The sequence below is a fragment of the Streptomyces sp. NPDC055025 genome (assembly GCF_053608565.1).
Genome location: NZ_JBSGVS010000003.1, coordinates 1 through 57671, shown reverse-complemented (window position 1 = coordinate 57671; position 57671 = coordinate 1). Strand labels below are relative to the sequence as shown.

45 protein-coding genes (1 of these 45 running past the window's edge) are annotated in these 57671 nt (G+C 70.9%); 27 read left to right on the top strand and 18 right to left on the bottom strand.

The annotated features are described in order from the left end of the window. Positions 1-437, top strand: partial view of a glycoside hydrolase family 26 protein gene (locus ACWGDX_RS02705; RefSeq protein WP_453621826.1) — the final stretch only. 586 nt of this gene lie to the left of the window's left edge; the window shows 437 of its 1023 coding nt (coding positions 587-1023); its start codon lies off the left edge, out of view; its stop codon occupies positions 435-437. A gap of 38 nt (positions 438-475) precedes the next feature. On the opposite strand, the gene ACWGDX_RS02700 is transcribed toward ACWGDX_RS02705, so the two are convergent. The 3 genes from ACWGDX_RS02700 to ACWGDX_RS02690 form a co-directional block, all read right to left on the bottom strand. Next, complete coding sequence (locus ACWGDX_RS02700) at positions 476-2722, bottom strand: lipopolysaccharide biosynthesis protein (RefSeq protein WP_453621509.1); 2247 nt, start codon at positions 2720-2722, stop codon at positions 476-478. Next, a complete protein-coding gene (locus tag ACWGDX_RS02695) occupies positions 2715-4061 on the bottom strand; it encodes a DegT/DnrJ/EryC1/StrS family aminotransferase (protein ID WP_453621824.1) in 1347 nt (448 codons plus the stop codon). The genes ACWGDX_RS02700 and ACWGDX_RS02695 overlap by 8 nt, the downstream gene beginning before the upstream one ends. Before the next feature lie 231 nt (positions 4062-4292). Further along, positions 4293-5231: an RNA polymerase sigma factor SigF gene (locus ACWGDX_RS02690; RefSeq protein WP_453621507.1), complete on the bottom strand. Its 939-nt coding sequence runs from the start codon at positions 5229-5231 to the stop codon at positions 4293-4295. 256 nt (positions 5232-5487) lie between these two features. On the opposite strand from ACWGDX_RS02690, the gene ACWGDX_RS02685 reads away from it, so the two are divergent. Further along, positions 5488-5853 carry an STAS domain-containing protein gene (locus ACWGDX_RS02685; protein WP_453621505.1) on the top strand — a complete coding sequence of 122 codons (366 nt, stop codon included), beginning with the start codon at positions 5488-5490 and terminating at the stop codon, positions 5851-5853. A gap of 231 nt (positions 5854-6084) precedes the next feature. Continuing rightward, entirely contained in the window at positions 6085-6573 is a 489-nt protein-coding gene (locus ACWGDX_RS02680) for an ATP-binding protein (RefSeq protein WP_453621503.1), read from the top strand. Between the two features lie 55 nt (positions 6574-6628). On the opposite strand, the gene ACWGDX_RS02675 is transcribed toward ACWGDX_RS02680, so the two are convergent. After that, positions 6629-8152: a peptide MFS transporter gene (locus ACWGDX_RS02675; RefSeq protein WP_453621501.1), complete on the bottom strand. Its 1524-nt coding sequence runs from the start codon at positions 8150-8152 to the stop codon at positions 6629-6631. A 286-nt stretch (positions 8153-8438) separates the two neighbouring features. Here ACWGDX_RS02675 and ACWGDX_RS02670 point away from each other — a divergent pair, with 286 nt between their 5' ends. Beyond that, entirely contained in the window at positions 8439-9116 is a 678-nt protein-coding gene (locus ACWGDX_RS02670; protein WP_093592038.1) for a response regulator transcription factor, read from the top strand. A gap of 79 nt (positions 9117-9195) precedes the next feature. After that, positions 9196-10470 (top strand): ATP-binding protein, encoded by a 1275-nt coding sequence (locus ACWGDX_RS02665; RefSeq protein ID WP_363079481.1) that lies wholly within the window; start codon positions 9196-9198, stop codon positions 10468-10470. On the opposite strand, the gene ACWGDX_RS02660 is transcribed toward ACWGDX_RS02665, so the two are convergent. Continuing rightward, on the bottom strand, positions 10449-11033 hold the full coding sequence (locus ACWGDX_RS02660; RefSeq protein ID WP_453621822.1) for a GtrA family protein: 585 nt from the start codon (positions 11031-11033) through the stop codon (positions 10449-10451). The two genes, ACWGDX_RS02665 and ACWGDX_RS02660, sit on opposite strands and share 22 nt — an antisense overlap. A 233-nt stretch (positions 11034-11266) precedes the next feature. Between ACWGDX_RS02660 and ACWGDX_RS02655 the strand changes: the two genes are divergently transcribed. The 3 genes from ACWGDX_RS02655 to ACWGDX_RS02645 all read left to right on the top strand — a co-directional run bounded on the left by ACWGDX_RS02655 (position 11267) and on the right by ACWGDX_RS02645 (position 14192). Beyond that, on the top strand, positions 11267-12418 hold the full coding sequence (locus ACWGDX_RS02655) for a 5-(carboxyamino)imidazole ribonucleotide synthase (RefSeq protein ID WP_453621498.1): 1152 nt from the start codon (positions 11267-11269) through the stop codon (positions 12416-12418). Beyond that, the gene (gene purE / locus ACWGDX_RS02650; protein ID WP_453621496.1) at positions 12415-12951 is read left to right on the top strand and encodes a 5-(carboxyamino)imidazole ribonucleotide mutase; all 537 of its coding nucleotides are present in this window, start codon (positions 12415-12417) and stop codon (positions 12949-12951) included. The genes ACWGDX_RS02655 and purE overlap by 4 nt, the downstream gene beginning before the upstream one ends. A gap of 65 nt (positions 12952-13016) precedes the next feature. After that, positions 13017-14192: a dipeptidase gene (locus ACWGDX_RS02645; RefSeq protein ID WP_453621820.1), complete on the top strand. Its 1176-nt coding sequence runs from the start codon at positions 13017-13019 to the stop codon at positions 14190-14192. 415 nt (positions 14193-14607) lie between these two features. Here ACWGDX_RS02645 and ACWGDX_RS02640 read toward each other — a convergent pair whose 3' ends face one another. Further along, the gene (locus tag ACWGDX_RS02640) at positions 14608-15954 is read right to left on the bottom strand and encodes a UDP-glucose dehydrogenase family protein (RefSeq protein ID WP_453621494.1); all 1347 of its coding nucleotides are present in this window, start codon (positions 15952-15954) and stop codon (positions 14608-14610) included. Positions 15955-16147: 193 nt separating this feature from the next. Here ACWGDX_RS02640 and ACWGDX_RS02635 point away from each other — a divergent pair, with 193 nt between their 5' ends. Next, positions 16148-17320, top strand: a complete 1173-nt coding sequence (locus tag ACWGDX_RS02635; RefSeq protein ID WP_453621492.1) for an acyl-CoA dehydrogenase family protein — start codon at positions 16148-16150, stop codon at positions 17318-17320. 31 nt (positions 17321-17351) lie between these two features. On the opposite strand, the gene ACWGDX_RS02630 is transcribed toward ACWGDX_RS02635, so the two are convergent. Together ACWGDX_RS02630 and ACWGDX_RS02625 are read right to left on the bottom strand one after the other, a co-directional pair. Then, positions 17352-17786, bottom strand: a complete 435-nt coding sequence (locus ACWGDX_RS02630) for a cytidine deaminase (protein ID WP_453621490.1) — start codon at positions 17784-17786, stop codon at positions 17352-17354. Further along, positions 17786-19045 (bottom strand): LCP family protein, encoded by a 1260-nt coding sequence (locus tag ACWGDX_RS02625; protein ID WP_453621488.1) that lies wholly within the window; start codon positions 19043-19045, stop codon positions 17786-17788. The genes ACWGDX_RS02630 and ACWGDX_RS02625 overlap by 1 nt, the downstream gene beginning before the upstream one ends. Positions 19046-19174: 129 nt before the next feature. Here ACWGDX_RS02625 and ACWGDX_RS02620 point away from each other — a divergent pair, with 129 nt between their 5' ends. Then, positions 19175-19723, top strand: a complete 549-nt coding sequence (locus ACWGDX_RS02620; protein WP_453621486.1) for an acyl-CoA thioesterase — start codon at positions 19175-19177, stop codon at positions 19721-19723. 45 nt (positions 19724-19768) lie between these two features. On the opposite strand, the gene ACWGDX_RS02615 is transcribed toward ACWGDX_RS02620, so the two are convergent. Continuing rightward, entirely contained in the window at positions 19769-21259 is a 1491-nt protein-coding gene (locus ACWGDX_RS02615; RefSeq protein WP_453621818.1) for an LCP family protein, read from the bottom strand. Between the two features lie 394 nt (positions 21260-21653). Between ACWGDX_RS02615 and ACWGDX_RS02610 the strand changes: the two genes are divergently transcribed. Continuing rightward, entirely contained in the window at positions 21654-22691 is a 1038-nt protein-coding gene (locus tag ACWGDX_RS02610) for a glycosyltransferase family 2 protein (protein ID WP_453621484.1), read from the top strand. Between the two features lie 131 nt (positions 22692-22822). Here the strand turns inward: ACWGDX_RS02610 and ACWGDX_RS02605 are convergent, their stop codons facing one another. From ACWGDX_RS02605 to ACWGDX_RS02590, 4 genes are all read right to left on the bottom strand, one after another. Next, on the bottom strand, positions 22823-24745 hold the full coding sequence (locus ACWGDX_RS02605; RefSeq protein WP_453621482.1) for an LCP family protein: 1923 nt from the start codon (positions 24743-24745) through the stop codon (positions 22823-22825). A gap of 46 nt (positions 24746-24791) precedes the next feature. Next, a complete protein-coding gene (locus ACWGDX_RS02600) occupies positions 24792-26663 on the bottom strand; it encodes an LCP family protein (protein WP_453621480.1) in 1872 nt (623 codons plus the stop codon). Positions 26664-26883: 220 nt separating this feature from the next. Further along, on the bottom strand, positions 26884-28176 hold the full coding sequence (locus ACWGDX_RS02595) for an LCP family glycopolymer transferase (protein ID WP_453621478.1): 1293 nt from the start codon (positions 28174-28176) through the stop codon (positions 26884-26886). A gap of 241 nt (positions 28177-28417) precedes the next feature. Further along, positions 28418-29176 (bottom strand): TIGR03089 family protein, encoded by a 759-nt coding sequence (locus ACWGDX_RS02590; RefSeq protein ID WP_453621476.1) that lies wholly within the window; start codon positions 29174-29176, stop codon positions 28418-28420. A 126-nt stretch (positions 29177-29302) separates the two neighbouring features. Here ACWGDX_RS02590 and ACWGDX_RS02585 point away from each other — a divergent pair, with 126 nt between their 5' ends. The 3 genes from ACWGDX_RS02585 to ACWGDX_RS02575 all read left to right on the top strand — a co-directional run bounded on the left by ACWGDX_RS02585 (position 29303) and on the right by ACWGDX_RS02575 (position 33337). Then, positions 29303-30850, top strand: a complete 1548-nt coding sequence (locus tag ACWGDX_RS02585; RefSeq protein WP_453621474.1) for a peptidoglycan recognition protein family protein — start codon at positions 29303-29305, stop codon at positions 30848-30850. Positions 30851-31059: 209 nt separating this feature from the next. Further along, entirely contained in the window at positions 31060-32142 is a 1083-nt protein-coding gene (locus ACWGDX_RS02580) for a sugar phosphate nucleotidyltransferase (RefSeq protein WP_453621472.1), read from the top strand. A 187-nt stretch (positions 32143-32329) separates the two neighbouring features. Next, complete coding sequence (locus ACWGDX_RS02575) at positions 32330-33337, top strand: DNA-3-methyladenine glycosylase family protein (RefSeq protein ID WP_453621470.1); 1008 nt, start codon at positions 32330-32332, stop codon at positions 33335-33337. Between the two features lie 90 nt (positions 33338-33427). Here the strand turns inward: ACWGDX_RS02575 and ACWGDX_RS02570 are convergent, their stop codons facing one another. The 3 genes from ACWGDX_RS02570 to ACWGDX_RS02560 all read right to left on the bottom strand — a co-directional run bounded on the left by ACWGDX_RS02570 (position 33428) and on the right by ACWGDX_RS02560 (position 36463). Beyond that, positions 33428-34888, bottom strand: a complete 1461-nt coding sequence (locus ACWGDX_RS02570) for a coenzyme F420-0:L-glutamate ligase (protein WP_453621468.1) — start codon at positions 34886-34888, stop codon at positions 33428-33430. Continuing rightward, a complete protein-coding gene (gene cofD / locus ACWGDX_RS02565) occupies positions 34885-35841 on the bottom strand; it encodes a 2-phospho-L-lactate transferase (protein WP_363080245.1) in 957 nt (318 codons plus the stop codon). Before cofD ends, ACWGDX_RS02570 begins: the two co-directional genes overlap by 4 nt. A gap of 121 nt (positions 35842-35962) precedes the next feature. Next, positions 35963-36463: a cysteine dioxygenase gene (locus tag ACWGDX_RS02560; RefSeq protein WP_453621466.1), complete on the bottom strand. Its 501-nt coding sequence runs from the start codon at positions 36461-36463 to the stop codon at positions 35963-35965. Positions 36464-37249: 786 nt separating this feature from the next. Here ACWGDX_RS02560 and ACWGDX_RS02555 point away from each other — a divergent pair. From ACWGDX_RS02555 to ACWGDX_RS02545, 3 genes are all read left to right on the top strand, one after another. Next, entirely contained in the window at positions 37250-37513 is a 264-nt protein-coding gene (locus ACWGDX_RS02555) for a WhiB family transcriptional regulator (RefSeq protein ID WP_014046372.1), read from the top strand. 267 nt (positions 37514-37780) lie between these two features. After that, the gene (locus ACWGDX_RS02550) at positions 37781-41662 is read left to right on the top strand and encodes a glycosyltransferase (RefSeq protein ID WP_453621464.1); all 3882 of its coding nucleotides are present in this window, start codon (positions 37781-37783) and stop codon (positions 41660-41662) included. Further along, positions 41659-43248 (top strand): DUF5719 family protein, encoded by a 1590-nt coding sequence (locus ACWGDX_RS02545; protein ID WP_453621462.1) that lies wholly within the window; start codon positions 41659-41661, stop codon positions 43246-43248. The genes ACWGDX_RS02550 and ACWGDX_RS02545 overlap by 4 nt, the downstream gene beginning before the upstream one ends. 80 nt (positions 43249-43328) lie before the next feature. On the opposite strand, the gene ACWGDX_RS02540 is transcribed toward ACWGDX_RS02545, so the two are convergent. Beyond that, on the bottom strand, positions 43329-43757 hold the full coding sequence (locus tag ACWGDX_RS02540) for a metallopeptidase family protein (RefSeq protein ID WP_453621816.1): 429 nt from the start codon (positions 43755-43757) through the stop codon (positions 43329-43331). Positions 43758-44031: 274 nt separating this feature from the next. Between ACWGDX_RS02540 and ACWGDX_RS02535 the strand changes: the two genes are divergently transcribed. The 9 genes from ACWGDX_RS02535 to ACWGDX_RS02495 all read left to right on the top strand — a co-directional run bounded on the left by ACWGDX_RS02535 (position 44032) and on the right by ACWGDX_RS02495 (position 54913). Next, complete coding sequence (locus tag ACWGDX_RS02535) at positions 44032-44457, top strand: DUF3499 domain-containing protein (protein WP_365901554.1); 426 nt, start codon at positions 44032-44034, stop codon at positions 44455-44457. 353 nt (positions 44458-44810) lie between these two features. Beyond that, positions 44811-46427 (top strand): L-lactate permease, encoded by a 1617-nt coding sequence (locus tag ACWGDX_RS02530; protein ID WP_453621460.1) that lies wholly within the window; start codon positions 44811-44813, stop codon positions 46425-46427. 173 nt (positions 46428-46600) lie between these two features. After that, positions 46601-47959, top strand: a complete 1359-nt coding sequence (locus ACWGDX_RS02525; RefSeq protein WP_453621458.1) for a phosphomannomutase/phosphoglucomutase — start codon at positions 46601-46603, stop codon at positions 47957-47959. Positions 47960-48251: 292 nt separating this feature from the next. Beyond that, the gene (locus ACWGDX_RS02520) at positions 48252-48434 is read left to right on the top strand and encodes a Trm112 family protein (protein ID WP_453621457.1); all 183 of its coding nucleotides are present in this window, start codon (positions 48252-48254) and stop codon (positions 48432-48434) included. Between the two features lie 82 nt (positions 48435-48516). Beyond that, the gene (locus tag ACWGDX_RS02515) at positions 48517-49656 is read left to right on the top strand and encodes an SIS domain-containing protein (protein ID WP_453621455.1); all 1140 of its coding nucleotides are present in this window, start codon (positions 48517-48519) and stop codon (positions 49654-49656) included. Positions 49657-49936: 280 nt separating this feature from the next. Continuing rightward, entirely contained in the window at positions 49937-51130 is a 1194-nt protein-coding gene (gene manA, locus ACWGDX_RS02510) for a mannose-6-phosphate isomerase, class I (protein WP_453621453.1), read from the top strand. Between the two features lie 87 nt (positions 51131-51217). Further along, on the top strand, positions 51218-52195 hold the full coding sequence (locus ACWGDX_RS02505; RefSeq protein WP_453621451.1) for a cation diffusion facilitator family transporter: 978 nt from the start codon (positions 51218-51220) through the stop codon (positions 52193-52195). A gap of 359 nt (positions 52196-52554) precedes the next feature. Beyond that, positions 52555-54012 carry an adenosylhomocysteinase gene (gene ahcY, locus ACWGDX_RS02500; protein WP_453621449.1) on the top strand — a complete coding sequence of 486 codons (1458 nt, stop codon included), beginning with the start codon at positions 52555-52557 and terminating at the stop codon, positions 54010-54012. Between the two features lie 286 nt (positions 54013-54298). Next, on the top strand, positions 54299-54913 hold the full coding sequence (locus ACWGDX_RS02495) for a hypothetical protein (protein ID WP_453621447.1): 615 nt from the start codon (positions 54299-54301) through the stop codon (positions 54911-54913). Between the two features lie 18 nt (positions 54914-54931). Here the strand turns inward: ACWGDX_RS02495 and ACWGDX_RS02490 are convergent, their stop codons facing one another. Continuing rightward, positions 54932-55867, bottom strand: coding sequence for an RDD family protein (locus ACWGDX_RS02490; protein WP_453621445.1), 936 nt, complete (start codon positions 55865-55867; stop codon positions 54932-54934). Positions 55868-56018: 151 nt separating this feature from the next. On the opposite strand from ACWGDX_RS02490, the gene ACWGDX_RS02485 reads away from it, so the two are divergent. Continuing rightward, on the top strand, positions 56019-57026 hold the full coding sequence (locus ACWGDX_RS02485; protein ID WP_453621814.1) for a stage II sporulation protein M: 1008 nt from the start codon (positions 56019-56021) through the stop codon (positions 57024-57026). The last annotated feature ends 645 nt before the right edge of the window (positions 57027-57671 follow it).

Below are 57671 nucleotides of genomic sequence, written 5' to 3'. Positions count from 1 at the left end.
TGTGGACGGTCTCCGGCTATCTGGGCAACGCCGAGCTGATGAAGTCGCTCTATCCGGGCGACGAGTACGTGGACTGGATCGGTATGGACCAGTACAACTACTTCGCCTGTCACGACTCCACGAACTGGCTGGACTTCGAGCGCAGCCAGCGGCCGTCCTACGAGTGGCTGCGCGCGCAGGTGTCCGACCGGAAGCCGATCATGCTCGCCGAGTTCAGCACGGCGCCCGATCCCGCCCGTCCCGGCCGGCAGCGCGGCTGGTACGAGAAGATCCCGGAAGTCGTGCCGGACCTCCCGGGCGTACGGGCGCTGGTGCACTGGAACCGTCCCGTACCGGGCCGGCACTGCGATCTCACCGTCGACAAGGGCCCGGCGCTGGAGGGTTACCGGGAAGCGGGCAGTGACCCGTACTTCCAGCAGCCCGTCCCCTCACGGTGACGATCATGGCGCCGGTGACGATCACGTGACGGTGACGGTCATGGTGATGGTGACGGCGTACGGGTGCGGGTGCGGGTGCGGGGGCGTACGGCCAGGGCCGACGCCGTCACCGCGCACAGTCCCGCCGTCACGGGCAGCGCCACCGTCGCGAACGGGTGCTGCGCCGCCCAGCCCGCCACGGCGAGCACCCACACCGCGCCCGCCGTGATCCGTCCGTCCGTGCCGAGCGCCCACAGGGTGACGGCGGCCAGCCCCAGACAGAGCAGTTGCAGGGCGATGGGCAGGGCCCGCAGCGCCGCGTCGGGAAGGTCCGCGACGAGCGCGTGCCAGGGACCTGACGCCCGGTCGGGCGGCACGCCCAGCAGCGGGGGCGCCGAGTGCAGCGCGGCGAAGGTGATCAGCGGTGCCAGTGTGAGCAGCACCCGCCCCGGCCGGTCGAGCGAGACGGCGGCGCACTGGACGACGATCAGCAGGATGCCCGCGATCAGGGTGAACGGCGGCAGCACATCGAGAAGCCGGCCGCCGGTGAGCTGATCACGGCCGATGTCCTCGGCCCGTGCGAGCGGAGACCAGAACAGTCCGCACGCGATCCCCAGCAGCAGCCACAGCAGACTGACCGTCCGGCTCTCGTCCGCCGGCACGGGCGCAGACGCGGACACGGGCACGGGCACGGACACGGGGAGGCCGAAGGCCGGGGTCGCGGTGTCGTGCACACCGTGCGGATACGCCGCGCGCTCCGCCCAGGTGGTGCCGTACTCCGCCTGCTCCCGTGACGCCTCCTCGGCCGTGTCCCGGCGGCGCCCGGCGGCCCTGCGGGCCCACTCGGTGCCGTAATCGTCCCTGCCCGCTGCCCGCCCCGCCGTCCCCTGTCCCGGCGCCTGTCCCCGACCTGGTCCCCGCCTCCGACGCCAGCCCCGATCCCAGCCCCGCCCCCGCCCGTGCCCCGTACGGTGACCGTCCCGCAGCGCCGCCCGCAGCCCCGGCGCCGCCACCAGCGCGACCAGCGTCATGGACAGCAGCATCGCCAGCCCCGCGCCCGAGATCCCCGCGGGGCCCAGCAGGAACAGCGCGCTGCCGAGTACGAGTACGCACATGACGCCCTGGAGGGCGGCGAGCATGCCCGTACGGCCCTGGACCCGCAGCACCCCGATGTACAGCTCCACGACGACCCGCGGCAGCGCGGCGGCGGCCAGCAGCCGCAGCACGGTCGTGCCGTGGCGCGCGTAGTCGTCCCCGAAGGGCGCGAGGACCTGCGGCGCGAACAGCACCAGCACCAGCACCACGGGCACCAGCAGGAACGTCATCCGGCGCAGCGCCCCGCGTACGCCCTCGGCGAGCCGGTCCGGACTGTGCGAGGCGTGCGCGGTGAGCGAGGAGGCCATGTTGATGGCCATGAACTCCATCGTGCCGCCCACGGTGTAGGCCGTGTAGAAGAAGGCGTTGTGGGCGGCGTCGAAGCGGACCGCGACCATCACCGGCAGCAGATTGATCATCGCCAGGCTGAACAGCGCCCCGACCGAGTCACCCGCCAGGAACCGCCCGATGTCGGCGGGCCGCGGCGGCTCCCGGTCCCGGTCGGCCGCCGCCTGCCGGGGGATGAGCCTGCGGAAGACCAGCCAGCCGAGCGGCAGCACGGAGAGGGCGATGGCCGCCGCCCAGGAGACGAAGACCCCGAGAACGGGCAGCGCGCCGGCGAACACGATGAGCAGCAGCAGTTTGCCGATGGAGAAGACGGCGTTGCCGACGGGCACCCAGAAGGCCTTGCGCAGCCCGGTCAGCACACCGTCCTGGAGGGTCAGCAGCGCCCAGGCGACACAGGACGCGGTGAAGACGAGGCCCGCCGTGACACCGTCGAGCGGCGCGTAGGACGGACCCCACAGATCGAGGGTCAGCAGAAACATCACGCAGGCGACGCACACGACCAGTGAGCTGATGGTGTAGACGCGCCACACCAGGGGCCCGGTGGCCCGGCCGGCCCGGGGGACATAGCGCACCACCGCGCCGATCATGGTGGTGGCGGTGATCGAGGCCAGCAGCCGCATGGCGGCGATGGCGGCCGAGCCCTGTCCTACCGCCTCCTCCGTGTAGTGGCGGGCGGCGACCAGCCAGAATCCGAGGCCCAGGGCGGCGGAGACACCGGTGGAGAGCATCAGGGCATAGGCGTTGCGGAACATCGAGTCGCCGCCGTCGGCGGAGTCGGTCCGTGGCCGGGGAGACCCCGGGGAGCCGTGTGCGGGGTCCGCCGGATCGGCGGCCGGCTTCCCCAACCGGGTGGTGTCAGCCACCGCCGCCGAACCCCTCGCCGCCGAGCCCTCCTCGTTCCAGACGCCGTTCCGCCACCCGTTCCTCCACCCGTTCCCCGGGCCGTACGTCCGGCCGTACGTCCGGCCATGGGTCCGGGCGCTCCGCCGGGCGGGCGCCCAGCGCGGTGAGAACGGAGATCACCCGGTCCGCCCGGCGCGGGTCGACCGGCAGGGCGTGCCGCGCGAACCAGGCGGCCGGTCCCGGGGAGGGCGAGGGATCGGTGAAGGCGTCGCCCGCGTAGACGTCCAGCGGCGGATCGTAGAGATACCCGGTGGTGACACGGTGCCGGGCGAGGGCGGCGACGGCCGCGTCCCGGTCCTCGACCAGCAACGGCACCCGGAACAGCGGCTGTACGGGTAAGAGCCCGCCGCCGCCAACTCCGCCGCCCGGTCCGCCGCCCCCAACTCCGCCGCCCTGTCCGCCGGGACCGCCCGGACCGACCCCGCCGACCGGGCCGCCCCGCGGGCTCCCCCACGGGGTGGCCAGCAGCTTCTCCGTACCCCGCCGATGGGCGTCGAGCCGTGCGTCGAGGCCGCTGAGCAGCCGTTCCGTACGTCCGAGCCGTATCCGGCCGGGCCGGAGGCGGTAGTCGTGCAGATCCACCCGGATCCAGGGGTGAAGGGCCGTGAGACCGGCCCCGCCGTCGATCGCCCGCCTCAGTTCGCCGGGCCGCAGCGGCATCCGGATCTCCGCCCGCTCCTCCTGTCCGAGCAGCCTCAGCGCGGCCCGCGCCGCCCGTACCAGCCGCAGTCCGCGGACCCCGGCCTCGGCGTACGGGCGCAGCGCGTAGGTGAGTTCGGAGAGGAGACGCGACGGCTCCAGCAGCGCGTCCCGGGCCGCGGTCAGGTCCGGACGCGACGCCGGATCCGCCACCGTGAGGAACCCGCCGGTCTTGGCCCCGACATGCTTGGAGAGACTGAACACGGACGCGTCACCGAAGCTCCCGACCGGTCGTCCCGCCACCTCGCCGCCCAGCGCGTGCGCGGCGTCCTCGATCAGCGGAATGCCCGACGCGTCGCACCGGGCGCGCAGTTCGGGCGCCGGGTCGGGGTTCCCGTACAGATTGGTGGTCAGTACGGCGGACAGTCCGCGCCAGTACGCGTCGGGCACGGCCGACAGGTCGAGAGACCCGTCCCGCGCGTTCAACGGCGCCTGTACGGGACGCAGTCCGGCCGCGAGCACCACGAAGAAGATCACGTCGTCGTTGACCGGCGACATGAGGACCCGTCCACCGGGCGGGCACCAGTGGCGCAGCGCCACATACAACCCGAGACGGCATGACGGCATATACACACATTCCCTGCCCAGGCGTTGACGCATCAGTGTCTCCAGCGCCGCATACGCCGTACCGGCGTCGTCGTCCACCGGGCGCACCGGGCGCACCGAGTGCTCCGCCGGGCGGCCCTCCCCACGAGCCATTCCGTTCCCCCCTGCCCCCGGCTCAATGTGTCCCATACCGGACGAGCCGTCAATAACGCCTAAGGGCCCGCCCTGTGCGCGGGCGGGCCCTTCCGGGGACGGTGACGCGGCGGCCGTGGCGGCCGGCGGGCGCTACTCCTCCAGCGTCAGACCCTTTCTGAGCCTGGTGAGGGTGCGGGAGAGCAGCCGGGACACATGCATCTGGGAGATGCCGAGTTCCTCGCCGATCTCCGACTGCGTCATATTGGCGACGAAGCGCAGGGAGAGGATTTTACGGTCCCGTTGCGGAAGGCTCGCGATCAGCGGCTTGAGCGACTCGATGTACTCGATGCCTTCGAGCCCGTGGTCCTCGTAGCCGATCCGGTCCGCGAGCGAACCCTCGCTGTCGTTCTCCTCGGGCTGCGCGTCCAGTGAACTCGCGGTGTAGGCGTTGCTCGCCGTCATGCCCTCGATGACCTCTTCCCCGGAGATGCCGAGGCGCTGGGCGAGTTCACCGACGGTGGGGGCGCGGTCGAGCCGCTGCGCCAGTTCGTCGCCCGCTCTCGCGAGGTCGAGGCGGAGTTCCTGGAGTCTGCGCGGGACACGTACCGACCACGACGTGTCGCGGAAGAAGCGCTTGATCTCGCCGACGACGGTCGGCATCGCGAAGGTCGGGAACTCGACACCGCGGCTCAGCTCGAACCGGTCGATGGCCTTGATCAGGCCGATCGTGCCGACCTGGATGATGTCCTCCATCGGTTCGCTGCGGGTGCGGAACCGGGAGGCGGCGAACTTCACCAGGGCGAGATTCAGTTCGACCAGGGTGTTGCGGACGTACGCGTGCTCGTGCATGCCCTCTTCGAGGGACTCCAGCCGGGCGAAGAGCGTCTTCGACAGGGCCCGTGCGTCCATGGCCCCGACTTCGGCGAAGGGCGGGATCTCGGGCAGATCCTCCAGGCCGTCCAGGCCGTCCAGACCGTACAGGCCGTCCGGGCCCGCCGGGCCCGCCGGGTCCGCTGAGTCTGTCGGGTCCGCCAGGCTCTCCGGGACTTCGGGAGCCGTGGCCTGATGGGTGGGGGGCGGGAGTGACATGGTCTCCTCCATCGTTCTCGGCATATGGCTGCCGACGCCAGTGCGTGTGCGAAGCGGTGTGCGGCGCCTCCAAGCCGGCCGTGTCGGGTGTGTCCCTTCCAGCCATACCGGTTCGCCAGGGGTCGTTGCAAGTGTAAATTGCGCTGTTTGCCCGCAATGCTGGGGACTTGGAGTACCGGGTAACGTGTGAAAGGCGTAATGTTCGACCGGCGATGGCATCTGACAGACGGCATCTGACAAGGCGAAGAGGACGGACATGGACCGCCAGACGGTCGGTAGCGCGAACCGGGGCCGACTCCGGATCGGGGTTCGGACCGAGGGCCGGAGCGAGATAGTGACAGTGGCCGGTGAGCTCGATCACCACACGGCCGAACTGTTGCAGACGCCTCTCGACGACGCCCTCGAACGGGGCCAGGCACGCCTGGTGATCGATTGTTCCCAGCTTGAGTTCTGTGACTCCACCGGACTCAATGTGCTGCTCGGCGCCCGTCTCAAGGCGGAGGCGGCCGGGGGAGGGGTCCATCTGGTCAGCATGCTGCCGGCCGTGGCGCGTGTCTTCGAGATCACCGGCGCGGACGCGGTGTTCTCCGTCCATGACTCGATCGAGGACGCCCTGACCTGACCGATCCGGCCGTTCCGGCCGACCGGGCCGGTCGGACCCTGCCCGGGGCGCCTCCTCCGGCTCACGCGCTCCTCCTGTCACCCGTGTCCTGTCGTCCATGCCACGGTTTCCGTGGCGAGAAGTGGGTGTTGTCACGATTCGGAGGGGCAGAAGACCCCCGGCAGGCCCGCACAGGAACTCGCACTGTATGTATGAACTCGTGAATCGGTGAATCGGTGAGGTGAAGCGCTGATGAGCACCACCCGGCAGCCTCGGCCGGGCGACTTCGGCCCCGAGCCGGACGCGGAACAGGGTTCCGTGCCGTCCGACGTACGGGTGCGAACGCTCGCGCTCTCCGGCGCCAGCGGTGTCGTTCCGCTGTCGCGCGACTTCACCCGCCAGGCGCTCCACGACTGGGGATGGCTTCCCGCGTCGGCCGCGGACCGGCGGGCGGCGGCGGAGGACGTGCTGCTCGTCGTCTCCGAGCTGGTCACCAACGCCTGTCTGCACGCGGAGGGGCCCGAGATGCTCCGGGTCGCCTACAGCGGCAAGGTGCTGCGGCTGGAGGTCACGGACCGCGGTGCGGGACAGCCGGCGCCCCGCACTCCGCACCGCGCGGGACGGCCCGGTGGGCATGGCATGTTCATCGTCCAGCGGCTCTGTCTCGACTGGGGTGTGATCAGGACGCCGGGCGCCGTCGGCAAGACGGTCTGGGCGGAGCTGGCCGCGCCGCCGACGTAACGCGCGTATACGTGCCGCGAGCCGGGCTCACGCGTAGACGTGCCGCGAGCCGGGCTCAGTGGATGTCGCCCATCAGGGCCCTCACCTTCCTGCGGTACAGGAAGACCGCGCACCCCGCCGCGACGGCGAGCACCGCCTCCAGGCCCACCACCCCCGCGCGGCTCAGATCGACTCCGGCGATGGAGAGCATCCCGGTGACCGAGTCGCCCGCGGTGACCGCCAGGAACCAGACCCCCATCATCTGGCTCGCGTACTTCACCGGCGCCATCTTCGTCGTCACCGACAGGCCCACCGGCGAGACGCACAGTTCCCCGACCGTCTGGATCAGATAGATGCCCACCAGCCACATCGGGCTGACCGGCGTGCCGTCGCCGGACATCACCAGCGGGACCAGGAAGAAGAAGAACGAGACACCGACGAAGAACAGCCCGGCGGCGAACTTGGCCACCGTGCTGGGCTCCTGGCCCCTGCGGTTCAGCCAGAGCCAGCACCAGGCGGCGACCGGTGCCAGCGCCATGATGAACACCGGGTTGAGCGACTGGTACCAGGAGGTCGGGAACGTCAGCCCGAAGAGCCGGCCGTCCGCCTTCGTCGTACCGAACGCCTGGACCGTGGAGCCGCCCTGGTCGTAGATCATCCAGAAGACGGCGGCGGCGACGAAGAACCAGATGTATCCGGACATCCTGGTCTGTTCGGCCGGGGTCAGCTCCTTGTCCCGTTTGATCCGGATCAGCACCCCGGCCGGGATGGCGACCCCGGCGAGCGTCAGCGGGACCATCGCCCAGTTCAGGGTGAAGTGGCCGCTGAGGCCGGCGACGCCGTAGAACACCGCGGCGACCAGCAGCCAGACCGTGCCCCTGCGCAGCCAGGTCGCGCGTTCCTCGCGGGAGAGCGGGGTGGGGACGACGCCGCTGCGCGGGCTGAGATGCCGCGTACCGAGCAGGAAGACGAGCAGGCCGATGCCCATACCGACGGCGGCGAGGGCGAAGCCGAGATGCCAGTCGTACTTCTCCCCCACGGTGCCGATGACCAGCGGGGCGAAGAAGGCACCCATGTTGATGCCCATGTAGAAGACGGTGAAGCCGCCGTCCCGGCGCGGGTCGTCGGCGCCCTCGTAGAGATGGCCGACCATCGTGGAGATGTTCGCCTTCAGCAGGCCCGAGCCCAGTGCCACCAGCGCCAGTCCGGCGAAGAAGCTCTTCGGCCCCGGCAGGGCCAGTACGAGATGGCCGGTCATGATCGTGCAGGCCGCGATCGTGACCGTTCTGCGCGGACCCCAGACGCGGTCGCCCAGCCAGCCGCCCGGCAGCGCCAGCAGATACACCATGGACAGATAGATGGAGTAGACGGCCGTCGTCGTGGCCAGGTCCATCCCGAGCCCGCCGGACTGGAGCCCCTTCGACGCGTCGGGGCCGCCGGAGAGCAGATAGATGGTCAGCAGGGCCCTCATGCCGTAGAAGCTGAAGCGCTCCCACATCTCGGTCATGAAGAGGGTGGCCAGTCCGCGGGGGTGGCCGAAGAAGGTCTTCTCGGGACCCGCGGGGAGACGGGGGGAGTCCTTTGTCGCGCTGGACGCCATGGGTCGTTCCTTCCGGCAACGGCAACGGCAACGGCAACGGCGCCGATGGCGGCGCGGGAAGGAGACCTCCGGCGCCCGGCGGGCCGAAGGTCCCGAGTCGTGCTACATGGGTCCAGCCACCATACGGCAGGACAGAGTGGTATATGAAGGGACTTGGCGGATGAATCATAGGTAGTAATGGAATGACATACTTGTATTCGAAGGTAGATCAAGGGATCGAACCTTGGACCCGCAGGCCTCGCCGAGCGCGGCCCGAGGGCCGCCCGGTGCGGTCTACCATCACCACATGACCCGTGTACTGCTCGCCGAGGACGACGCTTCCATCTCGGAGCCGCTGGCGCGCGCCCTGCGCCGGGAGGGTTACGAGGTCGAGGTCCGCGAAGACGGTCCGACCGCGCTGGACGCCGGACTCCAGGGCGGTGTGGATCTGGTCGTGCTCGACCTGGGCCTGCCCGGCATGGACGGCCTCGAAGTCGCCCGGCGGCTGCGCGCCGAGGGCCACGCCGTACCCATCCTGGTGCTGACCGCCCGTGCCGACGAGGTGGACACCGTGGTCGGACTGGACGCCGGCGCCGACGACTATGTGACCAAGCCGTTCCGGCTCGCCGAACTGCTCGCCCGGGTACGGGCGCTGCTGCGGCGCGGCGCCGCCGACCCCGCCCCGGCCCCCGCCACCCATGGCGTACGGATCGATGTCGAATCGCACCGCGCCTGGATGGGCGACGAGGAACTCCAGCTCACCGCCAAGGAGTTCGACCTGCTGCGGGTCCTGGTCCGGGACGCGGGCCGGGTCGTCACCCGTGACCAGCTCATGCGCGAGGTCTGGGACACCACCTGGTGGTCCTCGACCAAGACCCTCGACATGCACATCTCCTGGCTGCGCAAGAAACTCGGCGACGACGCGGCGAACCCGCGTTATATCGCCACGGTGCGGGGCGTCGGCTTCCGCTTCGAGAAGAGCTGAGAAACAGATCCGAGAAGCGCTGCGGCAGAATTGACGTCTCGGGCCGTCGAACGCGTCACCCCGCCCGGAGGGCAGCACCATGCGCCGTCGTCTGATCAATTCCACGCTCGCCGTGGTGCTCGTCGTCATCGCCGTGTTCGGGGTCTCGCTCGTCATCGTCGAGACCCGCACGATCAGCAACAGTGCCCAGGAGAGCGTGGAGACCGAGGCGGTGCGTCTGGCGAGCATCGTCGACAGCCGGCTGCTCGGCGGCGACAACATCACGGCCAAGGTCCTCTCCGAGCAGATCGACCGGACGCGGTACGCCAGGATCGAGATCCCCGGCCGGGCGCCCGTCGAGATCGGCACCCGCCCCACCGGCAGTGTCATCCGCGGCACCGCCGACGGCGAGGAGGGCGAGGCCGTCACGGTCGAGGAGCCGCGCTCCTCGATCAACCGGGAGGTCGGCAGAACCCTGCTGATCATCGGCGCGGTGGCCCTGCTCGCCGTGATCGCCGCCGTTCTGCTGGCCGTACGGCAGGCGAACAAGCTGGCCTCGCCGCTCACCGATCTCGCGGAGACGGCGGAGCGTCTGGGGTCGGGCGATCCGCGCCCCCGGCACAAGCGGTACGGGGTGCCCGAGCTGGACCGGGTCGCCGATGTCCTCGACTCCAGCGCCGAACGCATCGCGCGGATGCTCACCGCGGAGCGGCGGCTCGCCGCGGACGCCTCGCACCAGCTCCGTACGCCCCTGACCGCGCTCTCCATGCGGCTGGAGGAGATCTCCGCCACCGACGACCTGGACACCGTGAAGGAGGAGGCGATGATCGCGCTGACCCAGGTGGAGCGGCTGACGGACGTGGTGGAGCGGCTGCTCACCAACGCCCGCGATCCGCGTACCGGCTCGGCCGTCGCCTTCGATCTCGACGAGGTCGTCAAGCAGCAGATCGAGGAGTGGCGCCCGGCCTATCGCAGCGCCGGACGCGCCATCGTCTGCTCGGGACGGCAGGGTATGCGGGCCGTCGGCACCCCGGGTGCGGTCGCCCAGGTGCTCGCCGCGCTGATCGAGAACTCACTGATGCACGGTGGCGGTACGGTCGCGCTGCGTACCCGGGTCACCGGCAACCAGGCCGTGATCGAGGTGACCGACGAGGGCCCCGGCGTACCGGCGGATCTCGGCGCGCGGATCTTCGAGCGGACCATCAGCGGCCGCAACTCCACCGGGATCGGGCTGGCCGTGGCGCGCGATCTGGCGGAGGCGGACGGCGGGCGGCTGGAGTTGCTCCAGCAGCAGCCGCCGGTCTTCGCGCTCTTCCTGAGCCGTGAGGCCGGTGCGCGCAAGACGCAGAAGGATCAGGACCGTCCGGTCCGCTGACGCGCCCGCGCCCGCGCCCGCGCACGGGCCGTGTCCGCCGCGTTCGCCGTACCCGCTGCCTTCACCGTGCTCGCCGCGTTCGCGGTGTCCGTCGCGGGCGACCCGGCCGCGGGACCGGTCCGCTCGGTGCCCGGCAGAGTCCTGAACACCCAGGTGCGGTACGACCAGAAGCGGAAGAGCGTGGCGACGCCGATGCCCAGGAACTTGAACACGTTGCTCTGGAGCGGGGTGTCCCAGTTGAATCCGTAGGTCGCGGTGTAGAGCACACCGTTCTCGATCACCAGACCGACCGTGCTGAACAGCAGGAAGAGCGAAAGCTCCTTGGTACGGCGATTCTTGTCGCGGTCGCGATAGGTGAAGTACCGGAAGCCCACATAGTTGAAGGCGATCGCCACGACGGTGGCCAGGACGCTGGCCCGGACCACGGGCAGGGGGGTGGTGTGCCGTACGAGATTGAAGACCAGGAGATTGACCAGCAGACCCGCGCCGCCCACCGCGCCGAACTTGGCCACCTCGCGTACGAGCCGGTCCAGTCGCACGCGGAGTGCGCCCCGTTCGCTCATATGCCTGTTCAGCCCCGTCCGGTCGGCGTCAGTTCCGACCATGCTAACCAGCGCCTCTCACGGCCGCCTGAGCGACCGCACGTGAAGGAAAACGCGACGTTACGTGACTGGTCGCGACGGTGTGTGATGGGTGGTGGTGGGTGGTGGTGGGCAGGGGCGGCCGGCAGGGGACGCACCGGGCGGCGGTCGGCGCGGGCGGACGGGCTCCGGTGGACGGCGGATACCCTGGGAGCGTGACGTTCCCGGTAGTCGGCATGGTCGGCGGCGGTCAGCTCGCCCGTATGACCCACGAGGCGGGTATCCCCCTCGGCCTCAGATTCAAGCTCCTCAGTGACACGCCCCAGGACTCGGCGGCCCAGGTGGTGAGCGAAGTCGTGATCGGCGACTATCGCGATCTGGACACGCTGCGTGACTTCGCACGCGGTTGCGATGTGATCACCTTCGATCACGAGCATGTCCCGATCGAACATCTCCGTGCCCTGGAGGCGGACGGCATCCCCGTCAGGCCCGGCCCCGACGCGCTGGTGCACGCCCAGGACAAGGGTGTGATGCGCGCCCGTCTCACCGAGCTGGGCGCCCCCTGCCCGCGCCACCGCATCGTGGCCGACCAGGCGGATGTCGCGGCCTTCGCGGCCGAGGTGGGCGGCTTCCCCGTGGTCCTGAAGACGGTGCGCGGCGGCTACGACGGCAAGGGCGTCTGGGTCGTGCGGTCCGAGGAGGACGCCGAGCAGCCGTTCCGGGCCGGGGTCCCGGTGCTCGCCGAGGAGAAGGTCGATTTCGTACGGGAGCTGGCCGCGAACATCGTGCGCTCGCCGCACGGCCAGGCCGTCGCGTACCCCGTGGTCGAGTCGCGGCAGGTCGACGGGGTCTGTGACACGGTCATCGCCCCGGCGCCCGGTCTGCCCGACGAACTGGCTGGCGAGGCCCAGCGGCTCGCCCTGCGGATCGCCGCCGAGCTGGGCGTCGTCGGCCATCTCGCGGTGGAGCTGTTCGAGACCCGTGACGACGACGGGACGCCCGGCATCCTCGTCAACGAACTGGCGATGCGCCCGCACAACTCCGGGCACTGGACCCAGGACGGCGCGATCACCTCGCAGTTCGCCAACCATGTGCGGGCCGTGCTGGATCTGCCGCTCGGCGATCCGCGCCCGCGCGCGCCCTGGACGGTCATGTGCAATGTCCTCGGTGGCGACTATCCCGATATGTATGCCGCCTATCTGCACTGTATGGCCCGGGACCCGCAGTTGAAGATCCATATGTATGGCAAGGACGTGAAGCCCGGCCGCAAGGTGGGGCATGTCAACACCTACGGCGACGACGTGGACGACGTGCTGGAGCGCGCCCGCCATGCCGCCGGTTACCTCCGAGGAACGATCACCGAATGACCTCCTCTCTCGCCGGACCACTGGTCGGCGTCGTCATGGGCTCGGACTCCGACTGGCCCGTCATGGAGGCCGCCGCGAAGGCCCTCCACGAGTTCGAGATCCCGTACGAAGTCGATGTCGTCTCCGCCCACCGGATGCCCCGCGAGATGATCGCGTACGGCGAGCAGGCGGCCGGGCGCGGGCTGAAGGCGATCATCGCGGGCGCGGGCGGCGCGGCCCATCTGCCGGGCATGCTCGCCTCGGTGACCACGCTGCCGGTGATCGGTGTGCCCGTACCGCTCAAGTATCTGGACGGTATGGACTCGCTGCTCTCCATCGTCCAGATGCCGGCCGGGGTCCCGGTCGCCGCGGTCTCGGTGGGCGGTGCCCGTAACGCGGGGCTGCTGGCCGCCCGTATCCTCGCGGCCCACGACCCCGAACTGGCCGCCCGGATGCGGGAGTTCCAGCAGGAGCTGAACGAACAGGCGACGGAGAAGGGCAAGCGGCTGCGGGCCAAGGCCGAGGGCGCGGAGCACTTCGGGTTCGGACGGTGAGCGCCGTGAGCGCGCCGGGCTCCCCGGACGCCGCCCCCGCCGCCGCCGAGTTCCTCGCCCAGGCGATCGGACTGCTCTCCGAATTCCCGGTGGTGGACGGGCACAACGATCTGCCGTGGGCGCTGCGCGAGCAGGTCCGCTACGACCTGGACCGGCTCGACATCGCCGGGGACCAGTCGGCCCGGCTGCACACGGACATCCCCCGGCTGCGGCGCGGCGGTGTCGGCGGACAGTTCTGGTCCGTGTTCGTACGGTCAGGCATGGCCGGTGACGACGCGGTCAGCGCGACGCTCGAACAGATCGATGTGGTCGGCCGGTTGATCGCCCGCCATCCGCGCGATCTGGTCCGCGCGCTGACGGCGGACGACATGGAGAGCGCGCGCCGCGACGGCAAAATCGCCTCGCTCATGGGTGCCGAGGGCGGCCACTCCATCAACAACTCCCTCGCGACCCTGCGCGCCCTCCATACCCTGGGTGTCCGCTATATGACGCTCACCCACAACGACAACAACGCGTGGGCGGATTCGGCGACCGACGCCCCGGGTGTGGGCGGGCTCTCCGCCTTCGGCCGTGAGGTGGTCCGCGAGATGAACCGGACCGGCATGCTGGTCGACCTCTCGCATGTGGCCGTCACGACCATGCGGGACGCGCTGGCCGTGACCGAGGCGCCGGTGATCTTCTCGCACTCGTCGGCGCGGGCGATCTGCGACCATCCGCGCAATGTCCCGGACGAGGTGCTGGAACTGCTGCCCGCGAACGGCGGGGTCGCGATGGCCACGTTCGTACCGAAGTTCATCCTTCCCGCGGCGGTGGACTGGACCCGGGCGGCGGACGAGAACATGGAGGCGCACGGTCTGCATCCGCTCGACACCACGCCCCCGGCCATGAAGATCCATGAGGCCTTCGAGGCGGAGCATCCGCGTCCGGTCCCCACGGCGGCGACGGTCGCGGACCATCTCGACCATATGCGCGGGACCGCCGGTATCGACCACATCGGGATCGGCGGCGACTTCGACGGTACGGCCTTCACCCCGCGGGGTCTGGACGATGTCTCCGGCTATCCGAATCTGATCGCGGAACTCCTCTCCCGCAAGTGGTCGACGGCGGATCTCGCCAAGCTGACCTGGCAGAACTCGGTGCGCGCACTGCGCGCGGCGGAGGACACGGCGCGCGGCGCACAGGCCGTACGGGGCCCGTCCCGGGCGACGCTGGAGGAACTGGACGGCGAACGGCCGACCTGACCCGCCCCACCGGGGTGCGGGGGGTGCCTTCCGGCGGGGGCGTGGTTCTCGGTGCGTTGTTGGCGCGGGCCGGTGGGCGTGTGCGGGTGGTCGGTCGCTTCCGTGCGGTGCGCGCCTGGCGGCGCGTCGGCGGTGCGCGCCTGCGGCGCGGGGTGCGGTGGGTGGGTGGTGCGGGTGCCGGGGCACTCCGGAGGTACATGTCCGGACGGCATGATTTACGCCGCGTGCGGGTCGGTTTGTCGGGTGCGGCCCGATGTGCGGCACAAATCACGCTTTAGTGTCCGGACACGCACCTCCTGCGACCCCGACCCCCTCCCGCCCGAACCCCGGCTTCCCGTCCGGTCCGGGCCACATCAAGCCCGTCCGGCGATTGAGGACGCGGGGGCCGAGACGTGCCGGTCCCGCGCGGCGAAAATCACGCCCGGGGGCGGCCCATCGCCCGGTAGGTCCAGCCCGCCGCGCGCCAGCGGGCCGGGTCCAGGGCGTTGCGGCCGTCCAGGATCAGGCGGCGCGTCACCGCCCCGCCCAGGACCTCCGGGTCCAGCTCGCGGAACTCGCTCCACTCCGTCAGATGCAGCACCGCGTCCGCGCCGCGTACCGCCTCCACCGCGGAGTCCGCGTACGCCAGCGTCGGGAAGACCCGCTTCGCGTTCTCCATGCCCTTGGGGTCGTACACGGTCACCTGGCCGCCCTGGAGATGGATCTGCCCGGCGACATTGAGCGCGGGGGAGTCCCGCACGTCGTCGGAGTCCGGCTTGAAGGTCGCGCCGAGCACGGCGACCCGCTTCCCGAGGAAGGACGAGTCGCCGCCCACGGCCTCCCGGGCCAGCTCCACCATGTCGCGCCGGCGCCGCATATTGATCGAGTCGACCTCGCGCAGGAAGGTCAGGGCCTGGTCCGCGCCCAGTTCGCCCGCGCGCGCCATGAACGCGCGGATGTCCTTCGGCAGACACCCTCCGCCGAAGCCGATCCCCGCGCGCAGGAACTTCTTGCCGATCCGCTCGTCGTAGCCAAGGGCCTCCGCCAGCTTCACGACATCGCCGCCGGCCGCCTCGCAGACCTCCGCCATCGCGTTGATGAACGAGATCTTCGTGGCCAGGAAGGAGTTCGCGGAGGTCTTCACCAGCTCGGCGGTCGGGAAGTCCGTCACCACGAACGGCGAACCCTGCCCGACCGGCGTCGCGTACACCTCGCGCAGTATCCGCTCCGCGTGCTCGCCGCGGACACCGGCCACGATGCGGTCCGGGTGCAGGGTGTCCTGTACGGCGAAGCCCTCGCGCAGGAACTCCGGGTTCCACGCCAGCTCCACCTCGTGGCCCGCGGGCGCCAGTTCGGTGATCCGGGCCGCCAGCCGCTCCGCGCTGCCCACGGGCACCGTGGACTTGCCGACGACCAGCGCCGGCCTGGCGAGATGCCTGGCGAGGCTGTCGACCGCGGAGTCGACGTACGACATGTCGCACGCGTACTCGCCGTGCTTCTGCGGGGTGTTCACGCAGATGAAGTGCACATCGCCGAACTCCGCGACCTCCGCCCAGTCCATGGTGAAGCGCAGCCGGCCGGTCGATCCCCCGATGCCCGCGACATGCTTGCGCAGCAGCTCTTCCAGGCCGGGCTCGTACATCGGCACCCGGCCCGCCGAGAGCATCTCGATCTTCTCGGGGACCACATCGAGACCGAGCACCTCGAAGCCCAGCTCCGCCATGGCCGCGGCGTGCGTGGCGCCGAGATAACCGGTGCCGATCACTGTGATCTTGAGGGCCATGGGGTGCTCCAGGGGACGCGGGCGGGGTGCGGGCCTGAGCATAGCCGCGTGTCACGGGAGCTCCGCGGGGGCGCTGTCCCCGCGCCGTTCCCGCGCTCCCGGGCTTGTCAGCAACGTCACCTATGCCTGTGGGGGTCCGGCCCCTAAAATTGGGTTACTTAACGGTAGTTAGCATCTTGGGGAGTGAAAGACCGTGGCCGGATCGGCTGATTTCGACCTGTACCGCCCGTCCGAAGAGCACGACATGCTCCGCGAGTCCGTGCGCGCGCTCGCCGAGGCGAAGATCGCGCCCTTCGCCGCCGCGGTCGACGAGGAGGCCCGTTTCCCGCAGGAGGCGCTGGACGCGCTGGTCGCCTCGGATCTGCACGCCGTCCATGTGCCGGAGGAGTACGGCGGGGCCGGCGCCGACGCGCTCGCCACCGTGATCGTGATCGAGGAGGTGGCGCGGGTCTGCGCCTCGTCGTCCCTGATCCCGGCCGTGAACAAGCTCGGCTCGCTGCCCGTGATACTCGCCGGCGGCGATGACCTGAAGACGAGGTATCTGGGCCCGCTGGCCAAGGGCGACGCGATGTTCTCGTACTGCCTCTCCGAGCCGGACGCGGGCTCCGACGCCGGCGGGATGAGGACCAAGGCCGTACGGGACGGCGACCACTACGTCCTCGACGGTGTGAAGCGCTGGATCACCAACGCCGGTGTCTCCGAGTACTACACGGTGATGGCCGTCACCGACCCGGAGAAGCGCACCAAGGGCATCAGCGCGTTCGTGGTGGAGAAGGGGGACGAGGGTGTCTCCTTCGGCGCCCCGGAGAAGAAGCTCGGTATCAAGGGCTCCCCGACCCGCGAGGTCTACCTCGACAACGTCCGTATCCCCGCCGACCGGCTGATCGGCGCCGAGGGCACCGGCTTCGCCACCGCCATGAAGACGCTCGACCACACCCGGATCACGATCGCGGCCCAGGCGCTCGGCATCGCACAGGGCGCGCTCGACCACGCCAAGGGGTATGTCCAGGAGCGCAAGCAGTTCGGCAAGCCGATCGGCGACTTCCAGGGCGTCCAGTTCATGCTCGCCGACATGGCGATGAAGCTGGAGGCCGCACGCCAGCTCACCTACTCCGCCGCCGCCAGGTCGGAGCGGGTGAGCGGAGGCAGCGCCAAGGAGGACCTGACCTTCTTCGGCGCGGCGGCCAAGTGCTTCGCCTCCGACGCGGCCATGGAGATCACCACGGACGCCGTCCAGCTCCTCGGCGGCTACGGCTACACCCGCGACTACCCGCTGGAGCGCATGATGCGCGACGCCAAGATCACCCAGATCTACGAGGGCACCAACCAGATCCAGCGCATCGTCATGGCCCGCAACCTGCCGTAGGAGGCGGGCGCCGTGGTGCTCCCCGGCCGCGTCATCCGGCGTCGGGGTCGTCGAGCTGGTGGGCCGCCCAGACATAGCTCTCGGGGAGCAGGTCGGCGACCGGGACCGCGCGCGGGCCGTCGGCCAGGGCCACGATGACCCTCATCTCCGGGAAGTAGTCGAGCAGGACCTGACGGCACCGGCCGCACGGGGGCACCACTCCCCGGTCGCGGTCGCCCACGGCCACGATCGTGACGAGGTCGTAGGCGCCCTGGGCGGCCGCCGCGCCGAGCACGACCAGCTCGGCGCAGGGGCCGCCGGTGAAGTGGTACGCGTTCATCGCGGTGATGACGCGGCCGTCGCGGGCGCGGGCGGCGGCGGCCATGGTGTGGTTGTCGCCCCGGGAGCGCGTCCGCGCCACCTCGGCCGCCGCCTCGATCAGCTCATGGTCGACATCGGGCCCTGCCCCGGAATCATGTGCGGACATCAGTTGCCGGAGACCGTGACTTTCTCGTCGTTGTTGAGCTGGTTCACCAGCTCCTTGACCTTGGCCTTGTCCCAGACGAGATTGCCGCCCGTGCTGCCCGAGATCGGCATGTTCATGGACTTCCCGTCGCCGCCCGTGACGCCCTTCATCGCGAAGAACATCTGGCCCAGGGACCACAGCGACATGTCCTTGTCCACGATCAGGGTGTCCAGGCCCGCGCCCATGGTCGGGTAGAGCTTGAACGGGTTGAGGATCGTGCCGGGCGTGGCCGTCTGCGAGGCGAGCGCCGCGAGGAACTTCTGCTGGTTCTTCGTACGGTCCAGGTCGCTGTTGGCGAAGGCGTACCGCGTCCGTACGAAGGCCAGGGACTGCTCGCCGTTCAGGGTCTGCTTGCCCGCCTGGAAGTCGGCGCCGGACTTCTTGTCCTTGAACGCCTTCGGGATGTCGATCTCCACCCCGCCGATCGCGTCCACGATATTGGCGAAGCCCGCGAAGCCGATCTCGACGTAGTGGTCGATGTGCAGCCCGGTGTTGAACTCGACGGTACGGACGAGCAGCTCGGGGCCGTCCTCCGCGTAGGCCGCGTTGAGCTTGGTCTGCCGGCCCGTGTTCGGGAACATCTTGCCGGACTCCGACCCCTGGAACGAGGGGATCGTCACATTGGAGTCACGCGGCAGCGAGATCAGCGTCGGCCCGTTCGACCCGTCGTGCAGGATCATCATCGAGTCGGTGCGCTTGCCGTCGGCCGAGCCCGTGTGGAGCTTCTTCTTCTCCTCGGCGGACATACCCTCACGGCTGTCCGAGCCGACGATCAGATAGTTCGTACCGTCGCCCGCCTCCGGGCGCTCGATGACCTTGGAGAGATCGACCTCGCGCTGGAGCTTGGAGTCGGCCCAGAAGTAGGTACCGATGGAGACGCCGAGGACCACGACGGCCAGCGTCAGCGCGCCGATCTTGATACGGCGGCGCCAGTCGGGGGCGTACCGGGGCGTCGGAGGGCCGCTCGGCGGGGGCGGCGGACCGCCGTTGCGGCCGCCGCCGTCCCCGGGCGGCGAGCCGTAGACCTGGCCCGTGTTGTAGCCGCTGTCGTACCCCGGCTCATAGCCCCGGTCGTACCCCTGCGACTGCTGGGGGACGCCACGAGGCTGCACATGCGGCATCACGCGCGCGCCCTCGGGCTGTGCGCCCGCGCTGCCGCGCCCGTAGCGGTCGCCGCGGTTGTCGCGGTCGCCGGTCCATCCATCGGGCCAATCATTCATGCGGACCAGTGTGCAGGGCGCCGCCGTGCCGCTGACAGGGGAGAGGGAAAATCGGGTCGGGCCTGTTGCCAAGCTGATGCATTGCGTACCGTGCCCGGACCCCGCCGGACCTGCGCATAAGGTGGGGCCATGACAGATCAGGCCGACCGTCCGGAGTCCCGGATACAGGGCAAGCCCACCTCCGCCTCCCGGACCACGCTCAGCCACATCATGACCGGCAGCGACACCAATCTGCTGGGTACCGTGCACGGCGGCGTGATCATGAAGCTGGTCGACGACGCGGCGGGCGCCGTCGCGGGGCGGCACTCCGGTGGGCCCGCCGTCACCGCCTCCATGGACGAGATGGTCTTTCTGGAGCCGGTGCGGGTCGGGGATCTGGTGCATGTGAAGGCCCAGGTGAACTGGACGGGCCGGTCCTCGATGGAGGTCGGGGTGCGCGTGCTGGCCGAGCGCTGGAACGAGTCCACCCCGGCGACCCAGGTCGGCAGCGCGTATCTGGTCTTCGCGGCCGTCGACACGGACGGCAGGCCCCGTCCCGTACCGCCGGTGATCCCGGAGACGGAGCGGGACGAGCGGCGCTACCAGGAGGCCCAGATCCGGCGTACGCACCGGCTGGCCCGGCGGCAGGCGATCAAGGAGCTGCGGGAGAAGCGCGCGGCGGAGGGCTTCGACGACTGAGACCCGTGGGCCAAGGGGCGCTGGCGACCCCCGCCCGGGACCGGCTCAACGGCATACGGCCTGGTCCCCGGTCACCGTCTCGAAGTGGTCCTTCGCGGGCTTCTCCACACGCACCGGTGTCACCGCCCGGTAGTCCGACCCCAGCGTCACCTTGAGCGTCGCGCCCTGCTGGCGCACCGGGCGCAGTTCGCTGCCGGGCAGCGCGGCGGCCAGGGATCTCGCCGAGCGGTCCCAGCGCGGGTCGTAGAGCACGACCGTCCGCCGCAGATCGTGCTTCTGGGCGTTGAGCGGCACACGGGTCGTGTCGAAGCCGGTGGCGCGCAGCGCCTTGTCGGCCCGTCTGGCGAGTCCTTCCTTGCGGGTCCCGTTGTAGACCTGCACCCTGACGCGCTTCGGCTCCACCTCGACCGGGGCCGGCTCCTGCCCGCCTTCGGGCTCCCGCTCCGGCGGCCGGCTCGCGCCCGCCGCCGGGCCGCGCTCGCCGTCCGCGCCGCTCGCGCCGCGCTCGCCGTTCGCGTCGTCCCCGTCCGGCCTCGGCGTGGGCTTCGGCTCGTTCAGCGTGGTCAGCGGCCGGTCCTCGCGCAGCGCCCGGAAGAGCCGCTTCGACTTCACCGGGTCCCATTTCACCGTCGAGCCGACCCCCTTGACCGCGACCCCCGCCCCGGCGTCGGCCAGCGGTACGGAGGTGAACTCCGACGACGCGGCCGAGAAGCCGCGCATCGCCTCGTTGAGGGCGAGCATCTGCTCCGTACCGAACCCCGCGTCCGCCCGGACCGAGGTGAGCATCGTCGAGGTGACGTCCCGGAACCTCACCGGATTCAACAGCACACCGCTGCTGGTGGCCCGGTCGATCAGCGCGGCCAGGAAGCGCTGCTGGCGCCGCATCCTGCCGAGGTCGGCCGCGCCGTCGATATGCCGGGACCTTACGTACTGCAACGCCTGCCCGCCGTCCAGCTTGTGTGTGCCGGGCGTCAGATCGAGTCCCGTGTACGAGTCCCGCAGCGCCCTGGGCGTACAGATCTCCACCCCGCCCAGGGCGTCCACCGTCCTCATGAAGCTGGTGAAGTCGACCTCCAGATAGTGGCTGATCTTCACGCCCGTCATATGTTCGAGGGTCCGGACCGTCAGATTGGGGCCGCCCTCCGTATAGGCCGCGTTGAGCTTCACCACATGGGGCAGGTGCCGCTTGCCGGTGGTGTTGTCGATGTGCTCGGGCAGCTCCGTATAGCTGTCGCGCGGCACGCTCACGACGCTCGCGCGCTCCCCGTTCGCCGAGAGATGCACCAGCATGATCGTGTCGGTGCAGTGGCACGGCGCCCCGCCGAGCCGGTACCGCTGCCGCTCGTCCTCCGTGATCTTGTCGCGGCCGTCGGTGCCGACGAGCAGGAGGTTCATCCCATGGCCCGCGTCCGGCCGGTTCTTCATGTCCTTGAACGCGTCCACCCGGTCGATTCCTGTACCGAGACTGCTCACCACCGCGTGGCCGATCCCGCCGGCGCTCAGCACCAGTACGGAGAGAGTCGTCGTCACCCGCATCCCCCAGCGGGGCCGCTCGCGCCGTGGCTCCGGGACCGGCGGGCGGGGGACGGGCCGGCGGCGGACGGGCGGGACGGGCGGGGCGGGACGGGGCGGGCGGCGCGGGGAGCGGGGTGGCGTGGTCAACGGGGGACACCTCCGCGGTGGCAGGGCAGCGGGTGCTGGAGGAGCGTGGTCGCGGTACGTCCACGGGCGGGCGGCAGATCGTTTCCGGGCGTGCGGCACGCCTGCTGCGTGCCTGCGGTATGTCCATACGATCAGCGCCGCCGGGCACCGTACGCGCACCGCACGGGCGGCGCGCGTCGCTGTCCCCCGTTCGCGGTAACGTGGGCCGCCGTATCAGCCGCCGTATCGACTGCCGTACCGACGTCTCCCGAAGGACCCAGAAGACTCCATGCCTGCCCTGCCGCCCGCGGTTTCCGTGATCATGCCGGTGCTCAACGAGGAACGTCATCTGAGGAACTCCGTCCGGCACATCCTGGAGCAGGAGTACGAGGGCGAGATGGAGGTGGTGATCGCGCTCGGGCCCTCCACGGACCGTACGGACGAGATCGCCGCGGAGCTGGTCCGGGAGACCGCCTCCCACCCGAGGGCCGCCGTCCGGACCGTCCCGAACCCGACCGGCCGCACCCCCGCCGCCCTGAACGCCGCGATCAAGGCGTCCAGGCACCCCGTCGTGGTGCGGGTCGACGGGCACGGCATGCTCTCGCCGAACTACATCGCGACCGCGGTCCGGCTGCTGGAGGAGACGGGCGCGCAGAACGTCGGCGGGATCATGCACGCCGAGGGTGAGAACGACTGGGAGAACGCGGTCGCCGCCGCCATGACCTCGAAGATAGGGGTCGGCAACGCGGCGTTCCACACCGGAGGCGAGGCCGGGCCCGCCGAAACCGTGTATCTGGGTGTCTTCCGGCGCGAGGCGCTGGAGCGGCAGGGCGGCTACAACGAGGAGTTCATCCGGGCCCAGGACTGGGAGCTGAACTTCCGTATCCGCGAGGCCGGCGGCGGGATCTGGTTCTCCCCCGAGCTGCGGGTGCAATATCGTCCGCGGCCCTCGGTCAGGGCGCTCGCCAAGCAGTACAAGGACTACGGACGCTGGCGCCATGTCGTCGCCCGCTACCACGCGGGCTCGATCAATCTGCGCTATCTGGCACCGCCGACGGCCGTCTGCGCCATCGTCGCGGGCCTCGTGGCCGGCGTGGTGCTCACCCCGTGGGGTCTGGTCGTCCCGGCCGGCTATCTCGCCGCGATCGCCGCGGGCTCGGTGCCCGCGGGCAGGGGGCTGCCGCTGAAGGCCAGGCTCCAGATCCCGGTGGCGCTGGCCACGATGCACATGTCGTGGGGATTCGGCTTTCTCACCAGCCCGCGTTCGCTGGCGAAGAAGGTCATCGCCAGCCGCCGCCCCGCCGTACGGCCGACGGTCGAGGCGTAACCACACGCACAGAGGCAGAGACAGACGCGGAGACGGACGCGGAGACAGACATGAGGCGCCGCCCGGTGATCCACCGGGCGGCGCCCCACGTTACGGCCGACGGTCAGAAGACGACGGTCAGCAGACGACGGTCAGAAGCGGTACGGCGCGTACACCGGCATGCACGCGTCCTTCTTCGAGCCGTTGATCGCGTCCGCCGACTCCGGTATGCCGCCCGCCTCGGGCTTGGACTCCTTCGGATACGACAGGCCGTCGCGCCAGTCCGCGCCCACGACCAGGGTGACCCCCGACACATCCGTCGACTTCCGCACCGAGGTCAGCGGAATCCCCAGGGACTTGGCCACCGCCTGCGCGTCGCCCTCCAGATCCGCGCTGGGGAAGGCGATCGTCGTCTTCTCCTGCGGGCTGGGCGTGGAATCCGCCTGGGCCAGTGTGTAGCCCTTGCCGTTGAGCTGCTGGGCGATGTCGGCGGCGCGGCGCGGCACCGCGCCGCGCTGCTCGCCGCCGGTGCCGTTGCGTACGATCACGCCGGTCTCGGCGGGGGCCGCCGCCGGGTCCTCGGAGACGGGCTGGGCCGGCTTCTCGCTCTTTCGCGCGTCGGCCTTGCCGCCGTTGGCGTCGAAGGCCACGTCCTCGCGGAGCATCGCCCAGAGCTTGTCGGCGTCGGGCTCCTTGGGTACGAGGTGGTTCCGGTTCTGCGGATCCTCGTCCGACGGCATGGTCGTCATGGTGATGCGGTTGGTCGGCACGCTCTTGAGCTGCATGGCCAGGTCGTAGAGCTTCTTGACCGTACCGATCTCCTCGGAGACCTCCAGCGACTCGGTCGCGGCCTCCGCCAGACCGGTCAGCCGCATGGTGTCCGTGAAGACGTTCTGCGACTTCAGCTCGCGGATCATCGAGTTCATGTACATGTGCTGGGCCCTGGCCCGGCCGAGGTCGCTCTCGAAGGCATGGCGGGTGCGCAGCCACTGGAGGGCCTGCTCGCCCTGGACATGGTGCGATCCCGCCGTCAGCTTCAGCCCGGAGCCTCCGGGGACCCCGGGCAGCGGGCGGTCCCAGACGTTGTTCTCGACGCAGACCTCGACGCCGCCTATCGCGTCGGCCATGCTCACCACACCGGAGAAGTCGATCGTCATCCAGTGGTCGATATAGACACCGGTCAGCTTCTCCCAGGTGCTCAGGGTGCAGCCGGCGCCGCCGCGCATCAGCGTCTCGTTGATGATCGCGTTGGTCGCGGGGAAGACCTTGCCGGTCTTGGCGTCCTTGCACTCGGGGATGTCGACCCGGGTGTCACGGGGGATGCTCACGACCGAGGCGTTCTTGCGGTCGGCGGAGACATGGACCAGCATCTGCACATCCGCGAGGGGCGGGTTGCCCGCGGTGTCCCTGCTGCCGCCCAGTTTGACGTTCTCCGCCTTGGCGCGGCTGTCGGAGCCGATCAGCAGGATGTTCACCGGGGTCTGGCCCGCGGCGTTCGCGTCGGGCCTGGCGAGACCGGTGGAGCCGTTGCTGCGGTCGCCGCTGCGGATATTGCCGTTGAGATGCCGGTAGTAGAGATAACCGGCGCCGGCCGTGCCGAGCAGCAGCAGCGCGAGCCCGGCGGCGACCCAGCGGAGTATTCGCCAGGGGCCGCGTCTCGCGCGGCGGCGTGAGGTGGTGCCGCGCCCGCCCTTGCCCCGGCCGGCCTTGGGCTGGGTCTCGGTGGTCCGGGTACCGGGGTCCTGGCCGCTCTCCGCCGGGCCTTCTCCGTCCGGGGCCGCTCCGCCCTCGCGGTGGGCCTCCGGGGCGCCGGCGCCGGTACCGGCACCTGTGCCGTTGCCGGGTCCGGCACCGTGGCCGTCAGGAGTGCCGTCGTCGCCCGCGCCCCGGGGACCGGGCGTACCGCTACCCGCCGTACCGCTACCCGCCGTACCGCTCTCCGCCGTACCGCTCTCCGCGCCGGTGCCGTCGGCGCCGGTGGTGCCGTCCTCGTACAGGCTGTCGTCCCAGCCCAACTCGTGGGGGTGCGGTATGTGTTCGTCCGCCCCTTCCCGTCTCACACTGCTCTGACGCACCCAGACCCCCCTCGTCAGATCGTCCGTATGAGCCGGAATTCCGGCGTCACTTGGCGCAGACCTGCTTGTCGGCTTCCACCTTCTGCACACCCTCCGGCGCCTTTGCCGGTCCGGTGATGGGCACCCCCGCGCCCTTGAAGTCCGCCCCGAGCGTCAGTGTCATCGCTTCCAGCCCCTCGGCGTCCCGCGTGCCCGGCTTCAGGGCCGCGGCGGGCAGCCCCATCATGTCCGCGAGGGCACGCGCCTGGTCGGCCTGGTTCGGCGCGTACTCCAGGGTCGTCTTGGACAGATCCGCTCCCGGGGCATTGCCCTTGTTGGTGGACTTCGGTACACCCTCCTGGTTCTGGAGCCAGGCCAGGGTCTCCTGCGCGGAGCCCTGCGGACCGCCGCCGTTGTACACGTCGACGCGTACATCCTCCGGCGCCGCCTTGGGGCCCTTGAGCAGCGCCTCCTGCTTGCTCTTGGCCGCCTTCTCCTTCTGCTTCACCTCGGTGAGCGACGTGTCGCTCCGCATCATCGCGAACAGCGGCTTCGCCCTGGCCTCGTTGACGACGACCGTGGCCTTGACGACCTCCGCCGGGTTGTCGTCCACCGGCAGCGTGGTGAAGGTGATGTTCTTGGGGTCGACCTTGGCCAGTTCCTTGGCGAGGTCGCTGAGCTTGTCGATGCTGCCGATGCCGGTGTCGACGGTGAGCGCCTTGGTCGCGGCCTCCGCCAGACTGAACAGTTTCTGCGGGTTCGTAAGGGTGTCGCCGGACTTCATCTGCCGGATCATCGAGCTGAGGAACTGCTGCTGCGTCTCGATCCGGCTCAGGTCGCTCTCATTGCCGAACGCGTGCCGGGTACGGACGAAGGCGAGGGCCTGCTCGCCCTGGATGATGTGCTCGCCCTTGGTGAGCTTGAGATGCGACTTGGGGTCGTCGACGTCCTTGGCCACACACACCTTGACCCCGCCGACCGCGGTGGACAGCGTCTTGACCGCGTTGAAGTCGGCCATCATGAAGTGGTCGACGGTGAGTCCGGTCAGCTCCTTGACCGTACGCATCGTGCAGCCGGGATCCCGCCCGTCCTGGCCGAGGCTGGTGTTGAACCGGGTCTGCGAGGTGCCGGGGATGACCTTGGTGCCCTCCGCCGTCTTCGTCTCGCAGTCCGGGATGTCCGTGATCAGGTCACGCGGGATGGAGAGCACCGTCGCGTTCGTACGGTCCTTGGAGACATGGAACAGCAGATTGGTGTCGGCGTGGCCGACGCTGCCCGCGTCTCCGTAGCCCTCGTTGCCCGAACCGGTCCGTTTGTCCGTACCGATCAGCAGTATGTTGACGGCCTGGTCCTTCTTGAAACCGCCGCTGCCCGCGCTCCCGATGTCGATCTTCTCGATGTTGCTGTTGAGGTGCTGGTAGTAGGCGTACGCGCCGACGGAACCGGCGACGAGGACCAGCGCCACGGCGCCGCCGGTCCACACCAGCACCTTCTTCTTGCCCGACTTCTTCGCCTTGCGCTTACGGCGGCCGGCCGCGGCGGGCGCGGTGTCGGCCGCCGGGCCCTTGCCCGCGCGGCGGCTGCGCTGCCCGGGTACGTCGGCGAGCGGCCCCGCGGCCCGGCCTTCCGAGGCCGTGCGCGCGGCACCGCTCCGGGGCGCGTCGGCGCGTGTGCCGCCGCTGCCGCGGGCCGCGCCGCCGCGGGACGTACCGCTTCCCGTCCGGGCGCTGTCGTCCGTCGCGGCACCGTCCCGGGCCGCGGGTGTTCTCCGGGCGCCCTGTTCCGGAGCGCCACGTCTGCCGGCGCCGCGTGGCCGGGAGGAGGGCGGCTGCCCTGTGGAGTGGTCCAGTCGCAGTTCGTAGTTACCGGTCTGCGGGTTGAGGACCCACTGGTCGGCGGGGTCGATCTCGTCCGCCTGTCCACGGCTTTGCGCATCCACGGTTGCTTGAATCCTCCGTCGGTGCCACGCGAGGCGCCTCCCCCAAGGCGCTCGGTCTTTCGATCCAGCGGTGCAGGGCCTCGCGGTCCGATGCACCGGATCGCGTCACACTATCCGCCCAGTTCGGCGTCGAACGACGCCGGTGACAAATTCCACGACATTTACAAGCGGGCAATCCGCTCAATCTTCCTGGACCGAACGTCTCTCTTCCGCTATTGCCTTACTCACACAGGCCGGCCGCCGCGTTGTTGCCCTCGAATGCGGGCCCGGGGTTCGGGGTCGAACCGGTGGTGGCCGTCGGTCCCGTTGCGGGAGCCGAACCGGCGGTGGGAGTCGAACCGGCGGTGGTGCCCGGTTCGGCGGTGGGACCGGCGTCGGCGCCCTTCCGGTCCGTGCCGTCCGGCTCTTCGACGGAGACGGGTCCGTCCTCGCGCAGCCGCTCGAAGAGATTCCCCGCGTCGGGCTGGACGAGTTCGTCACGGTTGCGGTCCGCGCGGTACGGCTGCCGGGGAACGGTCAGGAATTGCACCTTTTCCACCGGTACGTTCTGCATCGAGCGCGCCAGATCGTAAAGATCGGTCAGCGAGTTCAGCCCCGGGTCGGTGGTGATGGACTTCGTCGCCGCGTCCAGCACCGGATAGAGCCGGGTCGGGTTCAGCAGCACCCCGTTGCTCCGCACCTTCTTGAACAGCGCGCCGAGGAACCGCTGCTGCCGTTCCATGCGCTGGGTGTCGCTGCCGTCACCGATGCCATGACGGGCGCGTACGAAGCCGAGGGCCTGCTCGCCGTCGAGGGTCTGGGTGCCGGCGGGCAGCCTGAGCTGCGCCTGTATGTCGTCGACCGGTTCCTTGAGGCAGACCTCGACGCCGTCCACCGCGTCCACTATGCCCTTGAAACCATTGAAGTCGACCACCATGTGGTGATCGACGCGTATACCGGTGAGCTGCTCGACCGTACGGACCGTGCAGGCGGTGCCGCCGAACTGGAACGCCCAGTTGAACTGGGCGAACTGGGCCGTGCTGCGGGTCCCGTCGGGCTTGCGGCAGCTCGGGATGTCGACCATCAGGTCGCGGGGTATGGAGACGCCGGTCGCGCTCTGCCCGTCCTCTGCGAGATGCAGCAGGATCGTGGTGTCGGACCGCTGTGAACCGGTCTCGTCCCGCCCGTACTTGTCGTTGCCCTTGCCCGAGCGGCTGTCGGAGCCGATGAGCAGGATGTTCTTCGCGTCCAGCACGATCGGGGTGGGACGTTCCTTCTCGTACGTACGCAGCTCGGCGGCGGCGCCGGTGTCGGTGGTGATGTTGCCGTCGAGCCTCTTGTAGAACCACCAGCCGGCACCGGCGACGGCGAGCACGACGACGGAGGTGCCGAGCGCGGTCCAGCGCAGCCAGTGGCGCTTGCGGTCGGGGCCCGACGCGGGCGCCTCGGCATCGTTGTCGTCGCTGACCCCGTTGTCGGTGTCGGCCGGTCCGGCCGGCGTTCTGCCAGCACTGTCGGTCACGTCTGCGTCCATCCTTCAAGGCGTCGGCGGCGCACTGGGCCGCCGGTTGCTGGGGTAGACGGGCGAACACCGCGCTTGGTTGTGCTGTGCGTTGCTGTGAATCGCTGTGAATCGCAGGTATCGACGATCCTGTACCGCGCGGTGACGGTGCGTGTTACGGGGAGGTTCGGCGGTGATGACAGCGGGCGGTGGTGACCGCGTAGGGTGATGATCACACGAGGTTGAGGGCCGCCGGGACCGTGGGCGCGGTGGCTCAGAGCGCGCGGTGCGTCACCCGCTCGCTCTCGACGCGCTTTTCGAGCCGGTCGGCGGACAGTTCGCCGAGGTGCCGGCAGAGTACGGCGGACCCGCCCGCCGCGAGCGGGGCGAACAGCCCGGCCGAGAGCCCCTCCCAGCTGTCGTACGGGAGGCCCGACAGCAGCCGGGATCCCGCCGTGAGACCGCGCTCGCCGGCGTCCTCACGCGCCCGCGCGACGAGTTGGGCCGAGGTCAGCTCCGTACCGCCGACGGCGAGCGCGGGCGCGTCCGGGTCCACCGGCGCGTACGGCGCGAAGCGGTCACCCTGGCCGGGCACCTCGACCGCGTAGTCGACGAAGCCCTCCGGGGGCCGCGGGAACCGGCCGCCCAGCGGGCGCAGTGCCAGGGCCACCCGCTCACCCCGGCAGGCGCGCGCCGCGTCGAGCGACTCGGGGCCGGGACCACTGACGACGAGATCGGCGGCGGCCGGGCCGCCGCCGATGTCGACGGTCACACCGACCGAGGAACAGGCGAGCAGCCACACCGCGCTCTGCCAGTGCGCGGGCAGCAGCAGCGCGAGCCGGTCGCCGGGCGCCGCGGCGAGATCCCCCTGGAGCAGGTTCGCGGTCTTGGACACCCAATTGGCGAAGGTGGCCACGGACAATTCGACACGTTCACCGGTGGCGTCGTCGTAGAAGGTGACCAAAGGGCGGGCGGGATCCGTGGCGAGAGCGGATCGCAGCAGGTCGGCGGGGGTGCGATGGCTGGCGTTCACTCGGGAAAGGGTACGCCGCGGGGCGGGGCGGCCACCGCCGTACCGGTGAAGGGGTCCACCGGTTGGACCGGCACACCGCCGGTTTCCCGACGGGCGGGTCCGGCGGGGCGCCCCCAGGATCGGCACATGCGTGCCTACCTCGCGTCTTCGATCGGAGCGGTGTGCACCGCCGCCCTGGTCCTTCCGCTGCCCCAGCCGACGAGCGCGTTCGCCGCGCCACGGATCACCGCCCCACGGGACGCCGAGGCGGCCGTCGCCGAGGCGGGCGGGCGCGCCTCACCCGCCGTACGGGACGCCGCCTCCGGGCGGCAGCGCGCGCCCGCCGTGCCCGGCGCGCGTGATGTACGGGCCGCGCCCGGCTCCACCCAGTCGCTCGCCCTGACCGCCGCCGGCTCGGGCCGCGCGTCCGGCGCCGCCCCGGAGAAGGGAGCGGAACAGGGGCTGGCCCGCCGTGACGTCCGGCCCTTCTCGCTGCTCGGCGTCGTCTGGGACGACGCCGACGCCGAACTCCACGGCACCGCCCAGGTCCGCAGCCGCGCCAGAGGGACACACGTCTGGTCCGGCTGGCAGGACCTGGAGACGCACAACGGGGAACACGGCGCCGACCGCGGTACGCCCGAGCGCGACGCGGCCACCGTGCGCGGCTCCACCGCACCGCTCTGGGTCGGCGACTCGGACGGTGTGGAGATCCGCGTACGGGCGGCGAAGGGGGCGGGTACGGCGGGGGCGGCCCGCGCACGGCTGCCGCGGGGGCTGCGCCTGGAACTGGTCGACCCGGGGGAGGACCCCACGACACAGCCGGGCGGCCTGGGCGGCCCAGGCGGACCGGGTGATGCGGGCGGCCCCGGCGCGGGTGCCCCTGGTGGACCGGGTGACCAGGGCGACCCCGGTGGGCCAAGTGACCAGGGCGGACCGGGCGACCACGGCGGGCCGGGCGGACCGGGTGACCCCGGTGATCCGGGTGGACCAAGTGACCCCGGCGGACCGGGCGATCCCGGCGGACCGGGCGACCCGGGTCCCGTGTGGGCCGGGCCCGCCGGGCCGGAGTCCGCCCGGTCCGCGAGGCCGTACATCGGACCGCGCCCGCGCATCGTCACCCGCGGAGGCTGGGGAGCCGACGAGTCGCTGCGCGAGAGGCAGTTCGGCTACGGCAACACCGTCAAGGCGGCCTTCGTCCACCACAGCGCCACGGGGAACAACTACGACTGCCGGCAGTCCGCCTCCGTCCTGCGCGGTATCTACCGCTACCACGTCAAGAGCAGCGGATGGCGCGACATCGGCTACAACTTCGCCGTCGACAAGTGCGGAAACATCTACGAGGGACGCGCCGGGGGCGCGGCGAAGCCCGTCAAGGGTGCCCACACGCTCGGTTTCAACGCGAACACAACGGGCATCGCGGTGCTCGGAACGTACCGCGGCACGAATCCGTCGCCGGCCGCCACGACCGCCGTCGCCAAGCTCACCGCGTGGAAGCTCGGTCTGCACCGGGTCGATCCACGCGGAAGGACCACGCTGATCTCCGGGGGGAGCGGCAAGTACAAGAAGGGGACCAGGGTCCGCCTCCGTGCCATCGCCGGGCACCGGGACGGATTCAACACCGACTGCCCAGGAAGCAGGCTCTACGGGAAGCTCGGCACCGCACGGACCACGGCCGCGCGCTACCAGGGCCGCTGAGCGGTGAGCACACGGCGCCGAGCACACGGCGGCGGACACGCGGCGGTGAACACACGCCGGTGAACACGCGCGGCGGACACCGGCGGCGGACACGCGGCGCCAAACACTGGTCGGTTCCGGGCGCGGACGCAGGTATCCATGGACACACACGACGTACGCACGGCATACGGGGAAGAACACCGGCCCGAGCGGGAAGCGGAGACGACACGGTGACAGAAGCGATCCTCCTGGTCGGCGGCAAGGGCACCCGGCTGCGGCCGCTCACGGTGCGCACACCCAAGCCGATGGTGCCCGCGGCGGGCGTCCCGTTCCTGGCGCACCAACTGGCCCGCGCGCGGGCGGCGGGCGTCGGACACATAGTCCTGGCCACGTCCTATCTGGCGGAGGTCTTCGAGCCGTACTTCGGCGACGGCTCGGCGTTCGGCCTTGAACTGGAGTACGTGACCGAGCGCGAGCCGCTCGGCACGGGCGGAGCCATCAGGAACGTCGCATCCCGCCTGCGCTCCGGGCCCGACGAGCCCGTACTGATCTTCAACGGCGACATCCTGACGGGCCTGGACATCCGCGCGCTGGTCGGCACCCACACGCGGTCGGGCGCCGACGTCTCCCTCCATCTCACCCGGGTCGAGGACCCGAGAGCCTACGGTCTGGTGCCGACGGACGAGGACGGGCGGGTGACGGCTTTCCTGGAGAAGCCGCAGACGCCGGAGGAGATCGTCACGGACCAGATCAACGCGGGCGCGTACGTGTTCCGGCGCTCGGTGATCGACTCCATACCGGAGGGGCGCCCGGTCTCCGTGGAACGGGAGACGTTCCCCGGCCTGCTGGCCGCCGGCGCGCATCTCCAGGGCATGGTCGACCGCACGTACTGGCTGGACCTGGGCACCCCCCAGGCCTTCGTCCGCGGCTCGGCCGACCTGGTGCTGGGCCGCGTCCCCTCCCCGGCGCTCCCGGGCCGCTGCGGCGAACGGCTGATCCTCCCGACGGCCTCGGTGGCGCCCGACGCCAAACTCACCGCGGGTACGGTGATCGGCGCCGGGGCGGTGATCGGCGCGGGCGCCCGGCTCGCCGGCACCGCGGTCCTCCCCGACGCGATCGTCGAACCGGGCGCCCTGATCACCCACTCCCTCATCGGCGCGAACGCCCGCGTGGGCGCGCGCTCGGTCCTCTCGGGCGCGGTGATCGGCGACGGCGCGGTGATCGGCGCCGACAACGAACTGCGCGACGGTGTCCGTGTCTGGTGCGACAGCACGCTCCCGCCGGCGACGGTGAGATTCTCGTCGGACCAGTAGTCCCGCTCGGGACGGGCTCGTTCTCGTCCGGGAGGCACACGCGGGAGGCACACGCGGGAGGCACACGCGGGAGGGACACGAGAGAGGCACACGAGGGAGGGACACGAGAGGGGCGGGGGCGGGGCCGGGCGGCACGAGGCACGCCCCGTACTCTCGTGAGTGACCCCGACCCCCGAGGACCTCACCCGTGGCAGGCCGCTTCGCCCCCCGCCCCGCGCACGCCTCACCCGACGGCGTCCACCGGCGCCCGGCCGTCCCGCACCCCGCCCCGCCCGTGGACGGGATCCGGCGCCGCTGGACGCCGTCAGGTCCGTACGACCTCGGGCTCGTCCTCGGACCCCTCCGCCGCGGTCCCGCCGATCCGACCTTCCGGGCCGCGCCGGACGGCTCGTATCTGCGGACCGGCCGCACCCCCGCCGGACCCGGCACGCTCCGGACCGTGGCGCGCGGCGGCGCCGTGGAGGCCGAGGCCTGGGGCCCGGGGGCCGAGTGGATGCTGGAGCAACTCCCCGGCCTGCTCGGCGCCGCGGACGACCCCGAGGCCTTCACCCCGCGCCACCGTCTCCTCGCCGAGACCCTGCGCCGCCGCCCCGGACTGCGTCTGTGCCGTACCGGACTGGTGATGGAGTCGCTGATCCCGTCGATCCTGGAGCAGAAGGTCACCACCGTCGAGGCGTACCGCGCCTGGCGCAGGCTCGTACGCGCGTACGGAGAGCCCGCCCCCGGCCCGGCGCTCCCGTCCGGTGAGCGGCTGTACGTCGTGCCCGACGCGCGCACCTGGACGCTGATCCCCTCCTGGGAGTGGCACAAGGCAGGCGTCGACGCCAAGCGCTCCACCACGATCCTGCGCGCCGTCCGTGTCGCCCGCCGGATGGAGGAGGCCGCCGCCATGGACCCGGAGCCGGCCGCCGCCCGGCTGCGGCTGATCCCGGGCATCGGCCCCTGGACCGCGGCGGAGACCGTCCAGCGCTCGAACGGCGCCCCCGACGCCCTTACTGTCGGCGATCTCCACCTCCCGGGCATCGTCGGCCACGCCCTCGCCGGAGACCGGGACGCCGACGACGCCGCGATGCTGGAACTCCTCGCCCCCTACGCCGGCCAGCGCCACCGCGCCGCCCGCCTGATCCTTCTCTCCGGCCGCACCCCCTCCCGCCGGGCCCCCCGCATGCCGGTCGGCGACATCGCCCGCCTGTGAACCGGGCGCGCACCGAGCGAACCGCGCACCGAGGGGCCCGCGCACCGGGCGAACCGCGCACCCGGCGAACCGCGCACCGGGACGCACGCGTCAGCGCACCTCGATGAAGTCCCCCGGGTCCCGGGCCGGACGGTCCTTCGGCGGGGCCGACGCGTGGCCCACCGCCACCGCGCCCATGGGGTCCCAGTGGGCCGGGAGGTCCAGTACGCCGCGTACGACCTCGCGGCAGAACATGGTGGAGGAGACCCAGGCGGAGCCGAGGCGTTCGGCGGCGAGGGCGACCAGGAGGTTCTGCACACCCGCGCCCATGGCGACGGTGAACATCTCACGTTCCGCGGTGTCGCGGCGCGGGTCGCCGTAGGTGTGGGAGCCGTCCATGACCAGACAGGGGACCACCAGGTAGGGCGCCTCGCGCAGGACATCGCCGCGGCGGACGCGCTTGGCGACGGACTCCTCCGTCCTGCCGTCGGCGCGCAGATCAGCGATCCAGGCGTCGCGCATCGCGTCGAGGAGACGCAGCCGGGACTCCGGCGACTCCAGGAGGACGAAGCGCCAGGGCGTCGTGTGGTGCGGGGCGGGCGCCGTGAGCGCCGCCGCCACCGCGCGGCGGACCGCGCCCGGGTCGACCGGCTCGTCGGTGAAGCCGCGGACCGTACGGCGCTGGGTGACCGCTTCCCGTATCGCCTCGGAGGTGCCGAGCCGGAACATGTCGTCCGCCGCGACCCGTACCAGAGCCCGCGCCCCGGACGCGGCCGCACCCGCCCCGGCCCCGGCCACGGCCGCGTCCGCGTCCGCGGATTCGCCCGCGGATCCGTCCGCGTCCGCTCCGGCCGTCAATCCGTCCGCGCCTCCGACGAGATGCGCCAGACCGCTCACCACCGCCACCGGCAGCCCCTCGGTCTTGCCCTTCACCAGGTCGCCGGCCGAGGCCAGTTCATCGGCGACGGCGACGACCGTGGCGTTCAGCGGATTGCCGTACGTGTCCGTCCCGCCCCGCAGATCGTCCAGGACCCGTACCCCCGCGGCCCCGATCGCGACATCGGTGAGACCGTTGCGCCACGGCCGCCCGAAGGTGTCCGTGACGATCACGCCGATGTCCACCCCGAGCGCGTCCCGCAGCCCGTCCCGGATCGCCCGCGCCGAGGCGTCGGGGTCCTCCGGCAGCAGCAGCACCGTCCCCGGCGCGGTGTTGGAGGCGTCCACCCCGGCCGCCGCCATCACCAGACCCTGCCGGTTCTCGACGATACGGAGGCTCCCGCGCCGCGCGACGACCCGTACGGTCTCCGCGTCGATCGCCGCCTCGCGGTCCGTCGCCTCGACGATCCTGCCCTCGGCCTTGGAGACGATCTTCGAGGTGACCAGCAGGATGTCACCGTCGGCCAGCCCCGGCCCGGCGGCGGTGATCAGCTTGGCGAGATCGTCCCCGGGACGGACCTCCGGCAGTCCGGGCACCGCGCGGACGCGGTACGACACGGCGGACGGCACCGACGGCACCGACGGCACGGATGAGCCCGGAGCCGGGTCCGGAGCCGGAGTCAGCGGCGCGGTCATCCCTGTACCTCCTCCGCCAGCGTCAGCGCCTCACGCGCCATCGCCGCCGCCGCGTCCACATCCGTCATCAGCAGCGGCACGGCGCGGCTGCGGATGCCCGCGCCCTCGATCTCGGCCACCGCACCCGCGTCCACCGTGTCGACGAGCCAGCCGTCGAGCAGCCCCGAGCCGTAGTGCAGCGCGACCGCGGCGGCCGTCGCCTCGACACCGATCGCGGCGAGCACCTTGTCGGCCATCCCGCGCACGGGCGCGTCGCCCACGATGGGGGAGAGGCCCACCACCGGCACGCCCGCCTCGGCGATCGCCTCCCGGATACCGGGGACGGCCAGGATCGTGCCGATGCTGACCACCGGATTGGAGGGCGGGAAGAGAATCACGTCGGCGGCGGCGATCGCCTCCAGCACCCCCGGCGCCGGCTTGGCCTGGTCGGCACCGACCGGTACGACCGCCTGGGCCGGCACGGACGCGCGCATCCGCACCCAGTACTCCTGGAAGTGCACGGCCTTGCGCTCGCCGTCCACATCGACCGCGACATGCGTCTCGATGCGGTCGTCCGACATCGGCAGCAGCCGTACGCCCGGCTTCCAGCGGGCGCACAGCGCCTCGGTGACCGCGCTCAGCGGATAGCCCGCGCCGAGCATCTGCGTACGGACGATATGGGTGGCGAAGTCGCGGTCGCCGAGGCCGAACCACTCGGGTCCGACCCCGTACGCCGCCAGCTCCGCCTTGACCTGGAATGTCTCGTCCGTGCGCCCCCAGCCCTGCTCCTCATTGATGCCACCGCCCAGGGTGTACATCACCGTGTCGAGATCGGGGCAGACCTTCAGCCCGAACAGATGGATGTCGTCACCGGTGTTGCCGATCACTGTGACGTCCGCGTCGGGCGCGGCCTGCTTGAGGCCACGGAGGAAACGGGCGCCGCCGATACCGCCGGCCAGAACCACAATGCGCATAGGAACAGTCTGTCAGCCGGAGGCTGATCGTCCAGGGGTGGTGGTCGGGCGACGGGTGGGCCTGTCAGCCGGAGGCTGATCGACCGGGGGTGGTGGTCGGGCGACGGTACGGGTGGCCGTATCAGGCGCTTACGGCGTTCTCCGCCGCCGGTGCGCACTGGGCCGCGTGCATCGGCATCTCGGTCAGACCCGGGTAGTAGATGTGCAGACTCACGGCCGGTTCGATCGCGTCGTTGACCACTTCATGGGCATAGCCGGGCGCGAAGACCCGCTGAGTCCCGGGGACCAGCGCGCGGCTCCCGCTTCCCGAACGTTCCGTCAGTTCCCCCGCGAGGACGGTCAGTAAGCCCGAGGACCGGCCGTGGTCGTGGGTGCCGGTGCCCTGCCCCGGCACCCAGGAGAGCAGCCACACCTCATAGCCGGGACCCGTGCGCAGCCGGTGGTACCAGCGGCTCGCCGCGTCGTACCGGACGAGCGGGGCCCACTGCGCCCGGTCGGCGGCGAGTGTCCGGGCGAGACCGGCGAACTCGGCCACGGTGGCCGGGTGCTGACGGGCCGGCTGGAGAAGATGCTGGACCTCGAGGAGGTCGCCGGCGATCTGGAGATCGCTGTCGCTGTTCATGGGTGCGGTGGTTCCTCGGCAGAAAGGATGTGCGGGGTGTCGCGGGACGTATCGCGTAGCCGTACGGAAACCGGGGTACGCGACATACACCGCGAACGCGGGGGGAGGGGGGAAAGACAGACGTGATCAGAACGATCGGCCGGAGTCCGGGACGGCCGTCAACCGATGTGACGCCCCGAACGGTCAATCACCCGATCGGTCAACAGCTCGAAGAGCGACAGCAACAGCGAACCTGGACAGCGCTGCGGAATCCACGGACGTGGGTCGCGGGGTGCGCGGGGCTCACTGGCATGACACCAAAGGTGGCGAATCCGGTAGCCACTGTCAACTCGATGACCGATTTGGCGGTAATGTTTCACCTCATCCGGTTACTCCGTCCGCTGAGAGGTTTGTCCACCCCCACTCGCGGAGACATCGGGCAGCGACCGTGCTCGTAAACACCGTCACGCCCTTGTGATCAGACTGTGATCCGGATCGCTTCCGCGACCGGATCGGCACCAAGTCCGGAGTTCATGGCGTCTCTCCCGGTGAGAGGCGGCGTCCGCCTTGGTGAGGCGTCTTTCGCGACGGGAAAGGGTGGATGCGGGTTGGCCAGTGGCATGTGTCAGGTTTTTGGTGATTTGAACACTTTCCGCATAGCCTTGGTTCCGCAGAGTGAATACCGGGCCCAATAGCAGATCTCGGCTTGACCGGCCCAGAGCACACACTTGTAATTTCACTCGTGTCGTTCGGCCGAAATCGACAGCGGCCAGATCACGGGGACGCGAAGACAGACGAGGGGCGCACATGACCGAGCTGTTCCAGCAACTGCTGGTCGAGGACGCGGACGAGGAACTCGGCTGGCAGGAGCGCGCCTTGTGCGCCCAGACCGACCCCGAGTCCTTCTTCCCCGAGAAGGGCGGTTCCACCCGCGAGGCCAAGAAGGTCTGCCTCGCCTGTGAGGTCCGTTCCGAATGCCTTGAGTATGCCCTCGCCAATGACGAGAGATTCGGTATCTGGGGCGGTCTGTCCGAACGTGAGCGGCGGCGATTGAAGAAGGCTGCGATCTGACCCCTTTTCGTCAGGTAACTCGCCGGGCAACGATCGGGTTCGCGCATTCATTCGACAGAGCCGTCCGGTCCCCTCGTTCCCCGTGCTCCGGCCCGGTCGCCGTCGCGTCCAATCGTCACAACCTCGTACCGATCGAACGGTCCGCGGTCTGCGCCTTCCCCCGCAGGCGGCGGACCGTCCTGTTGCCAGCCGTTAGTGTGGGGCCCCGTCCGAGACGCTCCAACGCCCCTCCGGGGCGACCCCACGGCCGGAGGGCCCGTCACCTCAATGTCCCCCACCACCGCCGCGTTCGTTCCCGCCACCGCCCCCGAGTTCCCGCGGCACGTAGTGACCGCGGTGCTCGTCTCACACGACGGTGCGCGCTGGCTGCCCGACGCCCTCGCCGGGCTGCTGGGCCAGGAACGACCCGTACAGAACGTCATGGCAGCCGACACCGGCAGCGCCGACGACTCCGCCCGGCTGCTCACCGAGGCACTCGGCGACGACCGCGTCCTGCATCTCGCGCGCCGCTCCGGATTCGGTACCGCCGTCGACGAGGCGGTCAGGACCGCCGGGGTGCTCACGCCCGACGATCTGCCCTATCTGAAGCGGCCCAGCGGCTGGGACCCGGTCAGCCGGAGCTGGCGCGACGACACGTACGACATGCCGGAACTGCCCCACGGCGAACCGGTGCAGTGGCTGTGGCTCCTCCACGACGACTGCGCGCCCGAGCCCGACGCCCTCGCCGAGCTGCTGCGCGTCGCCGACTCCGACGAGTACGCCGCCGTCATCGGCCCCAAGCTGCGCGGCTGGTACGACCGGAAGCAGCTCCTCGAAGTCGGCGTCTCCATCGCCAACAGCGGGCGCCGCTGGACCGGGCTCGACCGGCGCGAACAGGACCAGGGCCAGCACGACCAGGTCCGTACCGTCCTCTCCGTCTCCAGCGCCGGCATGCTCATCCGCCGCGATGTGTGGGAGGAACTGGACGGCTTCGACCGGCGGCTGCCGCTCATGCGCGACGACGTCGACCTGTGCTGGCGCGCGCACGCCGCGGGCCACCGGGTGCTCGTCGCCCCCGACGCCGTCCTGCGGCACGCGGAGGCCGCCGCCCGTGAGCGCCGTACGGTCGACTGCGCGGGCCGCTCCGTCGTCAACCCGCACCGCGTCGACAAGGCCGGCGCCGTCTACACCATGCTCGTCAACGCGCGGGCCGCCGTCCTCCCGTACGTACTGCTCCGCCTCGTCGTCGGAACCCTGCTGCGGACCCTCGCCTATCTGGTGGGCAAGGCGCCCGGCCAGGCCGTCGACGAGGTCATGGGACTCTCCGGCACCCTGCTGCGGCCGGGACGGATCATCGGCGGACGGCGCGTCCGCGGCAAGGGTGTCGTCGAGGCGGCCGAACTGCGCCCCCTCTTCCCGCCGCCCGGCGCGACCGTCCGGGCCACCGTCGAGCAGATCGCCGCGAGTCTCGGCTCCGGCGACGAGGCCGACGCGGGCGGCTCACGCCACGGCGCCGTCGAATCGGGACCCGGCGGCGACGACGCGGACTTCCTGGAGATCGAACAGTTCGCCCGGCTGAAGAAGCTCGTGCACAGGCCGGGGCCCGTGCTCTTCGCGCTCCTGCTCGTCGTCTCGCTCGTCGCCTGCCGCGGACTGCTCGGCGGCGGCGCGCTGGCGGGCGGCGCGCTGCTGCCCGCCCCCGGGGACGTCTCCGACCTCTGGTCCCGCTACGCGGACGGCTGGCACGCCGTCGGCACGGGCAACACCGAGACCGCACCGCCCTATCTCGCCGTACTCGCCGTGCTGTCCGCGCTCTTCCTCGGCTCCACCGGCTTCGCGCTGACCCTGCTGCTCGTCTGCTCCGTACCGCTCGCCGGGGTGACCGCCTACTTCGCCTCACGGCCGCTCGTCGAGTCCCGGCTGCTGCGCGCCTGGGCGAGCATCGCCTACGCCTTCCTGCCCGCCGCGACCGGCGCGCTGGCGACCGGACGGCTCGGCACCGCCGTCCTCGCCATCCTGCTGCCGCTGATCGCCCGCGCCGCCGTCGCGGCGTACGGGCTGCGCGCGGGCGCGAACGCCGGGGGGACCCGCGGAAGCTGGCGCGCCACCTGGGCCTACGCCTTCCTGCTGACCCTCGTGATGGCGTTCACGCCCGTCGTCTGGCCGCTGGCGCTGCTGCTCGGCCTCGGTGTCCTGGCACTGCGCCGCGACGACCTCGCCGCGTACGGGACACGCGTCCTGGCCGGGCTCGGTACACCCGTCCTGCTTCTCGCGCCCTGGTCGCTGTCGGTGGTGACCTCTCCCTCCGCGTTCTTCCGCGAGGCGGGCCTGGAGTTCGGTACGGGATCGGCGTCCGCGTTCGATCTGCTCGGGATGAGCCCCGGCGGCCCCAAGGCCGTGGGCGGTGTCCTGCTGATCGGTGTGGTGCTGGCCGCGCTGGCCGCACTGCTCCGGGGCGAGCGGCGGTTCGCCATCCGTACCGCCTGGGCCGTGGCGCTCCTCGCGCTGGTCTTCGCGGTGCTCTCCAACAACTCGGGCTGGGCGGGACCCGCCACCCTGGTCTACGGCATCGCGCTGATCGCGGCGGCCGTGCTCGGCGCGGACGGTGCCCGGGAGCGGGTCGCCGCGGAGAACTTCGGCTGGCGCCAGCCCGTCGCCGTCCTCATCGCCGCCGCCGCGGTCCTCGCCCCGGTGCTGGCCGCGTTCGGCTGGATGATCAGCGGCGCGGCGGGCCCGCTGGAGCGCCGCGACCCGGTGCAGGTCCCGGCCTTCGTCGCGGAGGAGAGCATCACCCGTGACCAGCCGCGCACCCTGGTGCTCGGCGGTACGACGGCGGCGGAGGTCTCGTACACCCTGGTCCGCGGCTCCGGCGGGCGGCTCGGTGACGCCGAGCTGACCGAGTCGGGCGGCGGCGACCCGCGGCTGGACAAGGTCGTCGCGAATCTGGTCGCGGGCTCCGGCGCCGACCAGACCGACCAGCTCAGCGGATTCGCGATCCGCTATGTGCTGGTACGGGACGGGGTGCCGCGCCAGATGAGCCGTGTCCTCGACGCCACGCCGGGGCTCACCCGGCTGAGCCAGCTCGACGGCAGTGCCCTGTGGCGGGTGGACCGGCAGATCTCGCGGGCCGTGATCGTCGACGGCAAGGGCGCGGGAGAACCGCTGGCCGTCGCCGCCGCCCCGGTCGAGGCGCACACGGAGATCCCGGCGGGCGCCGCGGGACGGGTGCTGCGGATCGCGGACCGGGCCGCCGAGGGCTGGCAGGCCACGCTCGACGGCGAGGTCCTCACGAAGAAGACCGTTGACGGCTGGGCCCAGGGATTCGAACTGCCCGCCGAGGGCGGCCGGCTGGATCTCACCTACGAGGACCCGATCACGCACACGGTGTGGATCTGGGCGCAGGTCGCGCTCACCGTCGTCCTGCTGGTGCTCGCCCTGCCGGGGCGCCGCCGGGAGATCGACGACGACCTGCCCGAGGACGATGTCCAGATCCCGGCACAGCCGGCGGACGGCGAGGGACGCCGGGCCAGGAGGCTGCGGGCGGCGGCGGAGGCGGAGACCGCGGAGGGGGCCGAGAGCGAAGAGGCCGGGACCGGGGCATATGGACCGGACCCGTCGGACCCGTCGGACCCCTCGGACCCGTCCGTTCCGCCGATGCCCGCCGGGGCTCCGGAGGAGCAGCCGCGGCAGCAGCCGCAGTACGGGGCGGTGCCCCAGCAGCAGACGTACGACTGGGACGCCGCCGACGCGAGCGCGGGCGCCGGCGCCGGCGCTCAGACGTACGCCGGTGCGGACTACGCCCAGGATCCCTACGGGAACGGGCAGTACGGGGAAGGCCGGTACTCCGAGGGCGGGCAGTACGCCGAAGGGCAGTACCAGCAGCCGTATCAGCAGTACCCCGAGGGCCAGTACCAGGACGGCCAGGACGGCCAGTACCCGGCCGGCGCGTACGACCAGGGCCAGTATCCGGCGGAAGGCCCGTACGGCCAGGGCCAGTACCAGGAGGGCCAGTACCAGGAAGGCCAGGCACAGGGCCAGGTGCCGTCCCAGTACGACCCGTCCCAGTACGACCCCTACGGCTACGGACAGCAGCCCTACGCCGACGGCGGGCCCTATACCGACGGCCATGAGAACGACCGGCGTCCGCGCCCCGACGGGAGCAACCAGTGAACCGTACGACCCTCTCCCTCATCGCGGTCGCCACCGCCCTCGCCGCCGTCACCGGCTTCGCCTCGCTGACCGCGCCGGACTCCACGGGCGCGGCGGCGGCCCAGGCCCCCGCGCTGCTGCCGGTGGAGCGCACCAGCCAGCTCTGCCCGGCCCCGAGCATGTCGGACATCGCGGAGACGACGTACACCTCCTACACTCCCGCCGGCACATCCGGATCCGGCACATCCGGATCGGCCGGGCTGAGTGAGTCGGTCGTCACCCTGGCCGATACGGCCGGGAACACGAAGGACGCCACCAAGGACGCCCAGAAGGACGACAAGAGCGACGCTGAGACCGACGACAAGGACGCCAAGAGCGACGGCGGGAAGACGGATTCCGCGCAGGACAAGGCGTTCCTCGCGCTGAAGGAGCCCGGCAAGCCCGTCTCCGCAGAGGCGAGCGGCGCCGAGGCCCCCGCCTTGGTCGGCAGCGCCGACGGCCGCCTCGCCCCCGGCTGGACCACCCAGCAGACCACCACCGTCAGCGTCGGCGGCGCGCGCGGGCTGCTCGGTATGACCTGCGCCGGTCCGGACACCGACTTCTGGTTCCCCGGGGTGAGCACCGAGGAGTCGCGCCAGGACTACGTCCATCTCACCAACCCCGACGAGACCGCCGCCGTCGCCGACATCGAGGTGTACGGGAAGGACGGTGTCCTCAAGTCGGAGGTGGGGGAGGGCATTCCGGTCCCCGGCAGGTCGAGCGTTCCGGTGCTGCTCTCCACGCTGACCGGCGAGAGCGCTCCCGACGCGACCGTGCATGTCACCACCCGTACCGGCCGGGTCGGTGCCGTGGTGCGCGTCGCCGACGAGAAGGCGGGCAGCGACTGGCTGGCCGCCTCGGGTGATCCGGCGGGCCGTCTGGTCCTGCCCGGTATCCCGGCGGACGCGACGGACGTACGGCTGGTGGCGTTCGCGACCGGCGAGGACGACGCCGATCTGAAGGTGCAGCTCGCGGGCGCCGACGGCACGATCACCCCCGCGGGGAACGAGACCCTGCACGTCAAGTCCATGATGACCGCGTCCATCGACCTCGCGGACGTCACCAAGGGCCAGGCGGGTTCGCTGGTGCTCAGCCCGGTCGGCGGCGGTCGTGCGGCCCCGGTGGTCGCGGCGCTGCGTGTGGTCCGGGGCAAGGGCGCGAACCAGGAGATCGCGTTCATCCCGGCGACCGCCCCGATCGCCTCACGGGCGACCGTGGCCGACAACCGCGCCAAGGGCTCCACACTCTCGCTGACCGCGCCGGGCGCGGCGGCGAAGGTCAAGGTCACGTCCTCCGCCGGGACCGGCGGCGGCGAACCGGCCGTGCAGACGTACACGGTCAAGGCCGGTACGACCCTGGCCGTCACCCCGCCGGCGCCGAAGGGGCTGAAGGGCTCGTACGCGGTGACGGTCGAGCCGCAGGCGGGGAGCGGCCCGGTCCACGCGGCGCGCACACTCGCGCTGCCGGAGGACGGTGTCCCGATGTTCACGGTGCAGACGCTGCCGGACGACCGGGGGATGGTGTCCGTACCGAAGGCCCGGGAGGACCTGTCGATCCTCGGCGACTGAGCCGCGGACCCGCCCCGCGCCCCGGTGACCGGGACGCGGGGCCCGTGCCCCGATGACGCGGGCGCGGGCCCCGCGGCGGGTCACTCCTGCCCGTACCGCGGATCCACGGACTCGGGCGCCAGCCCGAGCAGTTCCGCGACCTGCTCGACCACGACCTCGTGCACCAGCAGGGCCCGTTCGTCACGGTTCTTGGTACGGATCTCCACCGGCCGCCGGTAGACGAGGATCCGCGCGGGGTGCTCCTTGTCCGCCGGGACCGAACTGCCGAGCGGTACGGTCTCGTCCTGCGTGGTGGGCACGTCCATGACCAGGAACTCGACCTCGGCGAGCTGAGGCCAGCGCCGTTCGAGGCGGTCCACGGAGTCCCGCACGAGATCGCGGAACGACTCCGAGCGGCTGGTGGCGAGCGGCACCTGGGGCGGTGCGACGGGCCCGCGCATTCCGCGGCCGTGGCGATCGCGCCGGCGCGGCCGTGGCTCGGTCGGGCGGGGCGGTACAGGACTCTCCATCACTGACGCAGGGTAGCCCTCCTGGGCTTCCGCCGAACGCGCCGTCGCCTCCCTCGTACCGCATGTCGCATATTGAGCATTCAGGCCAAGAATGGGCTCGATTCCAGTTGGCTTTGCGATCACCGGCCTCGCCTTCCTTGGCGGGTTTTGCCCCAAGTGGTGACTGTGTGACGGGCTGTCGCTGTCCCGTCACGCGTCTTCCCATGCAGGTCACAGCAGTTGCTTCCAGCCAACTTGTGGCCGAAGTCACGGTGCGACACGGTGGAGTGACCTGGTGGAGAGTCGTCGCGGCCCGCTCAAGAGTGCGGTACCGTCCAACGTCGTGAGCCCTGTACGTCGCTGTTCGCGCACCGCGTGCGGCCGCCCTGCTGTCGCGACACTGACGTACGTCTATGCCGACTCGACCGCGGTCCTCGGCCCGCTCGCCACCTACGCCGAGCCTCACTGCTACGACCTGTGTGCGGAACACAGCGAGCGGCTGACCGCTCCGCGCGGCTGGGAGGTCGTCCGTCTGACGGACGGTTCGGCTCCCGCGCGCCCGAGCGGCGACGATCTCGAAGCGCTCGCCAACGCCGTACGGGAAGCGGCCCGCCCGCAGGAGCGCGCGGCCGAGGGCGGCGGCAAGGGCGCGCGCGGGGGCGATCCGATGGAGGTCGGACGCCGGGGCCATCTGCGGGTACTGCGCTCCCCGGACTCCTGAGCCAGCGATACCCCTGAGCCATCGGCCCTTCACCTCGGCACCCGCCCGAGCCCGCGCTCGTGCTCCCGGCCCTCCCCGCCCGCGTGCTCCCGGCCCTCCCCGTGCTCCTGGCCTTCCCCGCCCGGGTGCTCCCGGTCCTCGGCGGTGTCGTGTCCCGCGCCCTCCCCGGTGTCGTGTTCTGCTCCTTCCGGATGCCCTGCCCTGGGTCCTTCCGGTTGCCGTGTCCCGGGCCCTCGCGGATTTCGCATGGATCCTGCGCGGGCCATTGACCTCCACTTGTCGCGGACACGACCATTCCCCCACTCGCGCTAGTGAGAGATCAGTTTCCGTATCGCGGAATCCGGAGGACTGTCGTGTTCGTACAGCAACTCGAACCTGTCGCCGACTCGCTCGCACTCTCCGCACTCGTCGCCGCGCTGCCCCTCGCCACCGTCCTGATCCTGCTCGGTGTCATCCGGATGAAAGCGCATCTCGCGGGGCTGACCGGGCTCGGCGTCGCCGTCCTGGTCGGCTGGCTCACCTTCGGCATGCCCCTCGGCCAGACTCTCTCGGCCGGCGCCGCGGGCGTGCTCTTCGGGCTCTTCCCGATCATGTGGATCGTCGTCAACGCGCTCTGGGTCTACCGGCTGACGGTCCGTACCCACCACTTCGACGTCCTGCGGCGCTCCTTCGGACGGCTCTCCGACGATCCCCGTATCCAGGCGCTGGTCATCGCCTTCTGCTTCGGCGCGCTGCTCGAAGCGCTCGCCGGTTTCGGGGCGCCCGTCGCGATCTGTTCGGTGATGCTGGTCGCGCTCGGCTTCGACCCGGTCAAGGCGGCCATCGTCTCGCTCGTCGCCAACACCGCGCCCGTGGCCTTCGGCGCGATGGGTACGCCGGTGGTGACACTCGCCCAGGTCACCGGCCTGCCGCTGGACACGGTCGCCTCGGTCGTCGGCAGGCAGACCCCGCTGCTCGCACTCGTCGTACCGCTGGTACTGATAGGGCTCGTCGACGGCCGGCGGGGACTGCGCGAGACCTGGGTGCCCGCGCTGGCCTGTGGAGTCGCCTTCGCCGTGGCCCAGTTCGCCGCCTCGAACTATGTCTCCGCCCAACTCGCCGACATCGGCGCGGCGCTGGCGGGGGCGGCGGCCCTGGTGGCCGTCCCCTCGGCGCGCGAGCCGGCGGCGGAGCCGGTGCGGGTCGCCGTGCTCACGGGCGTACGGAGCGAGGACCTGGACCAGGAGGACCCGCGCCCCCAAGTGCTGCGCGCCTACGCCCCGTACGGTCTGATCGTGGTGATCTTCTCGGTCGCCCAGATCCCGCCGGTCAAGGATCTGCTGGCGAAGGCGACCCAGGTCTTCGACTGGCCCTTCCTCGATGTCGCCGACTCGGCGGGGAAGCCGGTCGGCGCCAATGTCTTCTCGCTGCCGCTCGTCGCCACGGGCGGCACGCTCGTCCTGCTCGCGGGAGTGTGCACGGCCGTCGTACTCGGCGTACGGGCGGGTGACGCGGCGCGCGAGTGGGCGGGGACGGTGTACGAGCTGCGGTACGCGATCCTCACCGTCACCTCGGTGCTGGCCCTCGCGTACGTCATGAATCTCTCCGGGCAGGCGGCCACCATCGGCCACTTCGTCGCGGGGGCGGGCGCGGGACTGGCGTTCCTCTCCCCGGTCCTGGGCTGGTTCGGGGTCGCGGTCTCCGGCTCGGACACCTCGGCCAACGCGCTCTTCGGCGCGCTCCAGGTGACGGCGGCGAACGAGTCCGGCCTGTCACCGGAGCTGCTGGCCGCGGCGAACAGCTCCGGGGGAGTGCTGGGGAAGATGATCTCGCCGCAGAATCTGACGATCGCGTGCGCGGCGGTCGGACTCGCGGGGAAGGAGGGGGACCTGCTGCGCAAGGTGCTGCCGTGGAGTCTGGGGCTTCTGCTGGTGATGTGTCTGATCGTCGTCGGGCAGAGCACGGCGGTGCTGGGATGGATGCTGCCCTGACGGCTCGACGGCTGACGGTTCGGCGCTTGGACCGCTGACCGCTGGCCGCTGACGAACTGGCGCCGGCGGCTCGGAGTGGCTCCCGGCGGGCGGCCCCGGATCCATCCGTGCGAGGGGTCCGGTACGGGTAGTTTGTCGTAAGCGCAGTGGCAGCAACATCTGGAGGGGTGGCAGTGGCCGATTTGTCGCAGCTCGTGAAGGCGTACGACGTGCGTGGGGTGTACCCGGATCAACTGGACGACCGGCTCGCGGAGCTTTTCGGCGCCGCCTTCGTCCAGGTCACCGGGGCCCGCGCGATCGTCGTCGGCCATGACATGCGGCCCTCCTCGCCCGGACTGGCGGCGAGCTTCGCGCGGGGCGCCGTCTCGCGCGGAGCGGACGCCACGATCATCGGGCTCTGCTCCACCGACCAGCTCTACTACGCGTCGGGGAAGCTGGATCTGCCGGGCGCGATGTTCACGGCGTCGCACAACCCGGCCCGGTACAACGGCATCAAGATGTGCCGGGCGGGCGCGGCACCGGTGGGCCAGGACACGGGTCTGGCGGAGATCCGTACGCTGGTCGAGGGCTGGCTCGAAACGGGCGCCCCGCCCCCGGCCGCCCGGCCGGGCACCACCGCGCGACGGGACACCCTGACCGACTACGCCGCGCATCTGCTGTCCCTGGTGGACCTCTCCGCGATCCGCCCGCTGAAGGTCGTCGTGGACGCGGGCAACGGCATGGGCGGACATACGGTCCCGACGGTCTTCGAGGGTCTGCCGCTCGACGTGGTGCCGATGTACTTCGAACTGGACGGTACGTTCCCGAACCACGAGGCCAATCCGCTGGACCCGAAGAACATCGTGGACCTCCAGGCCCGGGTACGGACGGAGGGCGCGGACCTGGGGCTGGCCTTCGACGGAGACGCCGACCGCTGCTTCGTCGTGGACGAGCGCGGCGAGGGCGTCCCCCCGTCGGCGATCACCGCGCTGGTGGCGGCGCGCGAACTGGCGAAGCACCCGGGCGGCACGGTCATCCACAACCTGATCACGTCCTGGTCGGTACCCGAGGTCGTCAGGGAACAGGGCGGCGTTCCCGTACGCACCCGGGTCGGCCACTCCTTCATCAAGCAGCGGATGGCCGAGACCGGCGCGATCTTCGGCGGTGAGCACTCCGCGCACTACTACTTCCGCGACTTCTGGAACGCCGATACGGGCATGCTCGCCGCGCTCCATGTCCTGGCGGCTCTGGGAGGTCAGGACGGACCGCTGTCGGAGCTGGTCTCCTCGTACGACCGGTACGCCGGTTCCGGGGAGATCAACTCCACGGTCGACGACCAGACGGCCCGCACGGCGGCGGTGCGCGAGGCATTCACGGGGCGCGAGGGCGTGACCTTCGACGAACTCGACGGGCTGACGGTGACCGGTACGGAGTGGTGGTTCAACCTCCGCCCCTCCAACACGGAACCGCTGCTGCGCCTGAACGTGGAGGCGCGCGACGAGGTGACGATGACCAGCATCCGGGACGAGGCCCTGACCTTGATCCGCGCCTGACCCCGGCCGGCCGGGCGTCGGGCGCGGCGGACCGGCTGACCGACGGAGTGGCTGACCGGCTGAGCGTCCGACCGAGGGACCGGCTGAGCGTCCGACCGGACCGACAGGCCGACGGGCCGAGGGACCGACGGGCCGAGGGACCGACGGACCGACGGACCGTTCGGGTCGCCATCGCAGCCGGTCGGCCGACCGCCGGACCGGGACCGTACCCCGGATTGGGCCCCACCCCGGGCCCCGGCGGTAGGCTGACGTGGCCCGATCCACCTGTTCTGTTCGAAGGGACATCACCCCCATGCCGCTCGAAGCCGGTCTCCTGGAGATCCTCGCCTGCCCGGCCTGTCACGCGCCGCTCAGCGACAGCACGGCCGCCGACACCCCCGAGCTGATCTGCACCTCCGGGGAGTGCGGTCTGGCCTATCCGGTGCGGGACGACATTCCGGTCCTCCTCGTCGACGAGGCACGCCGCCCCGCCTGAGAACACCAGGGCGCCGCACCCACAGCGCCACCACCAAGCGCCGCCACGGCGTCCCGCGCCGGGCGATCGGAGGCCCCATCCCATGCTCGACGAGTCGCTGCTCGACGCTCCCGACGCACTGGCCGACGCCGACCGCCGCGGTCTGCTCCGCGGCGCGGCCGAGGCCGGAGCCCGGGTGCGTACCGCTCTACGGCACACCGCCGAGGCCGGTCTCGCCGCGCTCACCCCGGAGGGCCGCCCCCGCGCCGTACTGGTCGCGGGCTCCGGCGCCGCCGCCACCGGGGCCGCCGATCTGATCGCCGCGCTGGCAGGTGGCAGCGCGCCCGTCACCCGGCTGCGCCCCACCGGCGTCGCCCCCGCCGCCGGCGCGCTGCGCTGGACGCTCCCGGGCTGGGCGGGCCCGGTCGACCTGCTCCTGATCGCCACGACCGAGGGCAGCGAACCGGGTCTCGCGCTCCTCGCCGAACAGGCGTACCGCCGGGGCTGTACGGTCGTCGCCGTCGCCCCGCGTCAGTCGCCGCTGACGGAGGCGGTCGACGGTTCGCGCGGCCTTCTCCTCCCGATGGCGACCGCGCCGAACGACTGGCTGGAGGAGCGGGCCTCTCAGATCGCGGGCCCCGGCGCGCTCTGGGCCCTGCTCATCCCGCTGCTCTCCCTCCTGGACCGCGTCGGCCTGGTGACCGCGCCGGCCGAGACCCTCAATCTCGTCGCCGACCGGCTGGACCGCACCGCCGAGCGCTGCGGCCCCGCCATCGCGACGTACAGCAACCCGGCCAAGACCCTCGCCGCCGAACTGGCCGACAGCCTCCCGCTGATCTGGACGGAGGGTACGGCCGCGGCCCCGGCCGGGCGCCGGTTCGCCGACGTACTGGCCGAGCTGACCGGCCGCCCCGCCCTCGCCGCCCAGCTCCCGGAGGCCCTTCCGGCCCATGGCGCCCTGCTCGCGGGCGACTTCGCGGGCGGCGCCGACCCGGACGACTTCTTCCGCGACCGGGTCGAGGAGCGTCAGGCCCTGCGCGCCCGTGTCGTCCTGCTCCGCGACCGGCCGGTCGGCGGACTCACCGCGGCCCCCGCGGCCCGTGAACTCGCCCTCGGCCATGACACGGCCATCAGCGAACTGGAGCCGGAGGAAGGCAGCGAACTCGAAGCTCTCGCCGAGCTGATCGCCGTCACCGACTTCGCCACGGTCTATCTGGCCCTCGCCGGGGGCGCCCCCGTATGACCCGGCGCCGGGGAGCACGGAGCCACCGAGCGGCCGAGGCCGCTCCACCGGAGCACCCGTACGCCCCTCACGCTCTCACCGGCCCCGGTGTCGCGACCCCCGAGAGCCTCGCGACCCCCGCGCCCCCTGTCGCGACCCCCGCGCCGTCCACCGCTTCACCCGCGCCCCGCACCGCTTCACCCGTGCCCTTCGCCACCACACCCACGCCCTTCACCGTCGTCCCACCCGCGCCGTCACAGCACGCCCCCGTGCCGTCACCACGTACCAGAAAGCTCACCCCATGGACCGCCTCTCGAATACCGTGCGCCCCTACGCCTGGGGCTCCACGACCCTCATCCCGGAACTGCTCGGCACCGCCCCCACCGGCGAACCCCAGGCCGAGATGTGGATGGGCGCCCACCCCGGGGCCCCGTCGCGCCTCGACCGCGGCTCCGGCGAGCAGTCGCTGTCCGTCCTGATCGACGCCGACCCCGAGGCGGAACTCGGCGTGGCCGCGGCGGGCAAGTTCGGCCCCCGGCTGCCGTTCCTTCTCAAGCTCCTCGCGGCCGGCTCCCCGCTCTCCCTCCAGGTCCACCCCGACCTCGCCCAGGCGAAGCGGGGTTACGAGGACGAGGAGAGCCGGGGCGTCCCGATCGACGCCCCCTACCGCAACTACAAGGACGCCAACCACAAGCCCGAACTGATCTGCGCCCTCACCCCCTTCGACGGACTCTGCGGCTTCCGCACCCCCGCCGAGGCCGCCGAACTGCTCGCACGGCTGGACGTCGACTTGCTCAAGCCCTATGTCGACATCCTCCACGCCCACCCCGAAGAGGCCGCGCTGCGCGAGGTCCTGACCGCCGTCCTCGGCGCCGATCCCGCCGAGATGGCGATCACCGTCGCCGAGGCAGCCGAGGCGGCCGAGCGTCTCGGCGGTGACTACGCCCCGTATGTGTCGATCGCCCACCACTACCCCGGCGACCCCGGCGTCATCGCCGCCATGCTGCTCAACTACGTGCGGCTCCAGCCTGGCGAGGCCCTCTTCCTCGGCGCGGGCGTTCCGCACGCCTATCTGAACGGCCTCGGCGTCGAGATCATGGCCAACTCGGACAACGTCCTGCGCTGCGGTCTCACCCCCAAGCATGTGGACGTCCCCGAACTGCTGCGGATCGTGCGCTTCGAAGCGACCGAACCCGCGGTGCTGCGCCCGGAGGCATCCCGCTCGGGCGAGGAGCTGTACGAGACGCCCATCGACGAATTCCGCCTGTCCCGCTACTCCTTGGCGGAGGACTCGGCCGCACAGGACTCCCTCGCACAGGGCGTGGCACCGCGCGACCTCACGGCGGACACCCCCCAGATCCTGCTCTGCACGGCGGGCACACCCTGGGCGAACGGCATCGAACTGACCCCCGGCGCCTCGGTCTTCGTCCCCGCGGGCGAGAAGGCCGAACTGTCCGGTACGGGCACCGTGTTCCGTGCCACTGTGGTGGTCTGATGCACCACCCGGACCAACGACTGCAACAATGTCCCGCCGTACCGCGGCGCCAGGGCCGCAGCACCTAGGAAGGGACACCACGCACCCATGAGCGCGTCAGGCGGAACCAAGGCGATCGTGGCGGCACTCGGCGCCAACCTCGCGATCGCGGCAGCCAAGTTCGTGGCGTTCGCGTTCAGCGGTTCGTCGTCGATGCTCGCGGAGGGTGTGCACTCCCTCGCCGACTCCGGCAACCAGGGGCTGCTCCTCCTCGGCGGCAAGAAGGCGCAGCGCGAGGCCACCCCGCAGCACCCCTTCGGCTACGGCCGCGAGCGCTACATCTATGCCTTCCTGGTCTCCATCGTGCTGTTCTCGGTGGGTGGCATGTTCGCCATCTACGAGGGCTACGAGAAGATCAAGCACCCCCATGAGATCGAGGCCTGGTACTGGCCGGTCGGCGTGCTCGTCTTCGCGATCATCGCGGAATCGGTCTCGTTCCGTACGGCCATCAAGGAGTCCAACGCCACCCGAGGCGCCCTCTCCTGGACGGAGTTCGTCCGCCGCGCCAAGGCACCCGAACTCCCCGTGGTGCTCCTGGAGGACCTCGGCGCACTGGTCGGTCTGGTCCTCGCGCTCGGCGGCGTCGGTATCTCCCTCGCCACCGGCGAAGGTGTCTGGGACGGCATCGGCACGCTCTGCATCGGTGTCCTTCTCATCCTGATCGCGCTGGTCCTGGCCGCCGAGACGAAGTCCCTGCTCCTCGGCGAGGCCGCGGGCACGGAGGACGTCGAGAAGATCAAGGCGGCGCTCGTCGACGACGACGTGGTCACCGGCATCATCCACATGCGTACGCTCCACCTCGGCCCCGAGGAACTGCTGGTCGCGGCCAAGATCGCGGTCCAGCACGACGACACCGCCGCGGAGGTGGCCCGCGCGATCGACGCCGCCGAGTCCCGGATCCGTGCGGCGGTCCCGATCGCCCGGGTGATCTACCTGGAGCCGGACATCTACAGCGAGTCGGCCGCCGCCGAGGACACCAACCCCGGCAGGAAGCCGGGCGGTCCGACACCGGACGCCGCCCACTGAGCCCTTCCACCTCCACCGGAAGACCTTCCTTCCCGCGGGGAGACCTTCCCCGCAGGAAGACCTTCCAGGGGCGTGTCCCACCGGGACCGCCTCCGTGGCCGTCCGACGACTCTTTGACTTGATCTCGTAGCCCTCTCTTCCCCGTTCGACTGTGGGCCGCTGGGCCGATCGGTGTAGATTCGTGACCAGTGCCAGACGTCGCTGCTGATGGCGGTCGGGCGGTCCACCCACGGACCGTCCGAGGGAGAGAGGGCCTCCGACGGACTGTGCCCGCGAGCGCTCGGGCATCCGTATGCCCTTCGCCGCAGAGCCAGCCGTACGCACCCACCCTCGATCCGATTCACGAGGAGCAGCTCGTTATGACGACTGTCGCCAACCGACAGGACTTCAAGGTCGCCGACCTCTCGCTCGCCGAGTTCGGCCGCAAGGAGATCACGCTCGCCGAGCATGAGATGCCCGGCCTGATGTCGATCCGCAAGGAGTACGCGGCGACGAAGCCGCTCGCCGGCGCCCGTGTCACCGGCTCCCTGCACATGACGGTGCAGACCGCGGTCCTCATCGAGACCCTGACCGCCCTCGGCGCCGAGGTCCGCTGGGCGTCCTGCAACATCTTCTCCACCCAGGACCACGCCGCCGCCGCGATCGCCGTCGGCCCCGAGGGCACCCCCGAGAACCCCCAGGGCGTCCCCGTCTTCGCCTGGAAGGGCGAGACGCTCGAGGAGTACTGGTGGTGCACGGAGCAGGCCCTGACCTGGCCGAACACCCCCACCGGCGGCCCGAACATGATCCTGGACGACGGCGGCGACGCCACCCTCCTCGTCCACAAGGGCGTCGAGTTCGAGAAGGCCGGCGAGGCCCCGGACCCGTCGACCGCGGACAGCGAGGAGTACGCCTACATCCTCGGCCTGCTCAACCGCACCCTCACGGAGGACCCGCAGAAGTGGACCCGGCTGGCGTCCGAGATCCGCGGTGTCACCGAGGAGACCACGACCGGTGTGCACCGGCTGTACGAGATGCAGCGTGACGGTGTCCTCCTGTTCCCGGCGATCAACGTCAACGACGCGGTCACCAAGTCGAAGTTCGACAACAAGTACGGCTGCCGCCACTCGCTGATCGACGGCATCAACCGCGCCACCGACGTCCTGATCGGCGGCAAGGTCGCGGTCGTCTTCGGCTACGGCGACGTCGGCAAGGGCTGCGCCGAGTCCCTGCGCGGCCAGGGCGCCCGCGTGATCATCACCGAGATCGACCCGATCTGCGCGCTCCAGGCGGCGATGGACGGCTACCAGGTCTCCACGCTCGACGACATCGTCGGTATCGCGGACATTTTCGTGACCACGACGGGCAACAAGGACATCATCATGGCCTCGGACATGGCCAAGATGAAGCACCAGGCGATCGTCGGCAACATCGGTCACTTCGACAACGAGATCGACATGGCCGGTCTGGCCAAGATCGACGGCATCGTCAAGGACGAGGTCAAGCCGCAGGTCCACACCTGGACCTTCCCGGACGGGAAGACGATCATCGTCCTGTCCGAGGGCCGTCTGCTGAACCTGGGCAACGCGACCGGCCACCCGTCGTTCGTGATGTCCAACTCCTTCGCGGACCAGACGCTGGCCCAGATCGAGCTGTTCACGAAGCCGGAGGAGTACCCGACCGACGTGTACGTGCTGCCCAAGCACCTGGACGAGAAGGTCGCCCGCCTCCACCTCGACGCGCTCGGTGTGAAGCTCACGACGCTCCGCCCGGAGCAGGCCGCGTACATCGGTGTCGATGTCGCGGGCCCGTACAAGCCCGACCACTACCGCTACTGATCCGCCACTGACCAGCGGCCACTGCGGCCACTGACCCTCCCGGTCCGGCAGCCCGCCGGGCCGGGTCGGCCGACGGTCCACTGACGCACCTTCAGCGGCAGGTACCCGACCAGATGTGGGTACCGGCGGTACACGGCACACGGAACAGGCCCCCGCACCCCCGTGACGGGGGCCTGTTCCGTGTGCGCGCGTTCCGCGTACGGAAGAGCGCGCCATAGCGCGCGGCAGAGCGTCAGCCGTCGGGAGACCGTCAGTCGCCGAGGACTCGAAGAACCCGGAAGACCCCATGCCCCGCGGCCGTTATTCGCTCCATGATCAGCATGATCACGCCCCTCTCGGTGACGAACACTTCCACTGCGCGCCCGGCCCCTCCGGCTGGCGCTATGTCTCCCAGATCACCACTCCCTCCGGCGACCACGCCGGCTCCGTCGATCTGGCCCTCGACGAACTCGGACGCCCCATCCGTCTGCAACTCCACGCCGCGAGCTGGCAGATCCGCGGTGCCGCCCTGGACGGCGTCACCTGGGTCCGTACCGACCCCACCGGAGTCCACGCCACCGAAGGCAAAGTGCGCGCCCATGCCTTCACCGGCACCTCCCCCGCCTTTCTCGTCGCGACAGCGCGACTTCTGCGTCTCACCCTTGGTTCCCCTGCGACCCGTGTCCGCCTCGTCGCCTTCACGGACCCGGTCCTGGCACCCCGTACCGTCGATCAGTCCTGGGCGCTGGTGAACAGTGAAGCGCACGCCACTGACAATGGACCCCTGACCGTGGACGAGTACCAGGTCAACGCCCTCGACACCGGTGAACAGCACACGATTCACCTCGCCGGAGACGTGGTGCTCTCGGCCCCGGGCATCGAACTCGAAGACCTGGAAACCCCGCCCTCGGCGATGTCCTGACGCGAGGACCCTCTCCGCCTACGCGGGCGGGGCGAAGCCGGTACGGCGCGGCGCCCCCTCGGCCCCGGCACCCGGTGCGGAGGGCGGCTCCGGTGCCGGAGCCGGTGCTGCTGTATCCGCAGACATCGGCGGATGAGTCGGCGGATGGACGTGAGCGACGGGACCGACGTGAGCGACGGCAGGTGAGGCGGGCGCAGGGCCCGGGGAACCTCCGAAGGCCCGCCGCGCGTCCCGCGCCTGCCGCTCGTGCACCACGGCCGCGAGATAGGCCCCCGCGGGAACCCCCTCCGGCGCCGGCGCTCCCGTACGGACCGCCAGATCGTCCGCGAGCCGCTCCGCCATGGACCGGCTCACGCCCGCCTCGAGCTGCCCCATCCGCGTGAGGTACTGACGTATCGCGAGCCACAGCTCATCCGGCACGGCGGAAAGATCCAGTTCCGCGAAGCGTCCCACGAGCCACGGCGGAGGGGGCGGGACCATCGCCATAGGCCCGGCCGGCACCCTTTCCCGTACGACGAGGGTCCCCGCGAAGACATCGCCGATCCGCCGCCCCCGCGCCGACACCAGCGACGCGATACAGGCGATGACCCCGAACGACATCAGGATCTCCACCACGCCCATCGCACCGCGCACCAGCGCGTGCCGGAACCGTATGGGGCCGCCGTCGTCCCGTACGACCCGCAGTCCACAGGCCAGCTTCCCCAGCGAGCGGCCGTGGCTGAGCGTCTCCACCGCGATCGGACCGCCCACCAGAATCAGCAGGAAGGAGACGACGGCCAGCGCCGCGATCGCCGCGTCGTCCAGTGAGCCCGTCGCCAGCGCGAGACCGAACGAGACCAGAAGGTAGACGACCCACACCACCACCAGATCGATCGCCAGTGCCAGCGCCCGGCTCGGCAGCTTCGCCGGGTGCAGCCCCAGTACGACCGCATCGCCCGTCACAAGCTCACTCACCGGTGCTCCCCCTTCGCCGACGGCCGTCCCTGCCCCTGAAGGCACCAGTCTGCCAAGCTGACCGGCAGCGCGTCGCCGTAGCGCACTCGCAGGAGTGCGGACCGCCGGAGCAAGGACCGTACGCACCCAGTGCCTGGAGCAGCAGCCGACCATGGATCTCGATGTCTTCGTGACAGCCCACCGTGCCGAGTGGGACCGCCTGGACCATCTCCTGCACCGCGGTCGCCGCCTCAGCGGTGCCGAGGCCGATGAACTCGTCGCCCTCTATCAGCGCACGGCCACCCATCTCTCGCTGATCCAGTCCACCGCTCCCGACCCGGTGATCACCACACGGCTCACCCAGCTCGTTGCGCGTGCCCGCGCCACCGTCACCGGTGCCCGTCGCGCCACCTGGCGCGACGCCGTGCGCTTCCTGACCGCGGGCTTTCCCGCGGCCGTCTACCGGTCCCGGTACTGGTGGATACCGACGGCGGTCCTCTCGACCCTTCTCGCGGCGGCCATCGGCTGGTGGATCGCAGCCCACCCCGAGATCCAGTCGGCCATAGGCGCCCCTGACGACCTGCGCCAGATGACACGTCCTGGTGGCGAGTACGAGACCTACTACTCCAGCCACCCGGCGGCCTCCTTCGCGGCCCAGGTCTGGACGAACAACGCCCAGGCCGCCGCCATGTGTCTGGTCCTGGGAGCGTTCCTCTGCCTCCCCGTGATCGCGGTCCTCTTCGTCAATGTGCTCAACCTGGGGGTCGGGATCGGGCTGATGTCCTCGGCCGGCCGCCTCGACACCTTCCTCGGGCTGATCCTTCCCCATGGTCTGCTCGAACTGACGGCCGTCTTCGTCGCCGCGGGTACGGGTCTGCGCCTCGGCTGGACACTGATCGATCCCGGGCCGTACAGCCGGCGCACCGCGATGGCCCAGCAGGGCCGCGCCGCACTCGGCATGGCCATCGGCCTTGCCCTGGTCCTGTTCGTGTCGGGACTGATCGAAGGTTTCGTAACCCCCTCGGGCCTGCCCACATGGGCGCGCATCGCCATCGGCATAGCCGCTGAACTGCTCTTTCTCGCCTATGTGTACATCCTCGGCGGCCGAGCGGCGCGAGCCGGCGAGACAGGTGATGTCGAGGCCCTGGACCGAAGCGCGGAACTCCCCGCCGCCGCCTGATGTGCGGATCATGTCCTTGACCTGTTAGTCTCCTCTTCGCCCCGCCAAGACTGTTGACACGGTCTGGGTGGGGAGGTAGATTTGAACGGTTGCCTCGAAGTTGGACAAGCTTCGAGAGCGGTGGTACATATCTATGCGGCTCCCGACGGAGAACGAACTTCCGGTGGAGCCCTCTCGATTCGCCTTCCAGATCATCAAGGTCGATGTGATTCGGCCCCGAATGTTTCTGATAAAGTCGGATCAAGCCGAAAGGCAAAAGACCAATCCAAAGGTCACCGGAATTCACGAGGCGGAAGACGCCGAATGGATCTGGTAAAGTCGGAGACGCAAGACAGCAAGACAAGCAAGAAGAGAACAACAGTAGGATCGAAGGGAAAGCCCGGAGGAAAGCCCGTGAGGGTGAGTACAAAGGAAGCGTCCGTTCCTTGAGAACTCAACAGCGTGCCAAAAGTCAACGCCAGATATGTTGATACCCCGTCCTTCCGGGACTTGATGTTCCGGTGGGTTCGGGTTCCTTTGAAGTAACACAGCGAGGACGCTGTGAATCACTGGTCTTATTCCGGCTGGTGGTTCCGCTCTCGTGGTGCTGACCCGATTACGGGTAATCATTCACGGAGAGTTTGATCCTGGCTCAGGACGAACGCT

What these genes read in the sequence shown, in the direction of transcription:
- ACWGDX_RS02615 (WP_453621818.1), bottom strand. Translation starts at nt 21,259, where the DNA reads ATGCGGGTGACGACGACTCTCTCCGTACTGGTGCTGAGCGCCGGCGGG.
- ACWGDX_RS02665 (WP_363079481.1), top strand. Translation starts at nt 9,196, where the DNA reads ATGCGCCGTCGTCTGATCAATTCCACGCTCGCCGTGGTGCTCGTCGTC.
- ACWGDX_RS02630 (WP_453621490.1), bottom strand. Translation starts at nt 17,786, where the DNA reads ATGTCCGCACATGATTCCGGGGCAGGGCCCGATGTCGACCATGAGCTG.
- ACWGDX_RS02625 (WP_453621488.1), bottom strand. Translation starts at nt 19,045, where the DNA reads ATGAATGATTGGCCCGATGGATGGACCGGCGACCGCGACAACCGCGGC.
- ACWGDX_RS02540 (WP_453621816.1), bottom strand. Translation starts at nt 43,757, where the DNA reads ATGGAGAGTCCTGTACCGCCCCGCCCGACCGAGCCACGGCCGCGCCGG.
- ACWGDX_RS02485 (WP_453621814.1), top strand. Translation starts at nt 56,019, where the DNA reads ATGGATCTCGATGTCTTCGTGACAGCCCACCGTGCCGAGTGGGACCGC.
- ACWGDX_RS02660 (WP_453621822.1), bottom strand. Translation starts at nt 11,033, where the DNA reads ATGAGCGAACGGGGCGCACTCCGCGTGCGACTGGACCGGCTCGTACGC.
- ACWGDX_RS02620 (WP_453621486.1), top strand. Translation starts at nt 19,175, where the DNA reads ATGACAGATCAGGCCGACCGTCCGGAGTCCCGGATACAGGGCAAGCCC.
- ACWGDX_RS02520 (WP_453621457.1), top strand. Translation starts at nt 48,252, where the DNA reads ATGCCGCTCGAAGCCGGTCTCCTGGAGATCCTCGCCTGCCCGGCCTGT.
- ACWGDX_RS02690 (WP_453621507.1), bottom strand. Translation starts at nt 5,231, where the DNA reads ATGTCACTCCCGCCCCCCACCCATCAGGCCACGGCTCCCGAAGTCCCG.
- ACWGDX_RS02585 (WP_453621474.1), top strand. Translation starts at nt 29,303, where the DNA reads ATGCGTGCCTACCTCGCGTCTTCGATCGGAGCGGTGTGCACCGCCGCC.
- ACWGDX_RS02495 (WP_453621447.1), top strand. Translation starts at nt 54,299, where the DNA reads ATGCCCCGCGGCCGTTATTCGCTCCATGATCAGCATGATCACGCCCCT.
- ACWGDX_RS02570 (WP_453621468.1), bottom strand. Translation starts at nt 34,888, where the DNA reads ATGACCGCGCCGCTGACTCCGGCTCCGGACCCGGCTCCGGGCTCATCC.
- manA (WP_453621453.1), top strand. Translation starts at nt 49,937, where the DNA reads ATGGACCGCCTCTCGAATACCGTGCGCCCCTACGCCTGGGGCTCCACG.
- ACWGDX_RS02640 (WP_453621494.1), bottom strand. Translation starts at nt 15,954, where the DNA reads ATGGCCCTCAAGATCACAGTGATCGGCACCGGTTATCTCGGCGCCACG.
- ACWGDX_RS02685 (WP_453621505.1), top strand. Translation starts at nt 5,488, where the DNA reads ATGGACCGCCAGACGGTCGGTAGCGCGAACCGGGGCCGACTCCGGATC.
- purE (WP_453621496.1), top strand. Translation starts at nt 12,415, where the DNA reads ATGACCTCCTCTCTCGCCGGACCACTGGTCGGCGTCGTCATGGGCTCG.
- cofD (WP_363080245.1), bottom strand. Translation starts at nt 35,841, where the DNA reads ATGCGCATTGTGGTTCTGGCCGGCGGTATCGGCGGCGCCCGTTTCCTC.
- ACWGDX_RS02610 (WP_453621484.1), top strand. Translation starts at nt 21,654, where the DNA reads ATGCCTGCCCTGCCGCCCGCGGTTTCCGTGATCATGCCGGTGCTCAAC.
- ACWGDX_RS02595 (WP_453621478.1), bottom strand. Translation starts at nt 28,176, where the DNA reads ATGGACGCAGACGTGACCGACAGTGCTGGCAGAACGCCGGCCGGACCG.
- ACWGDX_RS02515 (WP_453621455.1), top strand. Translation starts at nt 48,517, where the DNA reads ATGCTCGACGAGTCGCTGCTCGACGCTCCCGACGCACTGGCCGACGCC.
- ACWGDX_RS02670 (WP_093592038.1), top strand. Translation starts at nt 8,439, where the DNA reads ATGACCCGTGTACTGCTCGCCGAGGACGACGCTTCCATCTCGGAGCCG.
- ACWGDX_RS02550 (WP_453621464.1), top strand. Translation starts at nt 37,781, where the DNA reads ATGTCCCCCACCACCGCCGCGTTCGTTCCCGCCACCGCCCCCGAGTTC.
- ACWGDX_RS02505 (WP_453621451.1), top strand. Translation starts at nt 51,218, where the DNA reads ATGAGCGCGTCAGGCGGAACCAAGGCGATCGTGGCGGCACTCGGCGCC.
- ACWGDX_RS02680 (WP_453621503.1), top strand. Translation starts at nt 6,085, where the DNA reads ATGAGCACCACCCGGCAGCCTCGGCCGGGCGACTTCGGCCCCGAGCCG.
- ahcY (WP_453621449.1), top strand. Translation starts at nt 52,555, where the DNA reads ATGACGACTGTCGCCAACCGACAGGACTTCAAGGTCGCCGACCTCTCG.
- ACWGDX_RS02560 (WP_453621466.1), bottom strand. Translation starts at nt 36,463, where the DNA reads ATGAACAGCGACAGCGATCTCCAGATCGCCGGCGACCTCCTCGAGGTC.
- ACWGDX_RS02555 (WP_014046372.1), top strand. Translation starts at nt 37,250, where the DNA reads ATGACCGAGCTGTTCCAGCAACTGCTGGTCGAGGACGCGGACGAGGAA.
- ACWGDX_RS02675 (WP_453621501.1), bottom strand. Translation starts at nt 8,152, where the DNA reads ATGGCGTCCAGCGCGACAAAGGACTCCCCCCGTCTCCCCGCGGGTCCC.
- ACWGDX_RS02695 (WP_453621824.1), bottom strand. Translation starts at nt 4,061, where the DNA reads ATGCGTCAACGCCTGGGCAGGGAATGTGTGTATATGCCGTCATGCCGT.